Source organism: Limnohabitans sp. TEGF004, from assembly GCF_027924965.1.
GTDB lineage: Bacteria > Pseudomonadota > Gammaproteobacteria > Burkholderiales > Burkholderiaceae_C > Limnohabitans.
This window is the reverse complement of the sequence record NZ_AP027056.1, coordinates 2146876-2201920: the sequence shown is the minus strand read 5'-3', so window position 1 is coordinate 2201920 and position 55045 is coordinate 2146876. Positions and strand designations below refer to the sequence as shown.

General features: G+C 57.3%; 59 protein-coding genes and 1 tRNA gene (2 of these 60 running past the window's edge). 43 read left to right on the top strand and 17 right to left on the bottom strand.

Annotated elements, in window-relative coordinates:
• From LINBF2_RS10780 to LINBF2_RS10725, 12 genes are all read left to right on the top strand, one after another.
• On the top strand, positions 1–942 hold the end of the coding sequence (locus LINBF2_RS10780; protein ID WP_281888806.1) for a 4Fe-4S dicluster domain-containing protein. It extends 1158 nt beyond the left edge of the window; the window shows 942 of its 2100 coding nt (coding positions 1159–2100); its start codon lies off the left edge, out of view; it ends in the stop codon at positions 940–942.
• A gap of 8 nt (positions 943–950) precedes the next feature.
• Positions 951–1568, top strand: a complete 618-nt coding sequence (locus tag LINBF2_RS10775; protein ID WP_281888804.1) for a molecular chaperone TorD family protein — start codon at positions 951–953, stop codon at positions 1566–1568.
• A gap of 188 nt (positions 1569–1756) precedes the next feature.
• Positions 1757–1975 (top strand): formate dehydrogenase, encoded by a 219-nt coding sequence (locus LINBF2_RS10770; protein ID WP_104801284.1) that lies wholly within the window; start codon positions 1757–1759, stop codon positions 1973–1975.
• A gap of 11 nt (positions 1976–1986) precedes the next feature.
• A complete protein-coding gene (locus LINBF2_RS10765; RefSeq protein ID WP_104801283.1) occupies positions 1987–4950 on the top strand; it encodes a formate dehydrogenase subunit alpha in 2964 nt (987 codons plus the stop codon).
• A 10-nt stretch (positions 4951–4960) separates the two neighbouring features.
• Positions 4961–5590 carry a formate dehydrogenase FDH3 subunit beta gene (gene fdh3B, locus LINBF2_RS10760; RefSeq protein ID WP_104801282.1) on the top strand — a complete coding sequence of 210 codons (630 nt, stop codon included), beginning with the start codon at positions 4961–4963 and terminating at the stop codon, positions 5588–5590.
• Positions 5587–5808: a hypothetical protein gene (locus LINBF2_RS10755; protein ID WP_104801281.1), complete on the top strand. Its 222-nt coding sequence runs from the start codon at positions 5587–5589 to the stop codon at positions 5806–5808. Before fdh3B ends, LINBF2_RS10755 begins: the two co-directional genes overlap by 4 nt.
• A gap of 15 nt (positions 5809–5823) precedes the next feature.
• Positions 5824–6963, top strand: a complete 1140-nt coding sequence (locus LINBF2_RS10750; protein WP_281888800.1) for a formate dehydrogenase subunit gamma — start codon at positions 5824–5826, stop codon at positions 6961–6963.
• 22 nt (positions 6964–6985) lie between these two features.
• Positions 6986–7327, top strand: a complete 342-nt coding sequence (locus tag LINBF2_RS10745; protein ID WP_104801279.1) for a hypothetical protein — start codon at positions 6986–6988, stop codon at positions 7325–7327.
• Between the two features lie 72 nt (positions 7328–7399).
• Positions 7400–8287, top strand: a complete 888-nt coding sequence (locus LINBF2_RS10740) for a formate dehydrogenase accessory sulfurtransferase FdhD (RefSeq protein WP_281888797.1) — start codon at positions 7400–7402, stop codon at positions 8285–8287.
• Positions 8284–10857, top strand: a complete 2574-nt coding sequence (locus LINBF2_RS10735; RefSeq protein ID WP_281888795.1) for an FtsX-like permease family protein — start codon at positions 8284–8286, stop codon at positions 10855–10857. The genes LINBF2_RS10740 and LINBF2_RS10735 overlap by 4 nt, the downstream gene beginning before the upstream one ends.
• A 25-nt stretch (positions 10858–10882) precedes the next feature.
• The gene (locus tag LINBF2_RS10730; RefSeq protein WP_281888793.1) at positions 10883–11572 is read left to right on the top strand and encodes a DNA alkylation repair protein; all 690 of its coding nucleotides are present in this window, start codon (positions 10883–10885) and stop codon (positions 11570–11572) included.
• A 24-nt stretch (positions 11573–11596) separates the two neighbouring features.
• The gene (locus LINBF2_RS10725; RefSeq protein ID WP_281888791.1) at positions 11597–12004 is read left to right on the top strand and encodes a group II truncated hemoglobin; all 408 of its coding nucleotides are present in this window, start codon (positions 11597–11599) and stop codon (positions 12002–12004) included.
• A 38-nt stretch (positions 12005–12042) separates the two neighbouring features.
• Here LINBF2_RS10725 and LINBF2_RS10720 read toward each other — a convergent pair whose 3' ends face one another.
• Entirely contained in the window at positions 12043–12684 is a 642-nt protein-coding gene (locus tag LINBF2_RS10720) for a Smr/MutS family protein (protein WP_281888789.1), read from the bottom strand.
• A gap of 180 nt (positions 12685–12864) precedes the next feature.
• Between LINBF2_RS10720 and LINBF2_RS10715 the strand changes: the two genes are divergently transcribed.
• The gene (locus LINBF2_RS10715) at positions 12865–13116 is read left to right on the top strand and encodes a DUF2789 domain-containing protein (protein ID WP_281888787.1); all 252 of its coding nucleotides are present in this window, start codon (positions 12865–12867) and stop codon (positions 13114–13116) included.
• A 25-nt stretch (positions 13117–13141) separates the two neighbouring features.
• On the opposite strand, the gene radC is transcribed toward LINBF2_RS10715, so the two are convergent.
• Positions 13142–13819, bottom strand: a complete 678-nt coding sequence (gene radC, locus LINBF2_RS10710; RefSeq protein WP_281891326.1) for a DNA repair protein RadC — start codon at positions 13817–13819, stop codon at positions 13142–13144.
• Positions 13820–13883: 64 nt separating this feature from the next.
• Here radC and LINBF2_RS10705 point away from each other — a divergent pair, with 64 nt between their 5' ends.
• The 7 genes from LINBF2_RS10705 (at position 13884) to LINBF2_RS10675 (ending at position 19024) form a co-directional block, all read left to right on the top strand.
• Positions 13884–14342, top strand: coding sequence for an FKBP-type peptidyl-prolyl cis-trans isomerase (locus tag LINBF2_RS10705; RefSeq protein ID WP_281888785.1), 459 nt, complete (start codon positions 13884–13886; stop codon positions 14340–14342).
• Positions 14343–14346: 4 nt separating this feature from the next.
• Positions 14347–15282 (top strand): 4-hydroxy-3-methylbut-2-enyl diphosphate reductase, encoded by a 936-nt coding sequence (gene ispH, locus LINBF2_RS10700; protein WP_281888783.1) that lies wholly within the window; start codon positions 14347–14349, stop codon positions 15280–15282.
• A gap of 14 nt (positions 15283–15296) precedes the next feature.
• Positions 15297–16619 (top strand): serine--tRNA ligase, encoded by a 1323-nt coding sequence (gene serS / locus LINBF2_RS10695; RefSeq protein WP_281888780.1) that lies wholly within the window; start codon positions 15297–15299, stop codon positions 16617–16619.
• 31 nt (positions 16620–16650) lie between these two features.
• Positions 16651–17130: a hypothetical protein gene (locus LINBF2_RS10690; RefSeq protein WP_281888778.1), complete on the top strand. Its 480-nt coding sequence runs from the start codon at positions 16651–16653 to the stop codon at positions 17128–17130.
• A gap of 34 nt (positions 17131–17164) precedes the next feature.
• Positions 17165–17254, top strand: a tRNA-Ser gene (locus tag LINBF2_RS10685).
• Positions 17255–17334: 80 nt separating this feature from the next.
• Positions 17335–18579: a voltage-gated chloride channel family protein gene (locus tag LINBF2_RS10680; RefSeq protein WP_281888776.1), complete on the top strand. Its 1245-nt coding sequence runs from the start codon at positions 17335–17337 to the stop codon at positions 18577–18579.
• Between the two features lie 10 nt (positions 18580–18589).
• Positions 18590–19024 (top strand): hypothetical protein, encoded by a 435-nt coding sequence (locus tag LINBF2_RS10675; RefSeq protein ID WP_281888774.1) that lies wholly within the window; start codon positions 18590–18592, stop codon positions 19022–19024.
• Between the two features lie 28 nt (positions 19025–19052).
• Here the strand turns inward: LINBF2_RS10675 and LINBF2_RS10670 are convergent, their stop codons facing one another.
• Positions 19053–19250, bottom strand: a complete 198-nt coding sequence (locus LINBF2_RS10670) for a hypothetical protein (protein ID WP_104801265.1) — start codon at positions 19248–19250, stop codon at positions 19053–19055.
• 20 nt (positions 19251–19270) lie between these two features.
• Here LINBF2_RS10670 and LINBF2_RS10665 point away from each other — a divergent pair, with 20 nt between their 5' ends.
• From LINBF2_RS10665 to ccmI, 10 genes are read left to right on the top strand one after another with little or no spacing between them, the layout of a single operon-like run.
• The gene (locus LINBF2_RS10665) at positions 19271–20194 is read left to right on the top strand and encodes a GNAT family N-acetyltransferase (RefSeq protein WP_281888772.1); all 924 of its coding nucleotides are present in this window, start codon (positions 19271–19273) and stop codon (positions 20192–20194) included.
• Positions 20195–20197: 3 nt separating this feature from the next.
• The gene (gene ccmA / locus LINBF2_RS10660) at positions 20198–20836 is read left to right on the top strand and encodes a cytochrome c biogenesis heme-transporting ATPase CcmA (protein ID WP_104801263.1); all 639 of its coding nucleotides are present in this window, start codon (positions 20198–20200) and stop codon (positions 20834–20836) included.
• A complete protein-coding gene (gene ccmB / locus LINBF2_RS10655; protein WP_281888769.1) occupies positions 20833–21504 on the top strand; it encodes a heme exporter protein CcmB in 672 nt (223 codons plus the stop codon). The genes ccmA and ccmB overlap by 4 nt, the downstream gene beginning before the upstream one ends.
• Positions 21501–22244 carry a heme ABC transporter permease CcmC gene (ccmC, locus tag LINBF2_RS10650; RefSeq protein ID WP_104801262.1) on the top strand — a complete coding sequence of 248 codons (744 nt, stop codon included), beginning with the start codon at positions 21501–21503 and terminating at the stop codon, positions 22242–22244. The genes ccmB and ccmC overlap by 4 nt, the downstream gene beginning before the upstream one ends.
• Positions 22241–22447, top strand: coding sequence for a heme exporter protein CcmD (ccmD, locus tag LINBF2_RS10645; RefSeq protein WP_104801261.1), 207 nt, complete (start codon positions 22241–22243; stop codon positions 22445–22447). The genes ccmC and ccmD overlap by 4 nt, the downstream gene beginning before the upstream one ends.
• Entirely contained in the window at positions 22447–22917 is a 471-nt protein-coding gene (ccmE, locus tag LINBF2_RS10640) for a cytochrome c maturation protein CcmE (RefSeq protein WP_104801260.1), read from the top strand. Before ccmD ends, ccmE begins: the two co-directional genes overlap by 1 nt.
• Complete coding sequence (locus LINBF2_RS10635; protein ID WP_281888765.1) at positions 22914–24833, top strand: heme lyase CcmF/NrfE family subunit; 1920 nt, start codon at positions 22914–22916, stop codon at positions 24831–24833. Before ccmE ends, LINBF2_RS10635 begins: the two co-directional genes overlap by 4 nt.
• Positions 24830–25411, top strand: coding sequence for a DsbE family thiol:disulfide interchange protein (locus LINBF2_RS10630; protein WP_104801258.1), 582 nt, complete (start codon positions 24830–24832; stop codon positions 25409–25411). The genes LINBF2_RS10635 and LINBF2_RS10630 overlap by 4 nt, the downstream gene beginning before the upstream one ends.
• The gene (locus LINBF2_RS10625) at positions 25408–25962 is read left to right on the top strand and encodes a cytochrome c-type biogenesis protein (RefSeq protein WP_104801257.1); all 555 of its coding nucleotides are present in this window, start codon (positions 25408–25410) and stop codon (positions 25960–25962) included. The genes LINBF2_RS10630 and LINBF2_RS10625 overlap by 4 nt, the downstream gene beginning before the upstream one ends.
• A 1-nt stretch (position 25963) precedes the next feature.
• A complete protein-coding gene (gene ccmI / locus LINBF2_RS10620) occupies positions 25964–27304 on the top strand; it encodes a c-type cytochrome biogenesis protein CcmI (RefSeq protein WP_146100166.1) in 1341 nt (446 codons plus the stop codon).
• A 105-nt stretch (positions 27305–27409) separates the two neighbouring features.
• Here ccmI and LINBF2_RS10615 read toward each other — a convergent pair whose 3' ends face one another.
• The 7 genes from LINBF2_RS10615 to LINBF2_RS10585 all read right to left on the bottom strand — a co-directional run bounded on the left by LINBF2_RS10615 (position 27410) and on the right by LINBF2_RS10585 (position 32871).
• Positions 27410–28003, bottom strand: a complete 594-nt coding sequence (locus LINBF2_RS10615) for a response regulator transcription factor (protein ID WP_104801255.1) — start codon at positions 28001–28003, stop codon at positions 27410–27412.
• A 22-nt stretch (positions 28004–28025) separates the two neighbouring features.
• Positions 28026–29222, bottom strand: a complete 1197-nt coding sequence (locus LINBF2_RS10610; RefSeq protein WP_104801254.1) for a tryptophan--tRNA ligase — start codon at positions 29220–29222, stop codon at positions 28026–28028.
• Positions 29223–29224: 2 nt separating this feature from the next.
• Positions 29225–29896, bottom strand: a complete 672-nt coding sequence (locus tag LINBF2_RS10605) for a site-2 protease family protein (RefSeq protein WP_104801253.1) — start codon at positions 29894–29896, stop codon at positions 29225–29227.
• Between the two features lie 46 nt (positions 29897–29942).
• Positions 29943–30578 (bottom strand): L-threonylcarbamoyladenylate synthase, encoded by a 636-nt coding sequence (locus LINBF2_RS10600; RefSeq protein ID WP_281888758.1) that lies wholly within the window; start codon positions 30576–30578, stop codon positions 29943–29945.
• 66 nt (positions 30579–30644) lie between these two features.
• Positions 30645–31502, bottom strand: a complete 858-nt coding sequence (locus LINBF2_RS10595; protein ID WP_281888756.1) for a 3',5'-nucleoside bisphosphate phosphatase — start codon at positions 31500–31502, stop codon at positions 30645–30647.
• 4 nt (positions 31503–31506) lie between these two features.
• Positions 31507–32325, bottom strand: coding sequence for a TatD family hydrolase (locus tag LINBF2_RS10590; protein WP_281888754.1), 819 nt, complete (start codon positions 32323–32325; stop codon positions 31507–31509).
• A gap of 30 nt (positions 32326–32355) precedes the next feature.
• Positions 32356–32871 (bottom strand): Rrf2 family transcriptional regulator, encoded by a 516-nt coding sequence (locus LINBF2_RS10585; protein WP_281888752.1) that lies wholly within the window; start codon positions 32869–32871, stop codon positions 32356–32358.
• Between the two features lie 127 nt (positions 32872–32998).
• On the opposite strand from LINBF2_RS10585, the gene nhaR reads away from it, so the two are divergent.
• Complete coding sequence (gene nhaR, locus LINBF2_RS10580) at positions 32999–33895, top strand: transcriptional activator NhaR (protein ID WP_104801249.1); 897 nt, start codon at positions 32999–33001, stop codon at positions 33893–33895.
• Here the strand turns inward: nhaR and lolD are convergent.
• Positions 33892–34635 (bottom strand): lipoprotein-releasing ABC transporter ATP-binding protein LolD, encoded by a 744-nt coding sequence (gene lolD / locus LINBF2_RS10575; protein ID WP_281888749.1) that lies wholly within the window; start codon positions 34633–34635, stop codon positions 33892–33894. The two genes, nhaR and lolD, sit on opposite strands and share 4 nt — an antisense overlap.
• Positions 34632–35903 (bottom strand): lipoprotein-releasing ABC transporter permease subunit, encoded by a 1272-nt coding sequence (locus LINBF2_RS10570; protein ID WP_281888747.1) that lies wholly within the window; start codon positions 35901–35903, stop codon positions 34632–34634. The genes lolD and LINBF2_RS10570 overlap by 4 nt, the downstream gene beginning before the upstream one ends.
• Before the next feature lie 73 nt (positions 35904–35976).
• On the opposite strand from LINBF2_RS10570, the gene LINBF2_RS10565 reads away from it, so the two are divergent.
• The 9 genes from LINBF2_RS10565 (at position 35977) to LINBF2_RS10525 (ending at position 45937) form a co-directional block, all read left to right on the top strand.
• On the top strand, positions 35977–37053 hold the full coding sequence (locus LINBF2_RS10565; RefSeq protein ID WP_281888745.1) for a hypothetical protein: 1077 nt from the start codon (positions 35977–35979) through the stop codon (positions 37051–37053).
• Positions 37054–37057: 4 nt separating this feature from the next.
• The gene (gene recJ / locus LINBF2_RS10560) at positions 37058–38767 is read left to right on the top strand and encodes a single-stranded-DNA-specific exonuclease RecJ (RefSeq protein WP_281888743.1); all 1710 of its coding nucleotides are present in this window, start codon (positions 37058–37060) and stop codon (positions 38765–38767) included.
• A 29-nt stretch (positions 38768–38796) separates the two neighbouring features.
• Positions 38797–39558 carry a spermidine synthase gene (locus LINBF2_RS10555; RefSeq protein WP_281888742.1) on the top strand — a complete coding sequence of 254 codons (762 nt, stop codon included), beginning with the start codon at positions 38797–38799 and terminating at the stop codon, positions 39556–39558.
• A gap of 116 nt (positions 39559–39674) precedes the next feature.
• Entirely contained in the window at positions 39675–40160 is a 486-nt protein-coding gene (locus tag LINBF2_RS10550) for a tripartite tricarboxylate transporter TctB family protein (RefSeq protein ID WP_281888740.1), read from the top strand.
• Between the two features lie 17 nt (positions 40161–40177).
• Positions 40178–41689, top strand: coding sequence for a tripartite tricarboxylate transporter permease (locus LINBF2_RS10545; protein ID WP_281888738.1), 1512 nt, complete (start codon positions 40178–40180; stop codon positions 41687–41689).
• A gap of 111 nt (positions 41690–41800) precedes the next feature.
• The gene (locus tag LINBF2_RS10540) at positions 41801–43075 is read left to right on the top strand and encodes a DUF3422 domain-containing protein (RefSeq protein WP_281888736.1); all 1275 of its coding nucleotides are present in this window, start codon (positions 41801–41803) and stop codon (positions 43073–43075) included.
• A 62-nt stretch (positions 43076–43137) separates the two neighbouring features.
• Complete coding sequence (locus tag LINBF2_RS10535; RefSeq protein WP_281888734.1) at positions 43138–44967, top strand: gamma-glutamyltransferase family protein; 1830 nt, start codon at positions 43138–43140, stop codon at positions 44965–44967.
• Positions 44960–45520, top strand: coding sequence for an EndoU domain-containing protein (locus tag LINBF2_RS10530; RefSeq protein ID WP_281888732.1), 561 nt, complete (start codon positions 44960–44962; stop codon positions 45518–45520). Before LINBF2_RS10535 ends, LINBF2_RS10530 begins: the two co-directional genes overlap by 8 nt.
• A 3-nt stretch (positions 45521–45523) precedes the next feature.
• Positions 45524–45937, top strand: coding sequence for a hypothetical protein (locus LINBF2_RS10525; RefSeq protein ID WP_281888730.1), 414 nt, complete (start codon positions 45524–45526; stop codon positions 45935–45937).
• Positions 45938–45977: 40 nt separating this feature from the next.
• Here the strand turns inward: LINBF2_RS10525 and LINBF2_RS10520 are convergent, their stop codons facing one another.
• Positions 45978–47747, bottom strand: coding sequence for a cation:proton antiporter (locus LINBF2_RS10520; protein WP_281888728.1), 1770 nt, complete (start codon positions 47745–47747; stop codon positions 45978–45980).
• Positions 47748–47829: 82 nt separating this feature from the next.
• Here LINBF2_RS10520 and LINBF2_RS10515 point away from each other — a divergent pair, with 82 nt between their 5' ends.
• Positions 47830–48738, top strand: a complete 909-nt coding sequence (locus LINBF2_RS10515; RefSeq protein WP_281888726.1) for a DMT family transporter — start codon at positions 47830–47832, stop codon at positions 48736–48738.
• The gene (locus LINBF2_RS10510; protein ID WP_281888724.1) at positions 48738–49532 is read left to right on the top strand and encodes an SDR family oxidoreductase; all 795 of its coding nucleotides are present in this window, start codon (positions 48738–48740) and stop codon (positions 49530–49532) included. Before LINBF2_RS10515 ends, LINBF2_RS10510 begins: the two co-directional genes overlap by 1 nt.
• A 1-nt stretch (position 49533) precedes the next feature.
• Here LINBF2_RS10510 and LINBF2_RS10505 read toward each other — a convergent pair whose 3' ends face one another.
• Complete coding sequence (locus LINBF2_RS10505; RefSeq protein WP_281888722.1) at positions 49534–50454, bottom strand: DMT family transporter; 921 nt, start codon at positions 50452–50454, stop codon at positions 49534–49536.
• Between the two features lie 112 nt (positions 50455–50566).
• Here LINBF2_RS10505 and LINBF2_RS10500 point away from each other — a divergent pair, with 112 nt between their 5' ends.
• Positions 50567–51550: a quinone oxidoreductase gene (locus LINBF2_RS10500; protein ID WP_281888720.1), complete on the top strand. Its 984-nt coding sequence runs from the start codon at positions 50567–50569 to the stop codon at positions 51548–51550.
• A 16-nt stretch (positions 51551–51566) separates the two neighbouring features.
• Here LINBF2_RS10500 and LINBF2_RS10495 read toward each other — a convergent pair whose 3' ends face one another.
• The 3 genes in view from LINBF2_RS10495 to ileS are tightly spaced (at most 12 nt apart) and all read right to left on the bottom strand, a layout consistent with a single transcriptional unit that may run on beyond the window.
• Positions 51567–52316 carry a 2OG-Fe dioxygenase family protein gene (locus LINBF2_RS10495; protein ID WP_281888718.1) on the bottom strand — a complete coding sequence of 250 codons (750 nt, stop codon included), beginning with the start codon at positions 52314–52316 and terminating at the stop codon, positions 51567–51569.
• A gap of 2 nt (positions 52317–52318) precedes the next feature.
• Positions 52319–52819 (bottom strand): signal peptidase II, encoded by a 501-nt coding sequence (gene lspA, locus LINBF2_RS10490; RefSeq protein ID WP_281888716.1) that lies wholly within the window; start codon positions 52817–52819, stop codon positions 52319–52321.
• 12 nt (positions 52820–52831) lie between these two features.
• A protein-coding gene (gene ileS, locus LINBF2_RS10485; protein ID WP_281888714.1) for an isoleucine--tRNA ligase crosses the window boundary here: on the bottom strand, positions 52832–55045 show its 3' portion. The gene runs 678 nt beyond the window's last position; 2214 of the gene's 2892 nt are visible here — the last part of the coding sequence; its start codon lies off the right edge, out of view; the stop codon is at positions 52832–52834.

The following is a 55045-nucleotide window of genomic DNA, read 5'->3' as shown; positions in this document are numbered from 1 at the left end:
GTCATCTTGCTGCACAGCCAAGACGCGGGCCAAGCTTTGGTGAACGAGCTGGGCCGTGCGGCGCAACTCAAAGTGGCCAAAGGCCTGCCTGCGCATGTGATTCCCGTGTCGTTGTGGCACACCGCCAGTCTTGGCTTGGATGTGTGGCTCACGGCCTTGGCCTATGGTGCCGCCCAAGTGCTGGTGCTTCAGACCGCCGAAGAAGCCCCGCAATATGCCGACGGCTTGCAAGCGCAAATGGCGCAAGCTCAGGCCATGCTCGAAGGCTTGGGCTATGCCAAAGCCGGCCGCCTGCCTGTGCAGCTGGTGCATGCCACGCAAGCGATGGAACTCGATGCAGAGCTGCAACGCCTCACCACTGGCCAGCAGCGCCTGAGTAGCACCGTGCCCGCTGCCACGTTCGCAGTGATGTTTGAAAAGCGCAGCACCCTCAGCATGGTGATTGACCATTTGCTGGAACATGCACCGGTCTTGAAAACCGCCGCTGCTCCTGAAGCGCTGGCTTTGCCCAAAGATGGTTCGCCATTCGGTTCGGTTGAGGTCAACAAAGACAGTTGCACCTTGTGCATGAGTTGCGTCAGCGCTTGCCCTGCCAACGCGCTGCAAGACAATCAAGCAGCACCACAGCTTCGTTTCTTTGAAAAGAACTGCGTGCAGTGTGGTTTGTGCGTCAGCACCTGCCCCGAAAAAGCGCTCAATCTCGTTCCGCGTTTGTTGCTCACGCCACAACGCAAAGAAGTACGCGTACTCAACGAAACCCAGCCTTATGGCTGCGTGCGTTGCGGCAAACCCTTTGGCACGCTCAAAGGCATCGAGGCCATGATTGGTAAATTGGCTGGGCACTCGATGTTCCAAGGCGAGGCTTTGCAGCGCCTCAAGATGTGCGGCGACTGCCGTGTGATTGACATTTACTCTGCTGGCGACGAGCAAAAAATCGTCTAACTATTTCTATGACCGAACCTCATTTGTCCTCCGCTCTCGACGAAGAAACCGCACGCGCTGAGCTGTACGGTTTGATCTCAGAACTGTTTTACGCACCCGCCCGTTCTGAGCTGCTGGCGCAATTGCGTGTGGCTGCCACGGATGCGCCTGCGTCGGGTGGTTTTTTGGAAGAGCCCTGGCGTCAGTTTGTGGGTGTGGCCCGAGACATGGACGACAAGGCCATTCAAAGCGAGCATCACGCCCTGTTTGGTGGCGTGGGCAAGCCCGAGGTGTATGTGTACGCCTCGCACTTCTTGACTGGCTTTTTGAATGAAAAGCCTTTGGCTCAATTGCGCACCGATTTGGCGACGCTGGGCCTAGGCCGCGACGACACCACCATGTCTGAAACTGAAGACCATGTGTCTTACGTGTTTGAAGTCATGCGCTTTTTGGTGGCGGGGGACGATGTGTCGGTGTCCAATCTCACACAACAAGCCAAGTTTTTTGCCGCCCATGTGCAAACTTGGTTGCCTGCGTTTTGCGATGCGGTGCAAGCCACACCGCGTGCCCGTTTTTATGCCGCATTGGCCGAGCTGACCCGTGCGTTTGTGAGTGTGGAAGCTCAGGGCTTTGACATGTTGGCTTAGCCCTGTTGGGTGTCTTCGTTTGTTTTTTTGAGTTCTATACGAGACACCAATGCGACAAAAAAGCTTTTTTGGTGACAAAACTTGAGTCTGTTTAAGGGCTTCTCGTCGTTACTACGTATAAGACAAACTCACTTCGTTGGTACATTATGCAAAGTCGTGCATACCCACGACATCACGAGGAGCTAAAAATGAAAAAAGAACAAGCCACCGAACAAGCGACTCCGTCGCGTCGTGGATTTTTTATGGGTGCCGCCGCTGCTGGTGCCGCCGCTGCAGCTGTCACCGCATTGCCCGGTCTCGACACCCCCTCTGCTGAATTGAACAAACTTCCTCCCGCACCTGAAAATGGTGGCGGCTACAGCTTGAGCGAACACGTCAAGCGTTACTACCAGACCGCTCGCGTCTGAAGGAGACACACATGTTGTTGACCCGTAAAACTGATTCAGCTGCCAAAACTTCTGGCAGCTCTGCTTTCGTTGGCCGCTTGCAACGCGGCTTGTCACAGGCTTTGCCAACCCTTGATCGCCGTGGCTTTTTGCGCCGGTCTGGCCTAGGCATCGGCGTGGGCTTGGCTGCCACACAACTGAGCTTGGTTAAGAAAGCCAACGCCTCTGGTTCCATGATGAGCGATGGCGCTAGCAAGATCGAAGTCAAACGCACCATCTGTACCCACTGCTCCGTGGGTTGTGCGGTCGATGCCGTGGTTGAAAACGGCGTGTGGGTGCGCCAAGAAGCGGTGTTTGATTCCCCCATCAACCTCGGCGCACATTGCGCCAAAGGTGCGGCCTTGCGTGAGCACGGTCACGGCGAGTTCCGCTTGCGTTACCCCATGAAATTGGTCAATGGCAAGTACGAGCGCATCAGCTGGGACACCGCCCTTGACGAAATCAGCGCCAAGCTGCTTGACCTGCGCAAAACCGCAGGCCCAGACAGCGTGTACTGGATTGGCTCTTCTAAGCACAACAACGAACAAGCGTATTTGTTGCGCAAATTCGTGAGCTACTTCGGTAGCAACAACTGCGACCACCAAGCCCGTATTTGCCACTCCACCACGGTGGCTGGTGTGGCCAACACCTGGGGTTACGGTGCGATGACCAACTCGTACAACGACATGCAAAACAGCAAGGTCGCGATGTACATCGGCTCCAACGCCGCTGAAGCTCACCCTGTGTCGATGCTGCACATGCTGCATGCCAAGGAAAACGGCTGCAAGATGATCGTGGTTGATCCACGTTTCACACGCACAGCGGCCAAGGCCGACGAGTACGTGCGTATTCGCTCAGGCTCTGATATCGCTTTCTTGTTTGGCTTGTTACACGTCATCTTCAAGAATGGCTGGGAAGACAAAAAGTACATCAATGACCGCGTGTTCGGTATGGACAAGGTCAAAGAAGATGTCATGGCCAAGTGGACACTCGACAAGGTCGAAGAAGTCTGTGGCGTGTCTCCAGACCAGATCACCAAAGTGGCCACCATGCTGCACGAGAACAACCCAGGCACCATCGTTTGGTGTATGGGTCAAACGCAGCACACCATCGGTAACGCCATCGTGCGTGCCTCTTGCATTTTGCAGTTGGCCTTGGGCAACATCGGTAAGTCCGGTGGTGGTACCAACATTTTCCGTGGCCACGACAACGTGCAAGGTGCGACCGACGTGGGCCCGAACCCTGACTCGCTGCCTGGCTACTACGGCTTGGCTGAGGGTTCATGGAAGCACTTTGCCAAAGCATGGGGCGTTGAATTCGACTGGGTCAAAGGTCGCTTTGCCAATCCCGGCATGATGAGTAAGCCTGGTATTACTGTGTCTCGTTGGATCGACGGTGTCCTCGAAAAGAACGAACTCATCGACCAAGACAGCAACCTCAAGGCCGTGTTCTATTGGGGCCATGCGCCGAACTCACAAACCCGTGGTTTGGAGATGAAGCGTGCCATGGACAAGCTGGACTTGTTGGTGGTGGTGGATCCTTATCCATCGGCCACAGCCGCCATGGCCGCGATGCCTGGCAAAGCTGAAGACCTCAACCCCAACCGTGCGGTGTACCTGTTGCCTGCCGCGACACAGTTTGAAACCAGCGGTTCTTGCACGGCATCCAACCGTTCGTTGCAATGGCGTGAGAAGGTCATCGAGCCATTGTGGGAAAGCCGCTCTGACCACATGATCATGTATCAGTTCGCTCAGAAGCTGGGCTTTGGTCCAGAGTTGGTCAAGAACTACAAGCTGCAAAAAGTCAAAGGCATGGATGAGCCCATGGTCGAAGACATCTTGCGCGAAATCAACAAGTCGGTTTGGACCATTGGCTACACCGGCCAAAGCCCAGAGCGCTTGAAAGCGCACATGCGCAACATGCATCTCTTTGACGTCAAGACCCTCAAGTCCAAAGGCGGTAAAGACAAAGAGACCGGTTACGACTTTGGCGGTGACTACTTCGGTCTGCCTTGGCCTTGCTACGGCACGCCCGAACTCAAGCACCCAGGTTCCCCCAACTTGTACGACACCTCCAAGCACGTCATGGAAGGCGGCGGTAACTTCCGCGCCAACTTCGGCGTCGAGAAAGACGGCAAAAACCTGTTGGCTGAAGACGGTTCGCACTCCAAAGGCGCAGACATCACCACCGGCTACCCAGAACTCGACCACGTGTTGCTCAAGAAACTGGGCTGGTGGGATGAACTCACCGATGCTGAAAAAACATTGGCCGAAGGCAAGAACTGGAAGACCGACAACTCGGGCGGCATGATGCGTGTCTTCATGCAAAACCACGGTTGCCACCCATTCGGCAACGCCAAAGCGCGTGCTGTGGTGTGGAACTTCCCAGACCCCATCCCACAACACCGCGAGCCTTTGTATGGCACACGTCCTGACTTGATGGAAAAGTACCCCACGCACGCTGACAAAAAAGCGTTCTGGCGCCTGCCCACCTTGTACAAGACGATCCAAGACAAAAACATCGCCGACAAAGTGCACGAGAAATTCCCACTCATCCTCACCTCTGGCCGCTTGGTCGAGTACGAAGGTGGCGGCGAAGAAACCCGTTCCAACCCATGGTTGGCCGAGTTGCAACAAGAAGCCTATGTGGAAATCAACCCCAAAACAGCAGCAGACCGTGGCATCCGCAACGGCGAGCGCGTGTGGTTGAAGAGCCCCACCGGCGCACGTTTGAATGTGCAAGCGTTGGTGACAGAGCGTGTTGACACAGGCACCGTTTGGATGCCCTTCCACTTCTCGGGTCGCTGGCAAGGTGAAGACATGCTCAAGTACTACCCCAAAGGCGCAGCGCCTGTGGTGCGTGGTGAAGCGGTCAATACAGCCACCACATATGGTTACGACAGCGTCACCATGATGCAAGAAACCAAAACCACCGTTTGCAACATCGAACGCGCCTAAGGAGAATTAAATGGCACGCATGAAATTTATCTGTGACGCTGAGCGTTGCATCGAGTGCAACGGTTGCGTCACCGCTTGTAAAAATGAACACGAAGTCCCATGGGGTGTGAACCGCCGCCGTGTGGTCACTTTGAACGACGGCGTACCCGGTGAGAAATCCATCTCAGTCGCATGTATGCATTGTTCAGATGCACCTTGCATGGCAGTTTGCCCTGTGAACTGTTTCTACAAGACCGACGAAGGTGTGGTCTTGCACGACAAAGACATTTGCATTGGCTGCGGCTACTGCTCCTACGCTTGCCCATTTGGTGCACCTCAGTTCCCAAGCCAAGGCACATTCGGTGTGCGCGGCAAGATGGACAAGTGCACTTTCTGCGCCGGTGGCCCAGAAACCAACGGCAGCCAAGCCGAGTTTGAAAAATACGGTCGCAACCGTTTGGCCGAAGGCAAGTTGCCTGCTTGTGCCGAAATGTGCTCGACCAAAGCCTTGCTCGCCGGTGACGGCGACATGGTGGCCGACATCTTCCGCAACCGCGTCGTGAAGCGCAACAAGGGTGCTGAAGTGTGGGGCTGGGGCACGGCTTATGGCTCTAAGCAAGCCGGTCAAGCACCTGCTAAGGTTGAAGGAGTGAAGAAATGATGAAGCGCATGTCACTCATTGTGTTGAGCGTGGCCGCTCTCACCGCTTGCGGCGAGAAGGCTCAAACCCTCGGCACCAAAAACGACGCCACTGCTTACAGCGGTGCAGCTAATAGTTTTGTCGCCCCCGGCTGGACAGCCGGTGACAAAAACAGCTGGGAGCAACACCTGCGTGCTCGCGGTCAATACGGCCAAAACGACAACAGTCGCGCACCGTAAACCAAGGGGCACATCATGTACCGCTCTTTTCAATCGGTGTTGTGTGCAGCTTTGACGGTGTTCGCACTGTCAGCTGCCGCACAAGACAAAGCGCCTGCGGCAGCTCCGGCTGTCAAAAGCGTCAACATTCAAGACGTCAAACCTGACGCCAGCGATGCGCCCGGCTATGCCGAGCAAACCAATGCCGAGCGTGGCACGGTCCAGCCTGGCAACAACGCGCCCATGTGGCGCGGTGTGGGTGCAGGCGCGCAGGGCTACAGCAGCCTGCCTAAGGCTGACGCTCCTGAAGCGGGTGTGTTGATTCAACCTTTTGCTCAGTACCCAGGCTCACGCCTCACCACAGCAGGTGAAGCATGGCGTCAGGTGCGCAACAACTGGATCATTCCCTACGGCGGCTCTTTGCTGCTGATCGTGTTGGGTGCCGTGGCTTTGTTCTACTGGCGCAAAGGCATGATCATGTTGCATGGCAAGCCAACGGGCGTGGAGATTGAGCGCTTCACACCGTTTGAGCGTTCAGCCCACTGGGCTAACGCGATTGCCTTTGTGGTGTTGGCGGTGTCTGGCATCTTCATGGCGTTTGGCAAGTTCTTTATTCAGCCAATCATTGGTGACACCTTGTTTGGTTTCATCACCTACTTGCTGAAAAACGCGCACAACTTTGCAGGCCCGCTGTTTGCTGTGTCTTTGACGGTGGTGTTTTTCACTTTCTTGAAAGACAACTGGCCTAGCAAAGAAGACTGGGCTTGGATCATCAAAGCCGGCGGCTTGTTCGGCAGTGAAGAAGTACCTTCGCACCGCTTCAATGCGGGCGAGAAAGTGGTGTTCTGGGCTGGCGTGTTTGGCCTCGGCTTGATCGTGGTGGCTTCTGGCTTGGTGCTGGATAAGGTCATCCCTTTCTTGGGCTACGAGCGCGGCATGATGCAAATTGCACACATGGTTCACGCTGTGGCCACTGTGCTGATGATGACCATGTTCATTGGCCATATCTACATGGGCACGGTCGGTATGGAAGGTGCATTCAAAGCCATGAAAACTGGCTATGTGGATGAGACCTGGGCCAAAGAGCATCACGAACTCTGGCACAACGACATCAAGGCTGGCAAAATTCCAGCTCATCGCACCGACGAAAAATCGGGAACCACAGCGCGCGTTTGATGCGCTGATCAGGAGAACAACTATGAACAAAGCACTCTTTGCATTGATCTTGGCCGCTGTCAGCGCCACGGCATTTGCCAAATTGCCACCACTGAACGACGAAGCCAAAGCTAAGGCGGATGAAGCCAAGGCTAAAACGGCTCACACTGCCAAGGCTGAAGCCTACTTGTTGTGCAAGTCACAAGACAAAGTGGCGGCGCACGTGCAAAAGACCAACAAAGCCCAAGCAGGCAAGCCTGTCGCCACAGCACCTTGCGCTGACCCAGGCAAGTTTGTTTACACACCGCCAGAAGCGGCTGCGCCTGTGGCTGCCGCTTCAGCGCCTGCTGTGGCCGCTGCACCAGCCGCACCGGCAAAGAAGTAATCCATACAGCCTCGCTGTTCATTGGGCCGCACCGAAAGGTGGCGGCCCTTTTTGTTGTAGCCTTGTCAGCTTATGTCTATCGCATCTCCTACTTCTACCGTGCTGCCTTACCTCACCCAAGCCCAAGCCGAATTGACCCGCCATATCGACGTGATCAACGAGCACGGCGTGCACGAACAGGTGTCCATCCCTGCTGAGCGCGCGTTGACACTCTATGTGGACAAACGCGAAATCGTCACGCTGATGACCTTGGGCGCGCATCCCGAGTTGTTGGTGCTAGGTTATTTGCGCAATCAACGTTTGGTTGCAGATGTGAGCGATGTCGAATCCATCACGGTCGATTGGGAGGCAGGCGAAGACGGTGCAGGCGTGGCTGCCGTCAAAACTCGACACGGCATTGCCGACATTGCAGCGCGCACCGAAAAGCGTGTGGTCACCACCGGCTGCGGGCAGGGCAGTGTGTTTGGTGATTTGATGGGTGAGATAGATGGCTTGGCGTTGCCCGATGCGCGTCTCAGCCAAGCGCGTTTGTATGGTGTGCTTAACGCGATTCGTCTGCAAGAAACCACCTACAAGTCTGCAGGCTCGGTGCATGGCTGTGCTTTGTTCAGTGGGGAGCAGATGCAAATTTTTGTAGAAGATGTGGGCCGTCACAACGCCATAGACACCATTGCTGGATGGATGTGGATGAATAACGTGACTGCGAATGTTGATTCAATTTTTTACACCACCGGCCGCTTGACCAGCGAGATGGTGATGAAGTCTGCGCAAATGGGTGTGGCTGTGGTGGTGTCGCGCAGCGGCATCACGCAAATGGGCTATGACGTGGCCACACGCTTGAAGCTGTGCACGATTGGTCGCGCGACCAACAAACATTTTCTTTGCTACACATCGCCTGAGCGTATGCAGTTGGATCCGACGCTTGCAGCAGGTGGTGTGCAAAAGGTGGCGGGCGTATGAGCGCTGGCGTGACCTGGTGGACGCAAGCCTGGCGCACACTCTGGCGCGATGCCCGCGCAGGTGAGCTGCGCTTGCTGGTGGTGGCTGTGGCGTTGGGGGTGGCGGCACTCAGCTCGGTCAGCTTTTTGGCCGACCGTTTGAACGGTGGATTGCAACGCGATGCACGCCAACTCTTAGGCGGCGATGTGGTGGTGGTGAGCGACTTAGCCACACCCGCACACATCGTGCAGCGCGCCAAAGCAGATGGCTTGCAGGGTGTGACAACCTTGAGCTTCCCCACCATGGCGCGTGGCCAATCGCAAAGCGGCGCAGAGAGCAACAGCCGTTTGGTGGCGCTCAAAGCGGCCGAGGCGGGCTACCCCTTGCGCGGTGAACTCAAAGTTGCCAGCAGCTTGGCGCAGGCTGACGCAGCAGAAAAAACCAAAGAGATTCCCGCCAGCGGCGAGGTGTGGGTGGAGGCCGCAGGCTTAGAAGCCCTAGGCCTCGATGTGGGCGACAGCGTGTCGCTGGGCAACAGCCGCTTGCGCATCAGCCGCGTGTTGGTGCACGAGCCTGACCGTGGCGCAGGCTTCATGAACTTTGCGCCGCGCGTGTTGATGAACACGGCAGACCTCGAAGCCACTGCATTGGTTCAACCCGCCAGCCGTGTGACGTGGCGTTATGCAGTGGTTGGTGCTGACAACGCCACCAAAAACTTTTTGGCATGGGCCGAAGCCGAGAGCAAAAAGCCAGAGGTGCGCGGCGTGCGTGTGGAGTCGCTCGAAGCAGGCCGCCCAGAGATGCGCCAAACCTTGGACCGTGCGGGCAAGTTCTTGAACTTAGTGGCCTTGCTAGCTGCACTGCTCAGTGCTGTGGCTGTGGCCTTGGCAGCTCGCGCCTTTGCCGCCCGCCATTTGGATGACTGCGCCATGTTGCGCGTGTTGGGCTTGAGCCAACGACACATTGCCTTGTCGTATACCGCCGAGTTTGTGTGGGTCGGCAGCTTTGCCAGTGTGTTGGGTTTGGCTTTGGGCTATGCCGTGCATTTGGTGTTCGTGGCCTTGCTCAAAGGATTGGTGGAAACCGCTTTGCCTGCGCCTAGCGTGTGGCCTGTGGTCTATGGCCTGGGTACAGGCCTGACCCTGCTGCTCGCTTTCGGATTGCCTCCCGTGTTGCAGTTGGCCAGCGTGCCTGCGCTGCGCGTGATGCGTCGCGATGTGGGTGAACTCAAAGCCACCACACTCAGTGTGTGGGCCTTAGGACTGACAGGTTTCGCGGTGCTGCTGATTGCGGTGAGCCGTGATTTGAAACTCGGCCTCATGGTGGTGGGCGGCTTTGCGGGTGCGGTGCTGTTGTTTGCTGGCATGGCATGGTTGGCGGTGTACGTGCTTCGCCGCACCGTGGTGGAGGGCAGTGCGCCGCCGTGGTTGATGTTGGCCACGCGGCAGATCAGCGCACGCCCTGTGTATGCCATGGTGCAGGTCAGTGCGTTGGCTGTGGGCTTATTGGCTTTGGCTTTGTTGGTGCTGCTGCGCACCGACCTCATCAGCAGCTGGCGCAATGCCACGCCAGTGGACGCGCCGAATCGTTTTGTTATCAACATCCAGCCCAGCCAAGCGGAGCCGTTTTTACAAACACTGCGCGAAGCCGGCGTGAACAAGCTCGACTGGTACCCCATGATTCGCGCACGTTTGGTGGCGGTGAATGGCAACACCGTCACGCCAGACAGCTACACCGAAGAACGCGCCCAGCGTTTGGTAGACCGCGAGTTCAATGTGTCATTCAACGCCACAGAGCCCGAACACAACACCGTGGTGGTGGGCACTTGGAAAGCCGAAGAAGCCAATGCCTTGAGCATTGAAGAAGGCATTGCCAAAACCCTGAAGCTCAAACTGGGTGACACCCTGCGCTTTGACATGGCGGGCGTGCTGCACGAAGCGCGCATCACCTCGGTGCGGCGTGTGGACTGGGCCTCCATGCGTGCCAACTTCTTTGTGATGTACCCCGTCAGTCGCATGACCACCGATGCGGGCTTTGATGTGCCCACCACCTACATCGCCGCCTTCCGTGCGCCTCAGCGTGCAGTGGCCACTGACAAGCCCGCGCCCACGTTTGACAACCAACTCATCAACCGTTTCCCCAACGTCACCAATGTGGACATGGGCGCGACTTTGAACCAAGTGCAAAGCGTGCTGGGCCAAGTGGTGAGTGCGGTGGAGTTTTTGTTCTTGTTCACTTTGGCCGCTGGCTTGGTCGTGTTGTTTGCGGCAGTGACTGCCACGCGTGAAGAGCGTACGCGTGAATATGCAGTGCTGCGTGCGCTAGGTGCATCCAACCGACTGCTGGCCAATGTGCAGCGTGCCGAGTTGGCAGGCATTGGCGCATTGGCCGGAATGCTGGCCACCAGCGTGGCCATGCTGATGGGCTGGGGCTTGGCCCGATTTGCGTTTGAGTTTGAATGGACGGCCAGCCCGTGGGTGCCTTTGTTGGGCGCAGTGGTGGGTGCGTTGCTCGCGCTGGTGGCAGGCTGGTGGGGCTTGCGCGATGTGCTGCGCCGCCCTGTGGTGCAAACCTTGCGCCAAGCATCTTGAAACGTGCGGTAGCTTGTAGAGCAAGATGACGCCTAAGCAGTTTGTCCATACCGTTGAACACGCTTTGATGCCCTTGGCCGATGAAGCCAAGGCCCAAGGCATGAAAGCCTATTTGCTCAACCAATTTGAGTTCTTAGGATTGGCAGCGCCCGTACGCCGTGCAGCGGTCAAAGAAATTGGCAAAGTGAAGTGGCAAAGCTCAGCTGAACTGTTGGCCACCGCCGAACTGTTGTGGCAAAAGCCCGAGCGTGAATACCGCTACACCGCCGTGGACTTGCTGCGCCAACACAGCGCCCAGTTAAACGTGAACGACCTACCCGCATTGCAGGCATTGCTGCTGCGAGACGCTTGGTGGGAAACCGTGGATGGCTTGAGTGCCGTCATTGCCGATGTCATGCATGTAGCCGTGCAGCAAAAACCCAGTGCAGCCGTCACGATGGATGTTTGGCTCAAACACCCCATCCATTGGGTGCGCCGCTCAGCAATGCTGCACCAGCTGGGCAGGCGCTTGGACACCGACACCAAGCGCTTGTTTGGCTATGCAGCTCAACTGGCGGACGAGAAAGAATTTTTCATTCGCAAAGCCATCGGCTGGGCGCTGCGCGACTACGCGTGTTGGAACCCACAAGCAGTGACGGACTTTTTGCTGGAACACCGCGAACGCTTGTCAGGCCTGACGGTGCGCGAAGCTGCCAAACACTTGACCTTGCCGTGATTCATTGGCGCGACAATCAGCCTTATGCAAATCGAAGAAAAACCACCTTTTGATACCCCGTTTGAATGGATAGGCGGCGAGCCGCGTGTGCAACTGTTGGTTGATCGTTTTTACGACCTGATGGATTTAGAGCCGGGCTATCTGGAGCTGCGTCAAGCGCACGGCCCAGAACTGGCCAACGCACGTGAGCGCCTGTTTATGTTTTTGTGCGGCTGGTTGGGCGGCCCTGATTACTACATTGAAAAACACGGCCATCCCCGTTTACGCATGCGCCACATGCCTTTCTCCATTGGCATCAAAGAGCGTGACCAATGGGTGGCGTGCATGGATCAAGCGATGGGCGACACGGGTGTGCCTGAAGATTTGCGCGCGCGTTTGAAAGCCAGTTTTTTCCAAACTGCAGATTGGATGCGTAATAAGGGCGGCGCATAAACCTCGCAGACTTCAGACACGGTCTGCGGTGCGACCTGTTAGATGTTGCTCGGCCCCAGCAACACCACCAACGCCCCCGCACCACCATCCGAAGGCTTGGCCTGCACAAAGGCCAGTACCTCATTCTTCTGCACTAACCAGCGTTGCACTTTGCTTTTGAGCACCGGTTCTTTGCCGGGCGAGCCCAAACCTTTGCCGTGTACCACGCGCACGCATCGCCAGCCCATGCGCTTTGAGTCACGCACAAATTGGCCCAGTGCTTCGCGGGCCTCGTCGCTGCGATAACCGTGCAGATCGAGCTGGCCTTGCATGGCCCATTCGCCTTTGCGCAGTTTGCGCGTCACGTCGGTGCCGATGCCAGGGCGTCTGAAGCTGAGTTGATCGTCCACATCGAGCAAGGTGCTCACATCGAACTCGTCGCTCATGCTTTCGCTCAATGCGGCTTGGTCGTCCAACTCTTGTTGTAGAGGGCGCGCCGCTGGGCGGGGTGGCGCGATGAACACGCGGTCTTGGGCGGCGATGGGTTTGACCTTGCCAACAGCGTGCGTGAACAAATTGCGTTCCGCTTCAGCGCGACGTTCAGCTTCGCGACGTGCTTCTTCTGCAGCGGCTGCGGCCAGTGCCGCGTCATTCACTTGTTGGCGAATGGCGCCTAAGTCTTGCAGCGATTTGGCTTTCATGGCGTGGTCTTTTCAGTTGTGCCAATGCTGGCTTGATTGCGATTTTGTATGCCATCGTACATACACAGTAGCCCTAGGCTGAGTATATTTTTCATTCGCTAACTTGTAGGAATGGTCGCTTCGAAGGAAGATGTCTTCTCAGGTCGATTTTTCGGTTTTCGGACACGTAAAGGAGTTCGCATGGACAAAGTCTTCCACGGTTTCACAGAACTGTTTGCCCAGCTGGGGTTACCCAATGATGCGCACAGCATCCGTCACTTCATCCAAACGCACTCACCCTTGAATTCATCCATCCGAATCGAGGATGCGCAGTTTTGGAACACGGCTCAAGCTTCGCTGCTCAAAGAGGAGTTACTGGGTGATTCAGACTGGGCTGAGGTGATTGACCGCTTGAATGTGGCGCTGCGGGGGGCCATTGTTTCAGCCAAATAGCGGCAACTCTTTCACTGCAAGCCTTTCACAACAAGCCTTCTTCGGCCATCGACAAATACTTGCCTTGCGCCACGATGATGTGGTCGCGCACGGTCACGTCAATCAGCGCCAAGGCTTCTTGCAAGGTACGGGTGAGTTTCATGTCGGCTTGTGAAGGTTTGACTGTGCCGCCCGGGTGGTTGTGGGCCAGCACCACGCCATCAGCACCCAAGGCGAGGGCGGTCTTGGCCACTTCGCGTGGATAAACCATGGTCTGCGACAGCGAGCCACGAAACATGGGCTGGTACGACAACAAACGGTTGTGGGCATCGAGAAACAACACTGCAAACACCTCGTGTTTGAGCTGGGCCAGTTCTAGCTGGAGGTATTGTTTCACCGCATTGGGCGAATTCATCACTGTGGTTTCTGTGAGTTGTTGGGTCAGGGCGCGGCGGGCCATTTCCAGCACGGCCACCAGTTGCGAGCGCTTGGCGTCGCCGCCCATGCCTTTGAAGGTTTTGAGCTCAGCCGCACTGGCGTGGATCAGGCCCGCAAAGCCCTTGAAACGGTCCAGTAGCTCTTGGGCCATCACAAACACGTTTTTGCCCTTGATGCCGGTGCGCAGAAACAGGGCCAGCAGCTCGGTGTCGGTCAGCGCCGAGGCCCCGTGTTTGAGCAGCTTTTCGCGTGGGCGCATCTCGATGGGGAGTTGCGCAATGGTCATTGGTTCGGGCATTCGGTCCATATTGAGAGCTTTCTACAATAGGTGGTTCAACACAGAGAGTCCCATGACTGCATCCAACGCTCACCCTACCATCGGCCCCGCTTCTTTTTTAACGCTGCACTATCGGCTTTCGGGACCGCAAGGCGACGTGATCAACACGTTCAATGACAAACCTGCCACGCTCTCTTTGGGTTCGGGCGAGTTGTCGCCTGCTTTGGAGCAGCGTTTGATGGGGCTTAAAGAAGGCGCACACACCACGTTTGAACTGGCCGCCGGTTTGGCCTTTGGTGAGCGCAATCCCGACATGCAGCAGTGGGTGAGCAAGAGTTTGCTCAAAGAATTTGGCGACCCCGATGAGCAATACAACGTGGGCGATGTGGTGCAGTTCCCAGCGCCCAATGGGCAAGGCTCGTTTGCAGGCGCGGTGCAACAAGTCACAGATGACCAAGTGTTATTTGACTTCAATCACCCACTGGCCAACCAGCCCGTGACGTTTGAAGTGCAAGTCATCGGCATTTTGTAAACACATGAGCAAACAACTGGAAGAAATCGTCCTCGCTGCGCCCCGTGGTTTTTGCGCGGGCGTGGACCGTGCTATCGACATCGTGGACCGTGCGCTTGAGAAGTTTGGCGCGCCCGTGTACGTGCGCCACGAAATCGTGCACAACACCTTTGTGGTGGCCGACCTTAAAAACCGTGGCGCAATCTTCATCGAAGACTTGGCCGATGTGCCCCCAGGTGCCACGCTGGTGTTCAGCGCTCACGGTGTTCCTAAGGCAGTGGAAGAGGAAGCGACCCGACGTGGCTTCACCGTGTTTGATGCCACCTGCCCGTTGGTGACCAAGGTGCACGTGGAAGTGGCCAAGCTGCACAAAGAAGGCTTCGAGTTCATCATGATTGGCCACAAAGGCCACCCCGAAGTCGAAGGCACGATGGGCCAGTTGCTCGACGGCATTTACTTGGTGGAAGACGTGGCCGATGTTGCCCGCGTCAGCCCGAAGCAAACCGAGCGTTTGGCCGTGGTCACGCAAACCACGCTCAGCGTGGACGACGCGGCCCTCATCACCGAAGCTGTGGTGGCGCGTTTCCCGAACATTCGCAAGCCCAAGATGCAAGACATTTGCTACGCCACCCAAAACCGCCAAGACGCGGTGAAAGTGTTGAGTAACGAGGTCGAGTTGGTCATCGTGGTGGGCAGCCCCACCAGCTCCAACAGCAACCGCTTGCGCGATGTGGCGCAGCGATCGGGCACGCAAAGCTACATGATCGACAACGCCGACGAACTCAAAGAAGAATGGTTCGAGGGCGTGACCCGCGTGGGCCTGACCGCCGGCGCATCAGCGCCCGACATCTTGGTGCAACAAGTCATTGCCCGCATGCGCGCCTTAGGCGCCGTGTCTGTACGAACACTCGATGGTGTGGAAGAAACCATCAAGTTTCCCTTGCCCAAGGGACTGAAATAAAAGGACTGAAGTAAATGCTCGATATCAACCAACTGCGCCGCGACCTGCCCAGCGTCATTGCCAAACTCGAAAAACGCAAGAACCCACAAGCGTTCTTGAATGTGGATGCGTACCAAGCTTTAGAAGCTGAGCGCAAAACACTGCAGACCCGCACCGAAGAGTTGCAAGCCAGCCGCAATGCGCTGTCAAAGCAGATTGGCATGCTCAAAGCCAAAGGCGAAAGCGCCGATGGTGTGATGGCACAGGTGGCTGACATCAAAACCGAACTCGATGCTTCGGCCGTGCGTTTGGATGCGTTACAGCCAGAGCTGCAATCGCTTTTGTTGGCTGTGCCCAACTTGCCACACGACAGCGTGCCAACGGGAGAAGACGAACACGGCAACGTGGTGCTGCGCAGCTGGAGCCCCACGGGCACTGAACCCGCACCTTTGGGTTTCGAGCCCAAAGACCACGTCGACTTGGGCGAGCCTTTGGGCCTCGACTTTGAAATGGGCGTCAAGCTCTCTGGCTCACGTTTCACCGTGATGAAGGGTCAAATTGCCCGCATGCACCGTGCGCTTGCGCAGTTCATGCTCGATGTACAAACCCAAGAGCACGGTTACACCGAGTGCTACACGCCTTACATCGTGAATGCCGACAGCCTCAAAGGCACAGGCCAGTTGCCCAAGTTTGAAGAGGACTTGTTTGCTGCCAAGAAGGGCGGCCAAGAGGGGGAAGCTGCCAGCGAAAGCGCTGCGCTGTACCTCATCCCAACCAGCGAAGTGCCGTTGACCAACTTCGTGCGCGATGTGGTCTTGGCCGAAAATGAGTTACCCATCAAGCTCACCGCACACACACCCTGCTTCCGTTCTGAAGCTGGCAGCGCTGGCCGCGATACACGTGGTTTGATTCGCCAGCATCAGTTCGACAAAGTCGAGATGGTGCAAATCGTGCACCCCGATAAGAGCTACGAGACCTTGGAAGAAATGACAGGCCACGCCGAAGCCGTGTTGCAAAAACTGGGTTTGCCTTACCGCGTGATGTTGCTGTGCACCGGCGACATGGGCTTTGGCGCAACCAAAACACACGACCTCGAAGTCTGGCTGCCTGCACAAAACACCTACCGTGAAATCAGCTCGGTGTCGAACTGCGAAGCTTTCCAAGCCCGTCGCTTGCAAGCGCGGTACAAAAACGCGCAAGGAAAGAACGAACTCGTGCACACCTTGAATGGTTCAGGTTTGGCCGTGGGCCGCACCTTGGTGGCCGTGCTCGAGAACTACCAACAAGCCGATGGCAGCATTCGTGTGCCTGAAGCGTTGCGCCCCTACATGGGTGGTGTGACTGAGCTGCGCGGTTGATCCAATTTCTAAACTTGAAGGAATGCACGCTGTGAAAAAACTACTTCTCTTGTTGGCTACAGCGTTGTTGACTGCGTGCGGTACCACCAATGATGCACAAAGCAATACAGACAATGCCCAACGCCCCAGCATGGACCAGTTTGGCCGCATGCCCATGCCCACGGGTACCAAACTGCGCACCGCTGAATCTTTGATTTTTGGGGTGGGTGAGGGCTGGTTGGGTCGTGCGGTGTTTGAAGTGCCAACCGATGCCAATGCCAGCTACAACTTCTTTGCCGAGCAACTGCCTCGCCAAGGTTGGACCATGGTGGCCTCGGTGCGTGGCAAAAAGAGTTTGCTGGTGTTCACACGCGCAGACCGCTCGGCCACGATTGAGATTGAAGACAGCGGTTTGTTCAGTGGCTCATTGGCTTCGATGACCGTCAGCCCTGTTGGCAGCACAAGCGGCGCACCTGCGGGAGCGGGTGTGGTGGTGCAGCCCTTGGGCGGCGCTGGCGCACGTCGCCCCTGATAGAATTACGGCTTCGACAAACGACACCGAATCAGGAGAAGTGGCAGAGTGGTCGAATGTACTTGACTCGAAATCAAGCGTAGGGGCGACCCTACCGAGGGTTCGAATCCCTCCTTCTCCGCCAAGCCTAACCAGCACCTTAAAAAGCCGTTCGTCATTGAACGGCTTTTTTCATGTTTGGCTGTCAGTCTTACAGGGCAACCCATGCCGCATCTTGCGCCATCTTCCAAGCTAGACCTCCTGCGCTACGTGGCGAAGTGGGTGGCTTTGGCGACGGTGGTGGCGGCTCTTGCGGGCTCAGCCTCAGCCCTGTTTCTTTTCGCTCTCGATTGGGCCACGCAAACGCGCGAAGCCAACCGCTGGCTTATCTGGTGTCTGCCTATCGCTGGGTTCTGCGTCGGCTGGCTGTATCTCAAGTTTGGCCAGCATGTCGAGGCGGGCAACAACTTGCTGATTGACGAAATTCACGACCCCAAAAAAGTGGTGCCTTTGCGCATGGCTCCGTTTGTGTTGGGCGGCACGGTCATCTCTCATTTGTTCGGTGCATCGGTGGGCCGCGAAGGCACGGCGGTGCAAATGGGCGGTGCCTTGGCTGACCAGCTCACACATTTTTTCAAGCTCAACACGGTGGATCGCCGCATGGTGTTGATGGCGGGTATCAGCGCAGGCTTTGCCTCGGTGTTTGGCACGCCATTGGCGGGCGCCGTATTTGCACTGGAGGTGCTGGCGATTGGTCGCATGCGCCTCGATGCTTTGCTGCCCTGTGTGATTGCCGCTGTCGTGGCTGACCAAGTGGGCTTGTTGTGGGGCGTGCAACACACGCAATGCGAAGTGGGCCTGGTGCCACAAATCACCGCATGGTTGCTGGCAGCCATGGTGGTGGCGGGTGCTGTGTTTGGTTTGGCTGGCAAGGTGTTTGCCGATAGCACGCATGCGCTGAGCGGTGTGATGAAAAAGCACATCGTCTACGCACCGCTGCGCCCCTTGTTGGGCGGCGCTGTGATTGCCGCTGTGGTGATGTGGGGCAGCTTTGACCGCTATATCGGTTTGGGCATTCCAGTGATGGTGGAGGCATTTGCCCACCCACTCGCGCCTACTGACTTCTTGGGCAAGATGGTGTTCACCATTGCGTCGCTGGGTTCAGGTTTCAAGGGTGGCGAAGTGACGCCTTTGTTCTACATCGGCGCCACACTGGGCAATGCCTTGGCGCCTTTGCTGGATGTGCCGTTTGCATTGCTGGCCGCAGTGGGCTTTGTGGCCGTGTTTGCAGGAGCCGCGAACACACCCATTGCCTCCACGCTGATGGCGATGGAGTTGTTTGGGGCCGAGATTGGCGTCTTTGCGGCGCTGGCCTGTGTGATGAGCTATGCGTGCTCGGGTCACTCTGGCATTTACCGGGCCCAACGGGTGGCGCATCGCAAGACGGATGCGCCGTCTCAGCCTTCTTAGAATGGTGGCTATGACTCAAATCCATGTCCGATTGCTTCAAGCTGTGCTGCTGGCAGTGGCCTTGTTTGCCGCGCCTGCATTTGCACAGACTTTCAAAATGCCTTGCGAGGTGGAAGCCACCATTCCCGCGATGGAGGACGTGAAGATCAAGCCACAAAAAGTGCTGATTGAAATTCAATCCTTGGGCAAAAACATCTTCTTAAAGATGAATGGCCCCGAGCCCTATTTGTTGGTGGCCAATAGCTTGGCCACCGAAGAGTACACGGGCAAAAACTTAACGACTGCCAAAGAAATGGGGGCGTTTCGCAAACACAAGGTGACAGGTGCAGAGTCAGAGATTCGCATCGATCAAGCCACGGTGGTCGTGACGGCGTATCACGACACCACCTACATGGGCAAAAAAGTGCGCATGAACATCACAGGGCCTTGCAGCGTGCCCCGTTGAGGCCGTGCAGACAACGATGGCTCAGTCTTTAAAACCAGCACCAAAAACCGGTGCAGTTGCCCGTGATTTGCTGAATGAGCAAATCCACCACGCTGCTGATGACCAGCAGGGGCAAACCCACATACACAAACACCCACAGCACAAACACCAGCGTGAGGCGGGGTTCTTCCAAGCGATGACCCATCACGGTCTCGGCTTGTCGGCGAAGGCGAAGTTTGTTCAACATGGTGTGAGGATTTTAGGCGCATGAAAGTCAACTGGGACACCCTGAGCTATCCCGAGTGGGACGCACACCATGCCGCCGCCACTGCACCCTTGCAGCAAGACTGGGCCTATGGCGCATGCATGAAAACGCTGGGCGTGGGTGTGCTGCGTGCGTTGGTCGAACAAGACGGCGCACCCGTGGCCTTGGCCCAATTCATCGTGCGCCGCATGGTGGGCGGCTTGGCCAATATGGCACTTTGTTCGCTGGGGCCAGTGTGGCTTCAGCCCTTGTCGGGTGCTGACAAAGCGCGTGTTTACAAAGCGCTCAAGCAAACCATTCCTTTGAAAAACCTGCGGGTGGTCGCGTTCACGCCGCTCGAAGCACAAGGCCCCGAGTTGGGCCTCTCGCGCTGGCGTCGTGTGATGACAGGGCACAGCACGGTGATGCTTGACCTCACCTTGTCGATGGACGAGTTGCGCGCGCAGTTGGATAAGCGCTGGCGTCACCGCTTGGGAGGCGCTGAAAACTCTGAGCTCACCGTTCACCGCGTGGGCACGAATGCGGGCCAATACCGTTGGCTTTTGGACGCTGAAATGCAGCAACGTGAGCAACGCGGCTTGCATGGCTTGCCCTTGCACTTCTTCGACTTGTATGTGCCATCGCGCCAACAACCTGCCAAAACTATTTTGACCATGCGTGCCGACGTGGGCCGCGATCGCGTGGCGGGCATGATGTTTTTGATTCATGGCGAGGCGGCCACCTACCAAGTGGGTTGGACCAGCGACGCAGGCCGCGACTTGCATGCCCACAATTTGATTTTGTGGAAAGGCATCGAAGAGTTGCGCGCGCGCGGTGTGCGCAAGCTCGACCTTGGCGGTGTCAACACCACGCGCAGCGCCGGCATTGCGCGTTTCAAGATGAGCACGGGCGGCCAAGTGCTGACCTGCGCAGGGACCTTCATTTAAACCATGCTGCGCATTTCTAATCTCTCATGCAGCCGTGGCAATAAGCCGCTGTTTGCCGAAGTCAGTTTCGAGCTGAAAGCGGGTCAAGCCTTGCACCTAGAGGGTGACAACGGCGTGGGTAAAACCAGTTTGCTGCGCATCGTGTGTGGTTTGTCACCTGCCGATGCGGGCGAGGTGTGCTGGCACGACAAAACTATTCAACAAAATGCCGCTGCATTTCGTTCATCACTGTTTTATTTGGGTCACGGCTTGTCGCTCAAAGAAGAGTTAAGCGCTTTGGAAAACCTCATGTCAGATGCCGCCGTGTCTGGCCGCACCCTCAGCCAGCAGCAAGCCTTGGTGGCTTTGGCCCGTATGGGTTTGCGCGGGCGCGAGCACTTGCCGCTGCGCGTGATGTCGCAAGGCCAAAAGCGTCGCACGGCTTTGGCCCGTTTGTTGGCCAGCCAAGCCCCGTTGTGGGTGTTGGACGAGCCCTTTGTGGCTTTGGATGTGAAAGCGGTTGACGGCCTGCGTGGTTTGTTGGCCGAGCATGTGACCAACGGCGGCATGGTGTTGTTCACCAGTCATCAGCCTGTGGCACTGACCAACGCCAATGGCACATCGGTCGATGTGCAAACTTACCGATTGAGAGGCGTGGCATGAGTGGCGGCGCGTTCATGGCCGTGTTGCGGCGCGATTTGCTGTTGGCCATGCGCCGCAAGAGCGAGGTGCTGACGGCGGTGTTTTTCTTTGTGGTGGTGGCCGCCTTGTTTCCGTTGGGCATTGGCCCTGAGTTGAATACCTTGCGCTTGGTGGCCCCCGGCGTGCTGTGGGTGGGCGCGTTGCTGTCGAGTATGTTGGCGCTTCAACGTTTGTTTGAGGCGGATTACCGCGACGGCACGCTGGAACAAATGGCTTTGTCGCCTACGCCAATGTCCTTACTGATCAGTGCCAAACTCTTGGCGCATTGGCTGGTCTCAGGGGTGCCGTTGGTATTATTGGCTCCAGTTTTAGGGCTGCAATTTGACCTCTCGGCCGATGCCCTGATGACCCTCACTTTGGCCCTGTTGTTGGGCACTCCCGTTTTGTCTTTGGTGGGCGGCATTGGTGCTGCGTTGACTTTGGGTGTGCGTGGCGGCGGGGTGTTGCTCTCGCTGTTGGTGTTGCCTTTGTTCATCCCTGTGTTGGTGTTTGGTGCTGGCGCAGTTGAGGCGCAAGCCAGTGGTTTGGGAGCGCAGGCGCATTTGTCGATCTTGATGGCCATGCTGTTGCCTGCAGCCTTTTTCAGCCCGTTTGCATGTGCAGCGGCTTTACGGATCGCGTTGGAATGAAGAATATCAATTGGTTTTATTACGCAGCACCGCAAACCTTTTATGGTTTGGCGGGCAAGGCGTGGCCTTGGTTTGCTGCATTAGCAACCTTGCTGATGCTGGTGGGCATGTGGCTGGGCTTTGCTGTGGCCCCCACGGATTTTCAGCAAGGCGAGGGCTACCGCATCATCTTCGTGCATGTGCCTGCGAGCTGGATGTCGATGGTCATTTACTTGGCCATGGCGTTTTGGAGCGTGTTGGGCCTGACCTTCAACACACGCCTGTCGGGCATGATGACGCGCGCTTTGGCCCCCACCGGTGCACTGTTTGCTTTTCTGTCGCTGTGGACCGGCGCACTTTGGGGCAAGCCCATGTGGGGTGCTTGGTGGGTGTGGGATGCTCGCCTCACGTCTGAGCTGATTTTGTTTTTCTTGTACTTGGGCTACATCGCCTTGACGTCGGCCATTGACGACACACGCCGCAGCGACCGCGCCGGTGCACTGATTGCCATCGTGGGTGCGATCAACGTGCCCATCATTTACTTTTCGGTGAAGTGGTGGAACACCTTGCACCAAGGCGCTTCGGTGTCGGTGACGCAAGGCTCAAGCATGGCAGCCATCATGCTCTGGAGCATGTTGCTCATGGCTTTGGCGTTTTGGTTCTATACCGTGGCGCTGGTTCTATATCGCGTGCGCACGCTCATCTTGCAGCGCGAGAGCCACGCCACTTGGGTGCACGAACTCGAAGAGGTGAAGCCATGAGGTGGGAAAGCTGGAGCCAGTTTTGGGCCATGGGCGGCTACGCCGTGTATGTGTGGGGCAGCGTGGGTGTGACGGCGTTGCTCTTGGCCGTGGAAGTTTGGCAAGCCCGCTGGGCGCACCGTGTTGTGTTGAATCAATTGAAAGCCGAGCAGGCTGTGGCTCAATTGCTCGCCAAAGAGTCACCTGTTGAGGAATTGATGTGATGAAACCCAGAACCAAACGATTTGCACTGATTGCTGCTGGCATTGTGGTGTTGTGCGCAGCAGCAGCTTTTGTGCTGAATGCCTTTCAAAGTAATTTGGTGTTCTTCTTCACGCCCACGCAAGTGAGCAAGGGTGAAGCCCCCAAGGGGCGTACCTTCCGAGCAGGTGGCATGGTGAAAGAGGGCAGCCTGGTGCGCGATGGCAACACCGTGCGCTTTGTCATCACCGACACCGTGCATGAAATGCCCGTGACCTATGTGGGCCTGTTGCCTGATTTGTTCAAAGAAGGCAAAGGCGTGGTGTCGCAGGGCAAACTGGGTGACGACGGCATGTTCGTGGCCAGCGAAGTGCTGGCGAAGCATGACGAAAACTACATGCCACCTGAAGCCCAACACGCGATGGACGAAGCGGCGGCTGCCAAAGCTGCCAAGTCTGTGCAAACGCCAGCCCCCATCAAAGGCAACCCATGATTCCAGAACTCGGTAATTTCGCGCTCATGCTGGCCGCCTTGGTGGCGGTGATGCAGGGCGTGCTGCCCATTGCAGGCACTTTGGTGCGCAATCCGCAAACGCAAGTCACCTTGCAATCATTGGCCCGACCAACAGCGGCTTTGCAGTTTGTGTTGGTGGCGTTTGCTTTCGGTGCATTGGCGTCGGCATTTTTGAACAACGATTTCTCAGTGTTGTACGTGTCGCAGCACTCCAACTCCTTGTTGCCCAAGCCCTACCAATTTGCTGCAGTGTGGGGTGGCCATGAAGGCTCACTCTTGCTTTGGGTGTTGTTGCTGTCGTTGTGGACGGTGGCCGTGGCGGTGTTCTCGCGCAGCTTGCCACTCGATATGGTGGCGCGGGTGATTGGCGTGTTGGGTTTGATTTCGGTTGGCTTTTTACTCTTCATCTTGACCACCTCCAACCCGTTTGAGCGTTTGTTGCCTGCGGCTTTGGACGGTAAAGATTTGAATCCGCTTTTGCAAGACCCAGGTTTGGTCATTCACCCGCCCATGCTCTACATGGGCTATGTGGGCATGGCTGTGGCGTTTGCATTTGCGGTAGCTGCCCTGATGAGCGGTCGTTTGGATGCTGCTTGGGCACGCTGGTCGCGTCCATGGACGGTGGTGGCTTGGACTTTCTTGACCTTTGGCATTGGCCTCGGTTCTTGGTGGGCGTATTACGAACTCGGCTGGGGCGGCTGGTGGTTTTGGGACCCGGTAGAAAACGCTTCGCTCATGCCTTGGTTGGTCGGCACAGCACTCATTCACTCGCTGATGGTCACAGAGAAGCGCGGCAGCTTTAAGGCTTGGACTGTGTTGCTGGCCATTGCGGCGTTCTCGTTGTCGCTGCTGGGCACGTTTTTGGTTCGCTCAGGCGTGTTGACTTCAGTTCATGCATTTGCGTCTGACCCTAAGCGCGGTGTGTTTATTTTGGTCTTCTTGGCGGTGGTGGTGGGCGCTTCGCTCACGCTGTTCGCTTGGCGTGCGCCACGCGTGGCCTTGGGTGGTCGCATGGAGCTGGTGTCGCGTGAGTCATTCTTGTTGGCCAACAGCGTGTTGCTGGTGGTGGCCACCGCAGCGGTGTTGCTGGGCACGATTTACCCGCTCATCATTGATGCGCTCAACATGGGCAAGTTGTCGGTCGGCCCGCCTTACTTCAATGCCGTGTTTGCGCCGCTGCTCGTGCCGACTGTGTTCTTGATGATTCCGGGTTCGGTGGCGCGTTGGCGTGATGCCAATGTGCGTGAGATTGCGCACAAGCTGCGTTGGACGTTTGCGGGTGCGGTTGCCTTGGCTGTGCTGTTGCCATTCGTGTTGGGTGGCTGGTCCATCGGCGCTGCGTTTGGTTTGTTCCTCGGTTGTTGGGTGGCCTTGGGCACAGCCCAGCAAGTGTTAGAGCGTTTGCACAAGCCTGGCCGTATTGGCGCCTCCTTTTGGGGGCAGCACATCGCCCACTTCGGAATGGCAGTGTTGGTCATCGGCATCACCGGCGTCAAGTGCTACGAGGTGGAGCGTGATGTGCGTATGCACATTGGTGACGTGGTGACGATTGCGCCCTACACCTTCCGCTTGAACTCGCTCGACGAAGTGCGCGGCCCCAACTACAAGGCCGTGCGTGCCGATGTGCAAGTGCTGCGCAACGACAAGATCATCGAAATTCTGCAGCCTGAAAAACGTCGCTATTTCTCATCTGCCATGGCCATGACAGAAGCTGGCATTGATTCGGGCTTTATGCGCGATTTGTATGTGTCATTGGGCGAGCCGCTGGACGACGCACGCACCGAGTGGAGCATGCGCGTGTACTACAAGCCCTTTGTGCCGTGGCTGTGGGGTGGCGTGCTGTTGATGGTGTTGGGTGGCGTGTTGGCGGCGCTCGACCGGAGATACCGCAAATGAAAAAGGTTTTGATTCCGCTGGTGCTGTTCATCGGCCTCGTGGTTTTTTTGGCCGTGGGCTTGAAGCGCGACCCGCGTGAAATCCCATCGCCCTTGATTGGTAAGCCTGCGCCACATTTCACCTTGTTCACGCTTGAACCGGGCGACGCCAAGTTTTCACCCATCGACATGCAAGGCCAAGTGTGGATGCTCAATGTGTGGGCCACTTGGTGTGTAGCCTGCCGCGAAGAACACCCCGTGCTGGTGGCGTTTTCTGAGAAGAATCAAGTGCCGATCGTGGGTTTGAGCTACAAAGAAATTCAACCGCAAGACGCCGCCTACAAAGCGCCGTTTGAAGAGAAGCTCAAGCTCGCACGCGAGCGCAGTCAAGTCTGGCTCAAGCGTCATGGCAACCCTTATGTGACCTCCGTCATGGACCTCGATGGCCGCGTGGGCATCAACTACGGTGTGTATGGCGTGCCCGAGACCTACGTCATCGACAAGGCCGGTGTGATTCGCTACAAGTTTGTCGGTGCGGTCACGCCCGCGTTGCTGGCTGAAAAAATCTTGCCTTTGATTGCGGAGTTGAACAAATCATGAAACGTGTGTGGATGAATGGCGCCTTGAGTTGCGTTTATGCGCTCAGCGTTTCAATGGCGATCTGGTTCACCCCGCAGGCAGCTTTGGCGCAAGCAACGTCTGCTTCGTTGGCTCTTGAGCCAGCAATGGCTGCGTCTTCAGGCTTGGTGGTGGGGCGTGAAGCGCCACTCATGGCGGAAGACCCGAAACTCGAAGCTCGCTTAGTGGACATCTCGCAAGAGTTGCGTTGCATGGTGTGCCAAAACGAATCCTTGGCTTCCTCGCACGCCGAGTTGGCCGACGACCTGCGTAACGAAGTGCGCGAGCTGATTCGCTCGGGCAAGTCTGATCAAGAGGTGAAAGATTTTCTGGTGTCGCGTTATGGCGACTTTGTGCTGTATCGCCCCGAGGTCAAGCCTTTGACTTGGGTGTTGTGGTTTGGTCCGTTTTTGTTGCTGGTCGTCGCCGCTATTTTCTTGGGTGTGTACTTGCGTCAACGTCGCGCTTTGGCTGCACCTGTCGCCATGACGGACGACGAACGCGAACGCGCCAAGCAACTGTTGAAAGGTTGATGTGAATCCCGCACTCGCTTTTATTTATGTCGCCGTGGCCATGATGGCCTTGGTGTTGATTGTGTTGAGCGTGGCGCTGTGGCGTGGCTCGCAACAGGGCGCACGTTTGGCTGCCAGCCAAGCCGATGCCATCAACCACCCCGCACAAGCCAATGCCGCGGTGTACCGCGACCAAATGGCCGAACTCGACCGCGAGTTTGTGATGGGTAACTTGAGCTATGAAGAGCTCAAAGCCGCGCGTGACGAACTGTCGCAACGCTTGTTGGCCGATGTCGGTGTCGATGGTCTGACCGATAAGGCAACCCCTCATGTGTCGAATTTGCCCTCTGCGTCTGGTGCCGCGTTGTGGCGCAAGCCTTGGCTGAGTATTGCCTTGTTGGTGTTTGTGGTGCCTGTGTCGTCCCTGCTGATGTACAGCGTGTTGGGCGAACCCGCCGCGCTCGATCCCATGGCTTTGAAGCAAGGTGTGGATTCATCTGCCGAAGTCACCCCCGAGAAGTTGACCGAAATGGCCACTGCACTCACGCGCCGTTTGCAAGACGAACCCAACAGCATGGAAGGCTGGGTCATGCTGGGGCGCGTTCAGCGTGCACGTGGACACTTTGAAGAGTCTGCAGAGGCTTATGCCAAAGCCTTGGCGCTGAGCCGTGATGACAACCTGTCTATTGAGCGTGCCGAAGTGTTGGCGCAAAAAAATGGCGGCAGCTTTGCGGGTGAGCCTTGGTCCATCATTCAACGTGTGCTCACAGCTGATCCCCACCACTTGAACGCCTTGTTCTTGGCTGGCAGTGCGTCGTATGCCGAGATGAATTTCAATACCGCCTTGCGCTACTGGGAGCGTGCCCGAGAAGTGGTGTCCGCTGATTCACCCGATGCACCCGAGCTAGACCGTGCCATTGCAGAAGCCCGTAGCAAGATGGGTTTACCGGCCATTCCGCCACGCGCTGTCAGTGCAGTTGAAACGCAAGCTAGCAAGGTTGCCATGGCCACTAGCAGCATCAGTGGCCGCGTGACCTTGGTCAAAGAGCTTCAAGGCTTGGTAGCACCTACAGACACCGTGTTTGTGTACGCCACACCAGTGGCCGGCTCACGCATGCCTGTGGCTATCGTGCGCACCACTGCGGATAAATTGCCTTTTGACTTTGTGCTCGACGACAGCACCGCTATGAACCCTAGCGCCAAGCTCTCGGGCATGGACGAGGTGACTGTGCGTGTTCGCATTTCAAAGAGCGGTCAAGCGGTTGCGCAAGCGGGTGACTATGGCGTGAGCCTCACGCCCGTGAAGCCCGGCAGCAAAGGCCTGAACTTGATGGTGCGTGACACCTTGCAGACGACGCCGTAAATCACACGCTTAAAACGCACGCCTGAATTTACTTTTAGGTTTGCGCAATGACAAAGGCCCCGCAGTCAAAAACTGCGGGGCCTTTGTTTGATGGGTGTTAGCTAGTTACAGCAAACCGTTCATGCGGGCAAAGTGCAGTGTTTGGGTGCGACTCTTCACATCCAAGCGACGGAACAAACGCCACAAGTGAACTTTGACCGTGTGTTCGCTGATCTCCAACTCGGCGGCAATATCGCGGTTGCTCAAACCACGGTCCAGCATGACGATGAGTTGTTTTTGACGCTTAGACAGCTTGGTCTCGCCCACAGCCACCACAGCTTCTTCGTCGCCGTTTTCAGCCGCAAACAAGCCATGGATGGCAGCAGAAATTTCGTTGGCAGGGGTGGACTTCTCGATGTAAATGTCAGCACCAGCTTCGATACAGGTCTCTTCAGCTTCGCCAGCAGGCATCGAAGAAATCACAGCCAAAGGTACAGTGCCATACATGGTCTTGATGTCTTTGACGGCTGAGGTGCCTTTCACGCCAGGCAACAACAAGTCGAGCACAAACAGCTCAGGCTCACCGTTTTTGATGATGGCAGCTTGCAATTCGCTGAACTTTTCTAATTCGATGACTTTCGATGCGGGACGCATACGGCGCAACAACATGGCGATGGCTTGGCGAACCAAAGGATGGTCGTCAATGATGTACATACTCATTTTTATTACTCCTGAATCAATATTAGTAGTTTAGCCCCATTGCGGAGCGAACATCCTGCATGGTTTCCCGCGCTGTTTTACGAGCTTTTTCAGTACCTGCGTCCACAATCTCACGCACAATTTTCGGGTTGCTGATGTAGGGCTCAGCACGCTCGAGCATGGGTTGCTGCTCGCGCAAGATGGCTTCGATGATGGGTTGTTTGCATTCCAAGCAACCAATGCCAGCTGTTTTGCAGCCTTGCGTCACCCATTCACGTTGGGCCGCATCGCTGTAGACCATGTGGAATTGCCACACAGGGCATTTGTCGGGGTTGCCCACGTCGGTGCGTTTTTGGCGCGCGGGGTCGGTGGGCATGCGCTTGACCTTTTGCTCAATCGTGGCGCGGTCTTCGCGAATGGCAATCGAGTTGTTGTAGCTCTTGCTCATCTTGGCGCCGTCCAGGCCCGGCAGCTTGCTGGCTTCGGTCAGCAGTGCGTGGGGTTCGGTCAAGATGACTTTGCCTGTGCCTTTGAAGTAGCCTTCCAAGCGCTCGCGGTCTTGCCCGTCGAGTTCGGGCGCTGAAGCGATGTAGCCGAGCGCACCTTCCATGGCTTTGGCGTCTCCTGTTTCTTGGTAGGCCTTGCGGGACTTCTCAAAGCGTTTGATGCTGTCTTTGGGAAGTTTGGCCAGCGAAGCCTGCACTTTTTCTTCGGCGTTGATTTCGCGGCCATAGAGGTGATTGAAACGGCGCGCGGCTTCGCGCGTCAGCTCCACATGGCTGGCTTGGTCTTCGCCCACTGGCACATGCTTGGCTTTGTAAATCAAGATGTCTGCGGCTTGTAGCAAGGGGTAACCCAAGAAGCCATAGGTGGCCAAGTCTTTGTCCTTGAGTTTTTCTTGTTGGTCTTTGTAGGTGGGCACGCGTTCCAACCAACCCAGCGGTGTACCCATGGCCAAGAGCGTGAACAACTCGGCATGCTCAGGAATGCGGCTTTGCAAGAAGATGGTGCAAGCGTTGGGGTCTAGGCCGGCGGCGAGCCAGTCGATCACCATCTCGTACACGTTCTTCTCAATCACCTCACGGTTTTCGTAGTGCGTGGTCAGGGCGTGCCAGTCGGCCACGAAGTAGAAGCAATCCATCTGAGACTGCAAACGCACCCAGTTTTTCAAAGCGCCGTGGTAGTGGCCTAAATGCAAAGCACCCGTGGGGCGCATGCCGGAGAGAACGCGTTCTTTCATGTTCAAGGCTTCAGTAAAAATTCAAATGGACTGAGCATGAGGCTCAGCAACTCAAAGGTCAGGGTCATGATGGGTGCCATCCACAAGCTGTCGACGACTTTCAACACCACCAAGGCCATCACGATGTAAAAGCCATAAGGCTCGACGCGTGAGAACCACACGGCTTGCTTCCAAGGCAGCAAGCCCACCACGATGCGACCCCCGTCGAGCGGTGGCAGCGGGAACAAATTAAAGGCAAACATGACGGCGTTCACCTTCACACCGGCTTTGCAAACCTCAATGAAATAGCGTTCTTCCACACCCGCAGCAATCAAGCCGTACATGGCGAAGGCCCATACAAAGGCTTGCAGGAAGTTGATGGCAGGGCCAGCCAGCGCCACCCAAATCATGTCGCGTTTGGGATGGTGCAAACGGCCAAAATTGACAGGCACAGGGCGCGCGTAACCAAATAGAAAGTTACCACCCGTGGCCAAAAACAACACGATGGGCATGACCAGTGTGCCCATGGGGTCGATGTGCGGCATGGGGTTGAGCGTCACGCGGCCCATCATCCAAGCCGTGTTGTCGCCGCGTAAGTGCGCGACATAGCCGTGGGCAGCTTCGTGCAGCGTGATGGCAAACACCACGGGCAGGCCGTAAATAAGAATGGTTTGAATCAGGTCAGGGAAATTCACAACGTCATTGTCGCATTCAACACTTTGGGTCTAGCTGCGGAGCGGCTTACAGGCCCAAAGTGCTCAGTGGGCCGCGTCCTTCGCGGATGACCTCGGGGTCCCCGCCGCCGTCCATGGGGGTGAGGTCCACCACGGTGGTGGGTTCGAGTGCACAGGCTCCTGCATCAATCACGGCGGCAAGGTCGTGCTCAAAACGGTCGCGAATTTCTTCGGCATCGTTCATCGGTTCGGTCTCGCCGGGGGGGATGAGCGTGGTGGCTAGCAGCGGCGCGCCGTGAAGTTCGAGCAAGTCGAGCAGTGTTTTGTTCAGCGGCACGCGCAGGCCAATGGTTTTGCGCTGTGGGTGGCTGACGCGGCGAGGCACTTCTTTGGTGGCTTCCAAGATGAAGGTGTAGGCCCCAGGTGTGGCCGCTTTGAGCAGGCGGTATTGGCGGTTGTCCACGCGGGCGTAGTTGGCCAGTTCAGACAAGTCGCGGCACATCAAGGTGAGGTGGTGCTTGTCATCCACTTGGCGAATTCGGCGCATGTGCTCGACTGCAGCTTTGTCGTCCAAGTGGCAGACCAGGGCGTAGCTTGAATCTGTCGGCACGGCCACGATGCCGCCGCGCTCCAGCAGTTGCACGGCTTGTTTGAGCAAGCGGGGTTGTGGGTTATCAGGGTGGACTTGAAGAAACTGAGCCATGAGCGGGTAAGCCGAAAAGTGAGCAAGTGTGGTGGCCAGCACCACTGAGTTGTGAAGGGAATGCGCTTATTGAATGCGGTCAGCCAGGGCTTCCCACACAGGGGTGAGTTGGCCGGGTAGCCAAGGTAGTGTGCCTAGGTCAATGCGACTCTCCGAGGGACTATGGAAATCGCTGCCGCGCGAGGCAAATAAATCAAACTCTTTGGCCATGTCGGCATAGGTCACATATTCAGCTACCGAGTGACTGCCCGTGACCACTTCCACGCCTTGGCCGCCGTGGTTTTTGAATTCAGTGAACAGCGCAAACTCTTCGTTGGGCGTGAAGCCATAGCGCGCAGGGTGGGCGATGACCGCCATGCCTCTGGCCTGAACAATCCACTGCACCGCGTCTTTGAGCGAGGCCCAACGGTGCGGCACAAAGCCGGGGTTGCCTTCGGTCAAGAAGCGGCGAAAAACTTCGTTGGTGTCTTGGCATGCGCCCGTTTCTACGAGGAAGCGGGCAAAGTGGGTGCGAGAAATCAGCTCATGGTTGCCTGCGTATTTCAGGGCGCCTTCGTACGCGCCGTGAATGCCAACTTTGGCTAGGCCTTCTGACATTTCTTTGGCACGCTCGCTGCGACCACCGCGTGTTTGGAGTAGGCCTTTTTGGAGCTGCTCGTCATGCGCGTCAAAACCGAGGCCCACGATGTGCACGGTTTTGTTGGCGAAGGTGATGGAGATTTCCACGCCTGTCAGGTACTTCATACCAGCGGCCTGCGCTGCAGCGAGTGCGCGGTCTTGGCCGCCCACTTCGTCGTGGTCGGTCAAGGCCCATAACTCGACACCATTGGCTTTGGCACGAGCAGCTAACTGCTCAGGTGTGAGCGTGCCATCCGAGACCACGGAGTGGCAGTGCAGGTCAGCGTTGAGGATGGAGGAAGTCACGCCTTCATTGTAGGCGTGGCAAGGCTTCTCGCGCATTGGCGCTGGTGGCAGCGGCCAGCGCTTCTAAGGGAATGCCGCGCAGCTCGGCCAGCACTTGGGCGATGCGCGGCAGCTCGGCGGGTTCGTTGCGGCCTTGGGGTTGGCCTGCAGTGCGTTGCTCGGCGGTGGTGTACAGCCAATGCGGGGGAATGTCGGGTGCATCGGTTTCGAGCACGATGGCTGAGAGCGGCAGCTCGGTGGCCAAGCGGCGCAGTTGCAAGGCGCGGTCATAGGTCAGTGCGCCGCCAAAGCCGAGCTTGAAGCCCAAGGCGATGAAGGCTTGTGCTTGTTGCACGCTGCCATTGAACGCATGGGCTATGCCGCCCACCACCGGCGTGTCGCGCAACCCTTTCAGCAGCAGGTCGGCACTGCGGCGCACATGCAAGATGACGGGCAGCTGGTGTTGCTGCGCGAGCTTGAGTTGGGCTTTGTAAAAGCGTTGCTGCTGGGCCAGTGCTTCGGGGATGTTGAGCTCAGGCACAAAACCATCGAGGCCAATTTCACCCACGGCCACCAAACGTGGGTCGTGGCGGTGGGTGTGCAGCGCCGCATCGAGTTGTGCCACATGCGCCTCGGTGGCTTGGGGGGTGTAGAGCGGGTGAATGCCCAAGGCATAAGCGTCTTGCTGGGCGTGGGCCAGCAAGCGCACGGTGTCAAAGTTGGCTACTTCAACGGCGGGAATCACACACATGGTCACGCCCGCCGCGCGTGCTCGCAGATGCACGGTAGCTCGGTCGGGCTCAAACTCGGCAGCGTCTAAGTGCGCGTGCGTGTCGATCCACATGAATCAGTGCCAAGGCCAGGCTGGCTGGCCTTAGGCATTGCCCAGCGCAAAGACTGAGTTAGGCACTTTGGGTAAAGCCGATGCTGCTGGTTTTTGCGCAAACACACCACGTTTAGGTGAGTTATTGCTGGGTACGCTGCCGCCTTTGGACAGCTGAGCCGCAATGAGGCTGTGCAAGCTGATGGACTGCATGTGGTCATCCATTTTTTGATTCAGCGTGGACCACAGCTCTTCGGCCGACACATAGCCGTTTTGCTCGGCATCGGCAGGCAGCTGCTCTTTCTCGTCGGGGCTGTTGACCGCATAAATGATGTCGGCCACGCTGATGTGGTTGGCATCACGGTTAAGGGTATAGCCGCCGCCGGGGCCGCGCGTGCTTTCCACCAGCCCGTGCTGACGCATCTTGCTGAAGATTTGTTCGAGGTAGGAGATCGAGATGTGCTGGCGCTGGCTGATGGCGGCCAATGACACAGGGCCTTGGTGCTGGCGCAAACCCATGTCAATCATGGCGGTGACGGCAAAACGGCTCTTGGTACTCAAACGCATGGAATCCTCCTATCGGTTCTGGTGCTGACGTCTGTCAGCTGAGGGGGACTTTAAACACAAAAACACTTCGTGTAAATTCGTATTTATTGTTTTATTTATTCGAAAAAAACGAAGTTTAATGGGGTCTATGAATTTCAAGCACTTGTATTATTTTTGGGTCACAGCCCGTGCGGGCGGCATCATGCGCGCGGGTGAGCAGTTGCACACCACGCCACAAACCCTGTCTGGGCAAATCAAGTTGCTCGAAGAAAGCTTGGGTCGCAAGCTGTTTCGCAAAAGCGGTCGCCAGCTGGAGCTGACCGAAGACGGGCGCAAGGCGTTGAGTTATGCCGACGATATTTTTGCCTTGGGCTCCGAGCTGAAAGCCGCCATGGCCAACACCCAAGCGGGCGTGAGGACGTTGGAGTTTCGGGTGGGCGTGGCTGATTCAGTGGCCAAGTCAGTGGCCTACCGGCTGCTTGAGCCCGCTTTGTCTATAGCCGAGCCGGTGCGCTTGATTGGCAGCGAAGGCAAGTTTCCAGACCTACTGGCGCAGCTGGCGTTGCACCGGCTCGATTTGGTGATTGCCGATGAGCCGCTGTCTAAGCGCATCAGCGTGAAAGCGTTTAACCACGAGTTGGGCACCACGCCCATGAGTTTTTTTTGCACGCCAGCGTTGCGCGCCACTTTGAAAGGCAAGTTTCCGCAGTGTTTGCATGACGCGCCCATGTTGATTCAAGGCTCATCGTCCTCAGTACGGCAGCAATTGGACGGTTGGCTGGTCCGCCACAAAATTCAACCGCGCGTGGTGGGTGAGTTTGACGATGGCGCGCTGATGACGGCGTTTGGCCGCGAGGGGCGGGGGGTGTTCATGTCGCCCGGCATTTTGGAAGACGAGACCGTGGCCCATTACGGGGTAGAGGTGATGGGCCGCAGCGATGAGTTGGTGGAAGAGTTTTTTGCGGTGTCGGTGGAGCGCCGCATTTCGCACCCGTGTGTGGCGGCGATCACGCAAAACGCGCGAGGCCGTTTGTTCAGCGGCTAAATTAGCAGACCTTCGTTGAACGCTTGAAGCGCCTGCCGTGCGTTAGCTGGGTTGCACACGCCTGCACTCAAGTGCAGCTGGCGGTCGCAGCGCGCCGCCAAGGCGATGTCATGTGTCACCAGCACAAAGGCGGTGTTGTGCTCGCGGGCCAGTTGCAGCATGAGGGCAAACACGTTGTCTGCGGTGTTGCGGTCCAAGTTGCCGGTGGGTTCATCGGCCAGCACGCAAGCAGGGCGTGTCACCAAAGCACGGGCAATCGCCACACGTTGGCGTTCACCGCCTGACAACTCGGCAGGGCGGTGGTGCATGCGGGGGCCAAGGCCCACGGCTTCGAGCATGGCCTGCGCTTGGGCGCTGGCAGCGGCGCGGTCCATGCGGCGAATCCACAGGGGCATGGCCACGTTGTCGAGTGCGCTGAACTCAGGTAACAGGTGGTGGAACTGATACACAAAGCCCAAGTGTTGGTTGCGCAAGTCGCCCAAGGCGGCGGCACTTAAGCCAGCCAAGGGTTGGCCCATCAAAGACACAGAGCCAGTGCTTGGCTCGTCCAAGCCACCCAACACATGCAGCAAGGTGCTTTTGCCCGAGCCGGATGAGCCGACGATGGCCAGTGTTTCGCCAGGGTTGACTGACAGATCAACGTTTTGCAGCACGGTCACATCCAGCGACCCTTCGGTGAAGCGGCGGCTGATGTTGTTGGCGGTGAGAACAGGTGTGTGGTTTGTCATAGCAAGCCTCATTCGTAGCGCAAGGCTTGAGCAGGGTTCACGCGGCTGGCGCGCCAACTGGGGTAAATCGTAGCTAAGAAGGCCAGTACCAAAGAGATGATGGCAATCGGCCAAATGTCGCCCGCTTGCGGGTCGCTCGGCATGCGGCTGATGAGGTAAATATCGCGTGGCAAGAAGCTGGCGCCCAACAGGTTTTCAATGGCAGGCACGATGACATCAATGTTGAAGGCCACGCTCAGGCCTAGCAGCAAACCACCCAATGTGCCCAACACGCCTACCGTTGCGCCTTGCACCACAAAGATGGCCATGATGCTTTTGGGGCTTGCACCCAGTGTGCGCAAGATGGCAATGTCCGCGCGTTTGTCGGTCACCGTCATCACCAGCGTGGTGACGAGGTTGAACGCCGCCACCGCCACGATGAGCGTGAGGATGATGAACATCATGCGTTTTTCCACTTGCACTGCAGCAAACCACGTGCGGTTTTGGCGTGTCCAATCGCGCACGATCACGTCCGGGCCGAGTTGCATGGCCAAGTCATAGGCCACGCTGCGGGCTTGCTGGCTGTCTTTGATTTTTAAGCGCACGCCCGTGGGCGCTTCGAGGCGGAAGATGCGCTGTGTGTCGTCAATGTGGAGCAGCGCCAAAGACGCGTCGTATTCGTAATGGCCCGAATCAAAAATGCCAGACACGTGCAACTGCTTCAAGCGCGGCATCACACCCGCTGGGGTGACTTGTCCGCCCGGTGCGATGAGGGTAATTTGGTCGCCCACGCGCACGCCCATAGCCATGGCCAGCTCGCCGCCTAACACCACGTTGAAGCTGCCGGGCTGCAAAGTGGCGCGTACCTCGGGCGGAATTTGCAAGGTGAAGTCGCTCACCTGTGTTTCGGGCTCGGGGTCAATGCCGCGCACTATGGCGCCGCGCATGTCTTCGCCACGCGCCATCAGGGCTTGTTGCGACACGAAGGGGGCTGCGGCCACGACTTCGGTGTTTTGTTTGGCTTGGGTGATGAGCGCATTCACATCCGCAAAGCCTTCGCCACCAGGCGCGAGCAGCTCAATGTGTGACACCACGGCCAGCATGCGGTCACGCACTTCCTTTTGAAAACCGTTCATCACACTGAGCACGATGATGAGCGCCGCCACACCCAGCGCAATGCCCAGCATAGACACGCCCGAGATGAACGAAATAAAACCGTTGCGGCCTGCGACTTTGCCAGCGCGTGTGTAGCGCCAGCCAATCAGCAGTTCGTAGGGGAGTTTGGAAGAAGTGGTTTGCATGTGGGCTGGATTATCCCGTAGTGAAAAGCATGCCTTTTTAAACCGGTTGGCGGCATCACGGACAATCGAGGTTATGACTTCTGTGCTGACCTCTGTGCCACCCAACGCCGCGCGCGACACAACCCTGATTCCCTTCTCGCTGTGGATTGCCCACGGCCCCGAGGCCTCGGTGTTGGCCAAAGCTGAGCTGCCGAATTTGCGTGCGTGGCTGGCGCAGGCTCGACGTGTGGATGTGCAAGTAGATCAAGTGCAAGAGCCTTTGCTCGCCACACTGTCGCCGCCGCATGAACGCGCTTGGGCGATCGCCGCTGGGTGGCCAACGCAGGATGGGTGTTTGCCATGGGCTGCGCGAGCGGCGGCTGCGCTGGATGGACAAGACACTCACGCCAGTGTTGCGCCTACCGCATCGCCATCTGGCTGGGCCTTCATCACCCTGTGCAACTGGCACGTGAGCAATGGCCAAGTCACGCTGGGCGACCCCGCGTATTTGCAAATTGACGACGCCACAGACGCTACGCTGTTCAAAGCCATGCACAGTTTTTTTGCCGAAGACGGCATTGCCTTGCATCCCTATAAGCCAGGCCTGTGGCTGGCGCAATCGCCACTGTTGGCTGACTTGCCCACTGCTTCGCTAGACCGTGTGATTGGTCGCAACATCGACCCGTGGCTCGTTGGCAGCCACACCTCGGCGGAGTTGCTCAGCCCCGCTGCCAAACTGCTGCGTCGTTTGCAAAACGAAATGCAAATGTTGCTTTACACCCATCCCGTCAATGACGGCCGCAGTTTGACCATCAACTCGTTTTGGGTGCACGGCACAGGCGCTTTGCCTAACGATTCAACGGGTGGCAGCGTGGCCGCAGCGAACCAGCCTGTACAACAAGAGCCCGCTGTCATTCACACCCTGCGTCAAAGCGCGTTGCAGCAAGACCTTATTGGTTGGCTGGACGCGTGGCAACACGTCGATGCCCACGTCATCGCACCCATGCTGGCGCGTGTGGCCGCAGGCGAACCGCAGCGTTTGGTGTTGTGCGGCGAGCATGAGTTTCATGTGTACGACAGCGCCGCGCCATCGCTGTGGCAACGCGTGCGTACGCGCTTCGCTCCTACTTCTTTAGACACCGTGTTGGCCGTTGCGCCCTTGAAAGACTAAGCCCATGCAATTCATCCCACGCGACATGCCACCGCGCAGCATTTGGGCGCTGGAGCAAGCGGGCGTGCATCCGCTGTTGGCGCGCCTGTATGCCGCACGCGGCATTCAAGATGCGGCCACGCTCGACGCCTCGTTGGCGCACCTGTTGCCGCCCTCTGGTTTGAAAGGCATTGAAGCCGCCGCCGTGCTGCTGGCCGATGCGATGGCTGCCAATAAAAAACTGTGCATCGTGGCGGACTACGACTGTGACGGCGCAACTGCTTGTGCTGTGGCTCTGCGCGGTTTGCGCTTGTTGGGCGCCAAACACGTGAGCTACATCGTGCCCGACCGTGTGGTCGATGGCTATGGCCTTACGCCACCCATTGCCGAACGCGTCAAAGCCAGCGGCGCAGATGTGCTGATCACCGTGGACAACGGCATTGCCAGTGTCGAGGGCGTGGCCACGGCTCGTAAGTTGGGTTTGCAAGTGCTCGTCACCGACCACCATTTGCCTGCGGCGGTCTTGCCCGAGGCTGATGCGATCGTGAACCCCAACCAACCCGGTTGCACGTTCGAAAGCAAAGCCCTCGCCGGTGTGGGTGTGATGTTTTATGTGTTGCTCGTTTTGCGTGCGGAGCTGCGCAAGCGCGGTGTGTTCACGGCAGAACAACAGCCAAAACTAGACACCTTGTTGCCACTTGTTGCGCTGGGCACCGTGGCCGATGTGGTGAAGCTCGATGCCAACAACCGCCGTCTGGTAGCCCAAGGTTTGGCGCGTGTGCGCAAAGGTCAAATGCCTGCGGGCATGACCGCGTTGTTTGCAGCGGCCGGCCGCACCAGCGAGAAATGCATCTCACAAGATTTTGGTTTTGCAGTGGGGCCGCGCATCAATGCCGCCGGTCGTTTGTCTGACATGACGCTGGGTATTGAATGCCTCACCACCGATGACGTGGGCCGAGCCACCGAGCTGGCCACGCAGCTTGACCGCATCAACCGCGAGCGTCGCGAGATTGAAGGCGACATGCGCGAGCAAGCTTTAGAGCTGGCGCAAGAAATGTTTGACCCCGAAGAAGAGCCGCCCTCAGCCCTGTGTGTGTTCGACCCCGACTTCCATGAAGGCGTGGTGGGCATCGTGGCGGCCAAGCTCAAAGACTTGCACCACCGCCCCACGTTTGTGTTTGCGCCCAGTCAAGCCGCGGGCAAGGGGCACGAGCTCAAAGGCTCAGGCCGCTCCATCCCCGGTTTTCATTTGCGCGATGCACTCGACCTCGTGGCCAAACGCCACCCCGGTGTGTTGCTGCGCTTTGGCGGTCACGCCATGGCTGCAGGTTGCACCTTGGAAGAAGACAACCTCGCCACCTTTGAAGAAGCCTTGCAACAAGTCGCACAAGAGTGGCTCGACGAAGCCACCTTGCAACGCCGCTTAGAAACCGATGGCCCACTGCTGCCCGAATACCGCCGCCCCGAGCTGGCCGACACACTGGCTCGCGAAGTGTGGGGCCAAGGCTTTGCGCCGCCCACGTTCAGTGAAGAGGTCGAAGTGTTGGGCCAACGCTTGGTGGGTGAAAAACATTTGGCCCTCAAACTGCGCCACCACGGCCAGCCTGTGGATGGCATTTGGTTTGGCCGCGTGGACCCCTTGCCGCCGCTGGCACATTTGGCGTTCCGTCTAGAGGCAGATGAGTGGCAGGGCAACAAGCGCGTGCGCTTTGTGGTCGAAGGCATGGCTGGATAAAAAACAAAAACATAAGCATAAGCAACGCAATGGCAACCAAGAAAAAAATCCAACTCCCCGAAGTCAATTTCTCTGACTACGGCGACACCCGCTACCTGCACCTCGGCACGCCGTGGGTGCAAGGTTCGATGAACATCGACAAACCTTTTGACATCGACCTTGAATACGTGCAACGCATGATGGCGTGGCTCTTGTTTGTGGACATCGACAAAGTGGGCAAGCTGCACGCCATGCAGTTGGGGCTAGGTGCTGCATCGCTCACCAAGTTTTCGTTCAAATACCTGCGCATGAAAACAACGGCCATTGAACTCAACCCCCAAGTTGTGGCTGCGTGCCGCTTATGGTTCAAGCTGCCCGCCGACAGCGCCAAGCTGCAAGTGGTGTTGGGCGACGCTGCTGAGGTGGCCAAGCACGACCACTGGCGCGGCCAGATCGATGCACTGCAAGTCGACTTGTACGACCACGAAGCCGCGTCACCCGTGCTTGACAGTGCTGAGTTTTATGCCGATTGCCGTAGCTTGCTGACCGATGAGGGTTGCATGACGGTCAACCTATTTGGCCGCAGCTCCAGCTTTGCGCAGAGCGTGGAGAAGATGGCGGCTGCATTTGGGGCCGATGCACTGTGGGCCTTCAAGCCCACGCGCGAGGGCAACACGGTGGTGCTGGCGCAACGCACACCTAGCAGCCCCAAACGCGCCGAATTGATGGCACGTGCCGAGGCGATTCAGGCGCGTTGGCCGCTGCCAGCGACCAAGTGGCTGCGTGTGTTCAAGCCTCTCAAAGCCTTATGAGGCAAGGGTTTACCCCTGATTTTTCTTCTTCAAAAATAGGTGGAACCCACATCGGATTAGGCCCCTCTGCAACTCCATAATTCATTGCATATTTGCTTTTGAATAGAGGAGAAGAAATGATCAAAAGTCAAAAAGACTTTTTCTCCGGCCTGATGTTTACATTGGTCGGTGCTGGTTTCGCTTGGGGCGCAACCAACTACAACATCGGTACCGGCGCTCGCATGGGGCCTGGCTACTTTCCCTTGTTACTCGGCATTTTTTTGGCCGTGTTGGGTGCCTTCATCACGTTTTATTCGTTGGTGGAACACACCGAAGACGGTGAGCCCGTAGGTGCTTTTGCGTGGAAGCCCATTGTTTACATCTTGGGTTCCAACGTTGTGTTTGGCATTTTGTTGGCTGGCTTGCCCAGCTTTGGCATTCCAGCGATGGGTTTGATTGCTGCGATCTACGCCTTGGTGTTGATTGCCAGCAAAGCAGGTGATTCATTTGTCTTGAAAGACGTGCTCATCTTGGCCACCATCTTGTCAGCTGGTAGCTACTTGGCTTTCATCGTGCTGCTGAAATTGCAGATGCCTGTGTGGCCCACCTTCATCACTGGTTGAGCCGGGAGAAATAAAAAATGGATTTGATTGCAAACCTCTCACTAGGTTTTGGTGTGGCGTTCACGCCCATCAACCTCATGTATGCCTTGATCGGTTGTATCTTGGGCACGCTGATTGGCGTGTTGCCAGGCATTGGCCCAGTGGCGACCATCGCCATGTTGTTGCCTGCCACCTATGCGCTGCCCCCCGTGTCGGCGCTGATCATGTTGGCCGGTATTTATTACGGCGCCCAATACGGTGGTTCAACCACTGCGATTTTGGTGAACTTGCCTGGTGAATCGTCGTCGGTGGTGACCACCATTGACGGCTACCAAATGGCCCGCAAAGGCCGTGCAGGCCCCGCTTTGGCGGCTGCTGGCTTGGGTTCGTTCTTCGCCGGTTCTGTGGGTACGTTGATCTTGGCTGCCTTCGCGCCTCCTTTGACCGAACTCGCGTTCAAGTTCGGCCCTGCCGAATATTTCTCGCTCATGATCTTGGGCTTGGTCGGCGCGGTGGTGTTGGCTTCGGGCTCTTTGCTCAAAGCGATTGCCATGATCGTGTTGGGTCTTTTGATGGGCTTGATCGGTACCGACGTCAACTCTGGCGTGGCACGTTTCAGCTTTGACATTCCTGAACTCACCGACGGTGTGGGCTTCGTGGTGGTGGCGATGGGCGTGTTCGGTTACGGCGAGATCATCTCGAACTTGTCGCGCCCCGAAGAAGACCGCGAAGTGTTCACTGCCAAGGTGGAAGGTTTGTTCCCCACCAAGGAAGACTTCAAGAACATGATGCCTGCGGTGCTTCGTGGCACTGCCTTGGGTTCGATGCTCGGTGTGTTGCCTGGTGGCGGTGCGTTGTTGGCTGCGTTTGCCGCTTACACGATCGAAAAGAAAACCAAACTTCAACCTGGTGAAGTGCCCTTCGGTCAAGGCAACATCCGCGGTGTGGCTGCGCCTGAAGCGGCTAACAACGCAGGTGCACAAACCTCGTTCATTCCCTTGCTCACCTTGGGTATTCCACCCAACGCCGTGATGGCTTTGATGGTGGGTGCGATGACCATTCACAACATCCAACCCGGCCCACAGGTGATGACCAGCAACCCCGAGTTGTTCTGGGGTCTGATTGCCTCGATGTGGATTGGTAACTTGATGCTTGTGATCTTGAACTTGCCTTTGATCGGCATGTGGATCAAGTTGTTGTCTGTGCCTTACCGCTTCTTGTTCCCTGCCATCGTGCTGTTCTGTGCGATCGGTGTGTACTCGACCAACAACAACACCTTCGACATCTGGATGGTGGCTGGCTTTGGCTTGATTGGTTACCTCTTCATGAAGTTGGGCGTAGAGCCTGCGCCTTTGTTGCTCGGCTTCATCCTAGGGCCGATGATGGAAGAAAACCTGCGTCGCGCCTTGTTGCTGTCACGTGGTGACTGGACTGTGTTCGGTACACGTCCCTTGTCAGCTGGTTTGTTGGCGGCGGCGGCCTTGCTCTTGGTGATCGTGCTGCTGCCCTCCATCAAGTCCAAACGCGAAGAAGCCTTCGTGGAAGAGTAATTCAGTTCAAACTGTTTCACCTTCAAACGGCACCTTCGGGTGCCGTTTTTCGTTGGGGCAAGCTTGAGCTTCGTTTATATTGGCCGTTCAATGCGTTTTTGAAAGTGATCAATGATCGACCACCCCCAACGACTGGCCCTGCACAACGAAGTGCACGCACGTCCCCCAGAGCCCATGCAGGCACCGCAGGTGATTTCGCGCGTGGTCATGTGGGTGGACCGTGCCAGTGCGCAAGCGAGTCGCGACCACTTGGCGCAGTTGCTGCACGATCACCATTTACCCGCGCCTGATGCGCAGACCAACCATGTGCGCATGGATCTGGGCTCGTTTCGCCTACGTTGGGAGCTGCACACCGAGTTTGTGTCATGGACCTTCATGCGCCCTGTGAGCTCGGATGTGTTTGCGCAGGCAGAGCCCATGACAGCTGTGCAAGCTGTCCCCCAAAAATGGTTGACCCAGTTGCCTGGTGAGTGCTTGGCGCGTTTGCATGTGTGGCTTGTGCCGTCGTCTACCTTGGACATTCACACAGACATGCCCAAGGTGCTGCATGAGGACACCTTGGTTGCTTCCACCGTGGCCGAAGGGCACGGCGAGGTGTACACCGATTTTCAGTTGCACCCCGATGGCTACTCACGCATTGTGTTGTTGACAGGCTCGCTCACGCCGCGTCGTCAAGGTCGTTTAGTCCAGCAACTGTTGGAGATTGAGACCTACCGCATGGCCGCCTTGCTGGGTGTTCCCGCAGCCCGAGAGGCTTCGCAGGCGCTCGCCGATGCCGAGCGCGAGCTGGCTGCCATGGCCAACGCCATTCGCAATGCTAAAAGTGCCGACGAAGCAGGGTTGTTGGACCGTCTCACGCGTTTGGCCGGCGAAGTGGAAGGCCAATACGCCAGCACGCATTCACGCTTCTCGGCCACGCGCGCTTACTTTGAGTTGGTGGACCGCCGCATCCGTGACATTGCCGAGTCGCGCATGCCCGGCATGCAAACCATTGCTGAATTCATGGAGCGTCGTTTGTCGCCTGCACGCAGCACCTGTGACTGGGCGTCGCGCCGTCAAAACGCATTGTCTGAACGCGTCTCACGCATGAGTAACTTGTTGCGCACACGGGTCGACTTTGAACAACAACAAAGCAGCCAAGCCTTGCTCACCACCATGAACCAACGCCAAGACTTGCAACTCAAAATGCAGTCCACGGTGGAGGGTTTGTCCGTGGCGGCGATCACCTATTACTTCACGGGCTTGGTGAGCTACTTGGCCAAGGGCGCCGAGAAGGTGGGTTGGCCGTTCTCACCTGACCTGACAGCCGCTTGCGCTTTGCCGTTTGTAGGCTTGTTGGTGTGGCTGTCGATGCGACGGCTGCACAACAGAGTATTTAAGAAATGATGGATGAGCGTGTGCCTCACGCATGTCGGGCTGAATCATCTCGCAAGCGTTTCTTTCTTGACATGGGCACTTCGACTCGTTCGCACTGCTGCGTTGTGGTGGTGGTGTTGTTGGGGGCGTGCACCACGCAGCTCCACAACAACACACCACTGCAACCCGAAATCGCCACAGGGTTCACGCGCAAAGCCGATGTCGTCACCCAAAAATTTGCAGTGGCTGCGGCCAACCCCTTGGCCACACAAGCAGGCTTTGAGATGTTGAAAGCAGGCGGTTCGGCGGTCGATGCCGCCATCGCCGTGCAAATGGTGTTGGGCTTGGTCGAGCCGCAATCCAGTGGACTGGGTGGCGGTGCTTTTTTGTTGCACAGCACAGCGGGTGATGGCGCAGCAAGCAGTGCCAAAGTGCAAGCCTTTGATGGCCGTGAAACTGCCCCTGCGGCGGCTACCGAAGACATGCTGCTCAATGCCGAGGGCCAGCCTCTGGCGTTTCACGCGGCCGTGGTGGGTGGTCGCTCGGTGGGCACACCCGGCGTGTTGCGCATGTTGGCGCAAGCGCATGCCCAACACGGCAAACTGCCGTGGGCCAAATTGTTTGAGCCTGCCATTGCGTTTGCGAATCAAGGCTTTGCCATCAGCCCGCGTTTGCACGCGCAGCTCAAGGCAGATGCGTATTTGCGTTTAGACGCATCTGCACGCGCTTACTTTTACCAAGCCAATGGCGAGCCGCACGCGATCGGCCATGTGTTGCGCAACCCAGAGTTAGCCGCTGTGTTGCAACGCATCGCCCTTGAGGGCGTGCAAGCGTTTTACAGCGGCGAGGTGGCCGAGGCCGTGGTGCGCAAAGTGCAGCAGCACCCCAGCAATCCAGGACGCTTGGCATTGAGCGACTTGGCCAACTACCAAGCCAAAGAACGCACACCTGTGTGTTTTGACCATGCCGCCGCGAGCCGTGTGTACCGTGTGTGTGGTTTTCCACCGCCCAGTTCGGGCGCGATTGCCATTGGCCAAATACTGGGCATGTTGCAGCACACACCCGCATCATTGATGTCGCCCCCGACTGAGGCTGTGGATGGCACACCCGACCCGCGTTGGTTGCATCTGTATACCGAGGCCTCGCGCTTGGCCTTCGCCGACCGTGCCTTGTATGTGGCCGACCCCGACTTTGCGCCGGCCCCCAGCGGCGAATGGCAAAGCTTGCTGGCCCCTGCGTATTTGCGCGAGCGCGCCAAACTCATTCGCCCCACGGCCATGCCGCAAGCCTTGCCTGGTGTGCCCGTGCGTGCGCAACGTAGCAGCTTTGCACCCATGGTGGAGAAGCCTGAGTACGGCACCTCGCACATCAGCATCGTGGATGGATACGGCAACGCGTTGGCCATGACCACCACCATCGAAGACGCGTTTGGTTCGCGCCAAATGGTGAAAGGTTTTTTGCTCAACAACGAGCTGACCGATTTCAGCTTTACCCCGCGTGATTCGCAGGGCCGCCTTGTGGCCAACCGTGTGCAGCCCAACAAACGCCCGCGCTCGTCCATGTCGCCCACCTTGGTGTTTGACAAAGCCACGGGTCAATTGGTGATGAGTGTGGGTAGCCCCGGCGGCGCGATGATCATTCACTTCACCGCCAAAACTCTGGTGGGCGTGTTGAACTGGGGCCTGAGCCCGCAGCAAGCCATTGCGTTGCCCAACTTTGGCAGCGTGGGCGGCCCACTGGTGTTGGAAGGCGGGCGCTTTGCGCCTGCTACCCTTGCGGCCTTGCGCGAGCGCGGCCACGAGGTGAGGGAACTTGCATTGACCAGCGGCTTGCAAGCCGTGGTCAAACAAAACAGAAATGAAAAATTCGTGTGGGTGAGCGGCGCTGACCCACGACGTGAAGGTGAGGTGATGGGTGAATAAATTGATTCGTGTTGGATTGGCTTTGGTGATCGTCGCGCTGTCGGCGTTCTTTTCTTACAAAGGGTCGCACAGTTCATCGAACACAGCGTCGCATGAAAAAGCCAAGTCAGTGGCCGTGGCTCAAGAGGCCATGCCTGCCAGCAACTCCCCCATTGATTTCAAACACATCATCGGTGCAGATTACAAACGTCGCACCGGTGAGCCCACAGGCGGCCACACCTTGCTCAATGGCGATGTGCGCGTGATTGAAGGCAGTGCTTCTTCCCCTGATGCCACCGGCGTGTACCGCGCCCAAGTGCAAATGGCAGACCCACAGCGTGCAGGCCAGTGGATTACCAAGACCGATCGCAACGGCAACCCCATGCCCAACACCATGTTCCCCAAAGATTGGACCGCTGAGCAAGTGGTGAGCGAGGTGAATGCCGCATGGTTCAGCCCCACCAAAACCATTCGTGGTGAGAAATGGAGCGCGCTCACGCCCAGCGGTGTGCGTGTGGAAGGTTATCTAGAACCACGCGTCACGGCGTATCCCGTGTACAGCAAACGCCACTGATCCATGTCACTGCGTTGCTTCATCCAAACACAAGCGCCTGTGCCCGGCAGCGCCGCACAGCCCGTGCACTACCCCGCGTGTGAGTGGGTGAGTGACGACGGCACGGGAGACCACCAGCATCCGCTCAACCGCTTTGTGTGCAGTTGGTTGACCAGTGACATGGCTGACGTGGCGCACTGCGATGAGGTGCTACACGCGATGACGCAAATCGAAGATGGCGCGCGAGAAAAATGGTTTGTCGATGGCGATGCTTTCAATGTGGACATGGCCATCAACGGCGTGCAGTTCAATCAGAGCAATGTGGATTCAGATGACTTGGCGTATTGGAACCAGCCTGATGGGCGATTCACTTGGCCTGAAGTGAAGGCCATGTTGCTCGCATGGCGTGATTTTTTGGCACAGCCAATCAAGCATTGATTCGTGTGCGCGGCACCCAAGTTGCCGCACATCCGCTACGTCAACGCGGTTCCGTATCCCCCAACCCCTCTTTGTGCTTGAGCACATCGCGCATCAGCGCATAGCGCGTCATACGTTGGCCTTGCACCAAGCGAATCACACGTTTGAGGGGAATGCCAATGTGGGCCAAGGTTTGGCTGGCCAGCATGAGGCTGCCTTCAATCACTTCGGGCACCACTTCGGCGGCACCTGCTGCGCGCAGGTCTTCGAGGTGTTCGTCGTCATGGGTGCGCACGATCACAGGTACATGCGGTGCGTGTTCTTTGACCCATGCCAACACCTTGAGCGCCGAGGGTAGGTCGGGGTAAGTCACCGCCACCGCAGAGGCACGTACCAAGCCTGCGGACATGAGGCTTGAGAAACGGGTGGCGTCGCCCAGCTCCACATGGTGGCCATGGTCGCGGCCCATTTGCACTTGATCGGGGTCAGAGTCGAGGGCCACGTAGGGAATGTTTTCGAGCTTGAGTAAGTCCACCAAGTTGTGGCCGCTGCGACCATAGCCGCACACGATGACGTGGTTTTCTACCTTGAGCGATCGCTGCGCCATGCCGGTGAGGGCCAGCGATTGCAGCAGCCAGTCGTTGCTGATGAGGCGGTTGACGATGCGATCGGCATTCATCACCAAGAAGGGCGTGGCAATCATCGATAACACCATCGACGCCAAGATGGGGCTCATCCACGCGGCGGGGATGAGCGCGTTTTGCAGGCCCAGTGTCAACAGCACAAAACCGAATTCACCCGCTTGCGCCAAGTACAACGAGGTGCGTAGGCTCACGCCCGCAGGCGCACCGGTGATGCGGGCCAACACAAACACCAAACCTGCTTTGAGGAACAAAGGCACGATGGACAGCAACAGCACCCAGCCCCAGCTGTCAATCAACACTTCCCAATCGAGCTTCATGCCGATGGTGATGAAGAACAAGCCCAGCAACACATCGTGGAAGGGCCGAATATCTGCCTCCACCTTGTGTTTGAAATCGGTTTCGGCAATCAACATACCGGCTAAGAAGGCGCCCATGGCCAGCGACAAACCGGCCAGCTCGGTGAGCCATGCCAAACCCAGCGTCATGAACAAGAGGTTGAGCATGAACAGCTCATCGCTCTTGCGGCGCGCCACCAAGTGCAACCAACTGCGCATCACACGTTGGCCACCCCACAACAGCAAGCCCACCAGCACCGCCGCTTTGAGCATGGCGATCGACAAAACTTTCCACAGGTTGTGTTCACCCATGTCGGCCAGTGCGGGGATGAGCACCAAGAGCGGCACCACGGCCAAATCTTGAAACAACAACACGCCCATCACGCGTTGGCCGTGGGGGGATTCCATCTCGACACGGTCAGCCATGAGCTTGACCACGATGGCAGTGCTGGACATGGCCAGCGCACTGCCGAGTGCCAAGGCCGCTTGCCAGCTCAAACGCCAGATGTAGCCCAATTCTTTGAGCGCAAAGCCCACAGCGAGGTTGAACAACAAAGCACCCACCAGCGTGAGCACCACTTGGCCCAGTCCCAAACCAAACACCAACTTGCGCATGCGCATGAGTTTGGGCAGGTTGAACTCCAACCCGATGACGAACATCAAAAACACCACGCCAAACTCTGCCAAGTGTTCAATTGCCGCCGAGTCGTTGGCCAGCGCCAAAGCGTTGGGTCCAATCACCACGCCCGCAAACAAATAGCCCAACATGGCAGGCAAATGCAACAGACGACACCCCACCACGCTGACCACGGCAGCGCACAAATACAGCAGGGTGAGTTCAAGGGATGACATACCCCCCAATGGTACCGAGCGTTTGTGACACGCCCGTGCTTATTGCTCACATAAACTCACGACTTACTGGTGATTTTTACGAATGAATTCTGTCCAACGTCCTGCTTTGTCAGGTCTTCTTCTTGCCTCTGCGGGTGCCATTGCATTCAGCGGCAAAGCCATCATCATCAAGCTGTCTTATGTGTACGGGGTCGATGCCGTGACGGTCATCATGTACCGCATGCTGTTTGCATTGCCGTTTTTCATTGCCATGGGTTTGTGGGCTGAGCGTCAAGCCATTGCGCGCGAAAACCCGCTGACACGTCGCGATGTGATTGACATCGTGGGCCTTGGCTTCGTGGGTTACTACTTGTCGAGCTACCTTGATTTCTTGGGCCTGCAATACATCACGGCCAGCCTTGAGCGACTCATCCTGTACCTCAACCCCACGTTGGTGATGTTGCTGGGATGGGTGCTGTACAAGAAACCGATTCGCCCCATTCGCATCTTGGCGATGGGGGTGAGTTACTGCGGTGTGTTGTTGGTGTTTGCGCATGAGCTCACACTGTCGGGTGCCAACGTGGCCTTGGGCGGTGGATTGATTTTGGCCAGCGCCATCAGCTACGCCGTGTATTTGCTGTACAGCGGTGAGTTGGTGCAGCGCATCGGCTCGTTGCGCTTGGTGGGTTGGGCCACCAGCGTGGCGTGCCTGTGCTGCATTGCGCAGTTCTTGTTGTTGCGCCCCTTGTCTGCGGCGGCGGTACCTGTGGAGGTGCTGTGGTTGGGGGTGCTGAACGCGGTGGCTTGTACTGTGGCCCCTGTGTTGATGGTGATGATGGCGATTGAGCGCATCGGCGCAGCGTTGACCGCACAAACCGGCATGATTGGCCCCATGTCTACCATTGCACTAGGCGTGTTGCTGTTGGACGAACCATTGAACGTATGGATTGGTGCAGGCACACTGCTTGTGGTGAGTGGCGTATTTATTGTTTCGAAGTATGGGAGTAAGTGATGGATTTAGGTCTCAAAGGTAAATGGGCATTGGTGGGTGGCGCAAGCAAAGGGTTGGGCTTTGGCTGTGCGCAGTCACTCGCACGCGAAGGCGTCAACGTGGTCATCGTCGCGCGCGGTGCTGAGGCGTTAGAAGCTGCTGCGACAGAGCTGCGCAAACTGGGCACCACCATCCTCGCTGTGGCGGTTGACATCACCACCGAGCAAGGTCGCGAAGCCATTTGGTCCGTCGCAGGTGGACCTGGTAAAAACTTTGACATCGTGGTGACCAATGCAGGTGGCCCGCCACCCGGTGACTTCCGCAACTGGGAGCGCGACGATTGGATGAAAGCGGTGGACGCCAACATGCTCACGCCGATTGAGCTGATCAAAGCCACGGTCGATGGCATGGCAGAGCGAGGTTTTGGCCGCATCATCAACATCACGTCGAGCGCGGTGAAAGCGCCCATCGACATCTTGGGCTTGTCCAATGGTGCGCGTTCAGGTTTGACGGGTTTTGTGGCGGGCGTGGCTCGCACACAAAAATTGGCGGCCAACAATGTGACCATCAACAACTTGCTGCCCGGTGCGTACGACACCGACCGACTCAAGGGCACCATGAAAGGTGCCGCAGAAAAAACGGGTCAATCTGTGGATGCCGTGGCCGAGGCACGCAAGAGAACCATTCCTGCCCAACGCTTTGGCAACCCACAAGAGTTTGGTGATACCTGCGCGTTTTTGTGCTCGGCACAAGCGGGATACATGACGGGCCAAAACATCTTGACCGATGGTGGCGCTTACGCGGGCACGTTCTGAGTTACTTGCGTGACGACACCACAATGCCGCCAATGATCAGCACAAATGCTGCCGCGTGATACAGCTGCGGCATTTCGCCCAACACCAAGGCTGACAAGGTGGCGGTGAACACGGGGATGAGGTTCACAAAAAAGCCCGCAATATTGGGCCCTACGTTTTGCACGCCTAGGCCCCAAAAGCGATAGGCCAACACCGCTGGACCGACTGATACATAAACCAGCGCAGCCACCAACGGCCAACTCCAGCTGATATGAGCATCGGCAATGCCCGTCAGGCCCGCCCACTCTGCGCCACTGAACGCGGCTGACCAGAACAAGCCAAATACCATTTGCGCCATCAGGAAGTTGGCCCAGTTGCTTCGCGCCTCGGCGGGCTCTTGGGTGCCAGACAACAACCAGCTGTACCAAGACCAAGCCGCTGTGGCCATGAGCACAAATACATCGCCGATCACCAAATGCACGTTGGCCAGTGCCTGCCAGTCACCACGACACAGCACCACCATCACACCGAGTATCGACAGAACTGCACCCGTCATTTGCCGCTTGCGCACGGTTTGCTTGAAGAACAACGCGCCCACCAGCAGCATGAACACGGGCATGCTCGACCCGACCAAAGTCACGTTGATGGGCGTGGAGGTTTGCAGCGCCAAATACAGAAAGCTGTTGTACAAGCCCACGCCCAGCAGGCCTAGCAAGGTGTAGCGCTTCCAGTGCGCCCACAAGGGGCTGTCGCGGCGCAACAAGTTGTGCGCCAAGGGCAGCACCAGCAAAAAGGCCAAAGCCCAGCGAAAGAAATTGAGTGTGATGGGAGGAATTTGGTCCGCAATCATGCGGCCAATCACGGCGTTGCCCGCCCACAAAAGGGGAGGGATCAATAAAAGCGCCGCATTGCGCGGCGTGAGGGCGTGAGGAACAACTGACATAAGGGCAGGACTGTACCCGAGGCCCCCAATAACCTGTGCGACAGGAGAGGCACCCATTTCATGGCAGGATTCAGCGTCTGAAAAATTTCACCTATATCTGGAGCATCACCCCATGACCAAAGCAGTCATTATCGAAAAAAACGGCGGCCCTGAAGAGCTCAAGCTCATTGACGTGACCGTGGGCCAGCCTGGCCCAGGCGAGATTCGCATTCGCCACAAAGCCGTTGGCCTGAACTTCATCGACGTGTACCAACGCAGCGGCGTGTATGCACTGCCTATGCCTTTGCACTTGGGCATGGAAGCTTCAGGCATCATCGAAGCCGTGGGCGAAGGCGTGACCCATTTGAAAGTGGGCGACCGCGCTGCTTATGCCAGCCAGCCACCCGGCAGCTACTGCGAAGAGCGCGTGATGCCCGCCAAGTGCGTGTGCAAATTACCAGATGCCATTTCGTTTGAAACCGGCGCAGCCATGATGCTCAAAGGTTTGACCGCGCAATATTTGTTGAAGCGCACCTTGCCACAAGGCGGCTTGCACAAAGGTGACTTCATCTTGTTCCACGCAGCCGCTGGCGGTGTGGGCCTGATTGCTTGCCAATGGGCTAAGGCCTTGGGCTATCAACTGATTGGTACGGCTGGCAGCGATGCCAAGTGCGAATTGGCCAAGGCCAATGGCGCAGCCCACGTCATCAACTACAACACAGAAGACTTCTTGGTGCGCGTGAAAGAAATCACAGGCGGCAAGGGCGTGAAAGTGGTTTACGACTCGGTGGGTAAAGACACATGGGACAAATCACTGGACTGCATCGCACCGTTTGGTTTGATGGCGAGCTTTGGTAACGCTTCCGGTGCACCAGCACCCATCGCCCCCGGCATCTTGGGCCCCAAAGGTTCGATCTACCTCACACGTCAAACCTTGTTCAGCCACATCGTCACGCGCGAAAGCACGCAAGAAATGGCAGACGATTTGTTTGAAGCCGTGACCAGCGGCAAGGTGAAGATCCACATCGACCAAACTTACCCCTTGGCCGACATTGCCCAAGCGCACCGCGACTTGGAAGCCCGCAAGACCACGGGTTGCACCATCATCACTTTGTGATGACAGCGCAGGGGTTTCAGGCGCTGGGTTCGGCGTCCTGAAACTTGTCTGCGCGGCAGGTGAGCACAAGCGTATCGCGATGACCGCCCTCAGCCAATGGCTGAATGGGCGTGCTTTCGTGAATCATGCGGGTGTCGTCTAACAACATCAATGACCAAGGCTCGCTCAGCGTGAAGCGCTCGCCTTGTGGGCCGTTGGCTTCAAACACGCGGGTCTCGCCGCCTTTGATGTCGGTGCGGTTGACCATGAACACCGCCACAAAATCCACGCCATCGCGATGTGCGCCTTCGGGTGTGGGGCGACCAATGCCGTCAGTGGTGTCGATGCGGAACTGATGCGCTTCGATGCACCACTTGGTGAGAGGTGTACCGCGTACTTCGCTTGCTGTTTTGGCTAAGGCTGTGAGTAGCTTGTTCCACGCAGGTGTTGCCACTGTGGCCTCGTGCATGGGTTCAAACCAACGCTCCATGCCGCCGTGCAGTGCGTTGTAGTCGAGCGACTGCCAATGTGCACGATGTGGCACTTGGCTGAGTGAGTTGTGTTCAAACACAAAGCTGCTGTGCAAACGGCGGCGGTAGCGGCCACCGTCTTTGAGGTAGTTGTCGGGCGGCATATCGTCCCAGTCGGGCGACAGGGCTTGTAGCTCGCTCAATGTACATCCCGCCCATTCAGCCACGCTGGCAGCACTTAGCATGCCGTAGCCTTTGTGTGCAATGGCAGAGTTCAGTTCGGCAATGCCAACTGTTTTTGGGGGAAGTATTTGCATGTTTAGTTTCCGCGGCGCACGCGCAGCACTTCATCCAAGATGAGGCAGGCCGCGCCCACGGTGATGCCGCTGTCGGCAATGTTGAACGCTGGGAAGTGAATGCCGGCGTAATAAAAATCTAGAAAGTCCACCACGTAGCCATACAACACGCGATCAATCACATTACCCACTGCGCCACCCAAGATGCAGGCGATGGCAAAACCAAACAGTTTTTGTCCTGGGTGTTTTTTCAACATCCACACCATGGCGATGGTGGCCACCACGCCAAGGCCGGTGAAGAACCATCGCTGCCAGCCGCCCGCCGTGGCGAGGAACGAAAACGCAGCGCCTTCGTTGTGCACGCGCACGATGTTGAAAAAACTTGTGACCGGAAAACCTTCACCCAGCTGATACGTGCTGACCATCAAAACCTTGGTGAACTGATCGGCGATCAACACCACAGCGGCTAGCCCTAGCCACACCCAGTAAGAGGTGGTGTTGCGAATGAAGGTGTGGCGTGCCATGTGTAGCTTTCTTTAAGCGAAGTGACGCACTTCACCGTCACCGTGCAAGTTGCTGTCGCAACGGCCGCAGAGTGTGGGGTGAGCGGAGTTATGGCCAACGTCGTCGCTGTAGTGCCAGCAACGCTCGCACTTGGTGGCTTCGCTGGCTTTGACTTCAACGGTCAAACCTGCGCCTGCAACCTTCACCAAAGAAACCTTTGATGTGATGAACACAAACTTCAAGTCGTCGCCCAATGAGGCCAACGCGTCATACGCAGCGTCATCGCAGTGAATGATGAGTTCAGCTTGCAGTGACGCACCCACAGATCCTTCTGTGCGTTTGTCTTCGATTTTTTTGTTAGCGATTTCGCGAATTTGTTGGATGTTGCCCCACTTGTCCATCAACGCTGCATTGCTTGCGCCAAGGTTGGTGAATGTCTCCAAGAAGATCGACTCAGACTTGCCAAACGTGGTCCACGCTTCTTCAGCGGTGAAGCTGAGGAATGGAGCCATCCAACGCAGCATGGCGTGGGTGATTTGGTGCAACGCAGTTTGTGCGCTGCGACGTGCGAGTGACTTAGGCGCTGTGGTGTACAGGCGGTCTTTGAGCACGTCCAAATAGAACGCGCCCAAATCTTCCGAACAATACAGCTGCAACTTCGACACCACGGGGTGGAACTCATACGCATCGAAGTGCGCGCGAATGTCGGCTTGCACTTGCGCAGCGCGTGACAACGCGTACTTGTCGATTTCCAATAAGTCGTCAAACGCCACGGCGTCTTTGGTTGGGTCAAAGTCGCTCACGTTGGCGAGCAAGAAGCGCAGCGTGTTGCGAATGCGGCGGTACGCATCGACCACGCGGGCCAAGATTTTGTCGTCGATGTTCAGGTCGCCCGAGTAGTCGGTGCTGGCCACCCACAAGCGCACGATTTCTGCGCCCATCTTGTCGCTCACTTCTTGCGGCGCGACGGTGTTGCCCAAGCTCTTGCTCATCTTGCGGCCTTGGCCGTCGGTGGCAAAGCCGTGGGTCAGCAGGCCTTTGTAGGGGGCTCGGTCGTACAAGGCGCAGCCGAGCAACAGCGAGCTGTGGAACCAGCCGCGGTGTTGGTCGTGGCCTTCTAAATACAAATCAGCTTCTGGGCCTTGGTCATGGTGCGGTGCGCGGTCGTACGCGTCTTTGTGGCTGCCGCGCAGCACGTGTTGGAAGGTCGAGCCAGAGTCAAACCACACTTCCAAGATGTCGGTGCTCTTGGTGTAGCTGGCTGCGTCGTCGCCGGGCTGGTTGAGGATGTCTTCCACCGTCACGCGGCTCCATGCTTCGATGCCGCCTTTTTCAACGATGTCGGCTGCTTGGTCCATGATGGCCATGGTGCGTGGGTGCAACTCGCCGCTGTCTTTGTGCAAGAAGAACGGCACGGGCACACCCCAGCTGCGTTGGCGCGAGATGCACCAGTCGGGACGGTTGGCAATCATGTCGCGCAAACGTGCGCGGCCGTTTTCTGGGTAGAAGTGCGTTTGGTCAATCGCGTGCAACGCGAGTTCGCGCAGCGACTTGCTTGACTTGTCGGTGATGAACTTGCCCGTGGTTTTTTCGGTGGTGCTGTCAAACGCATCCATGCGGATGAACCACTGCGCCGCTGCGCGGTAGATGACAGGTGTTTTGTGACGCCAGCAATGTGGGTAGCTGTGCGTGATGGTTTGTGTGGCCATCAAGCGGCCTGCGTTTTGCAAGGTTTCCAGAATGACGGGCACAGCTTTCCAAATGTGCTGGCCACCGAACAACGGGAAGTCAGCGGCATACGCGCCGTTGCCTTGCACGGGGTTCAAGATGTCGGTGTACTTCATGCCGTTGGCCATGCATGAGTTGAAGTCATCCACGCCGTAGGCAGGTGCGCTGTGCACGATGCCTGTGCCGTCGCTCTCGCCCACGTAGTCGGCCAAGAACACGGGGGCGGTACGTTTGTAGCCAGCGTCCACATGTGACAGTGGGTGGTTGAACTCAATAAGTCCGAGCTTATTGCCCGTGGCTGTGGCCACCACTTTGCCTTCGAGCTTCCAACGCTCCAAACATTTCTCGACCAACGAAGCTGCGCACAAGAACAAACCACGCTCGGTGTCGACCAAGGCGTAGTTGATTTCGGGGTGCATGTTGAGCGCTTGGTTGGCAGGGATGGTCCACGCGGTGGTGGTCCAGATGACTGCAAACGCTTCTTTGTAGAGCTTGGGCAAACCAAACGCAGCAGCTAG

What these genes read in the sequence shown, in the direction of transcription:
- LINBF2_RS10615 (WP_104801255.1), bottom strand. Translation starts at nt 28,003, where the DNA reads ATGAGTATGTACATCATTGACGACCATCCTTTGGTTCGCCAAGCCATC.
- LINBF2_RS10725 (WP_281888791.1), top strand. Translation starts at nt 11,597, where the DNA reads ATGCAAATCGAAGAAAAACCACCTTTTGATACCCCGTTTGAATGGATA.
- LINBF2_RS10505 (WP_281888722.1), bottom strand. Translation starts at nt 50,454, where the DNA reads ATGTCAGTTGTTCCTCACGCCCTCACGCCGCGCAATGCGGCGCTTTTA.
- LINBF2_RS10765 (WP_104801283.1), top strand. Translation starts at nt 1,987, where the DNA reads ATGTTGTTGACCCGTAAAACTGATTCAGCTGCCAAAACTTCTGGCAGC.
- LINBF2_RS10625 (WP_104801257.1), top strand. Translation starts at nt 25,408, where the DNA reads ATGAAACGTGTGTGGATGAATGGCGCCTTGAGTTGCGTTTATGCGCTC.
- ccmB (WP_281888769.1), top strand. Translation starts at nt 20,833, where the DNA reads ATGAGTGGCGGCGCGTTCATGGCCGTGTTGCGGCGCGATTTGCTGTTG.
- LINBF2_RS10675 (WP_281888774.1), top strand. Translation starts at nt 18,590, where the DNA reads ATGACTCAAATCCATGTCCGATTGCTTCAAGCTGTGCTGCTGGCAGTG.
- LINBF2_RS10730 (WP_281888793.1), top strand. Translation starts at nt 10,883, where the DNA reads ATGACGCCTAAGCAGTTTGTCCATACCGTTGAACACGCTTTGATGCCC.
- recJ (WP_281888743.1), top strand. Translation starts at nt 37,058, where the DNA reads ATGCAATTCATCCCACGCGACATGCCACCGCGCAGCATTTGGGCGCTG.
- LINBF2_RS10550 (WP_281888740.1), top strand. Translation starts at nt 39,675, where the DNA reads ATGATCAAAAGTCAAAAAGACTTTTTCTCCGGCCTGATGTTTACATTG.
- LINBF2_RS10545 (WP_281888738.1), top strand. Translation starts at nt 40,178, where the DNA reads ATGGATTTGATTGCAAACCTCTCACTAGGTTTTGGTGTGGCGTTCACG.
- LINBF2_RS10585 (WP_281888752.1), bottom strand. Translation starts at nt 32,871, where the DNA reads ATGCGTTTGAGTACCAAGAGCCGTTTTGCCGTCACCGCCATGATTGAC.
- LINBF2_RS10520 (WP_281888728.1), bottom strand. Translation starts at nt 47,747, where the DNA reads ATGTCATCCCTTGAACTCACCCTGCTGTATTTGTGCGCTGCCGTGGTC.
- ccmD (WP_104801261.1), top strand. Translation starts at nt 22,241, where the DNA reads ATGAGGTGGGAAAGCTGGAGCCAGTTTTGGGCCATGGGCGGCTACGCC.
- LINBF2_RS10745 (WP_104801279.1), top strand. Translation starts at nt 6,986, where the DNA reads ATGAACAAAGCACTCTTTGCATTGATCTTGGCCGCTGTCAGCGCCACG.
- radC (WP_281891326.1), bottom strand. Translation starts at nt 13,819, where the DNA reads ATGACCATTGCGCAACTCCCCATCGAGATGCGCCCACGCGAAAAGCTG.
- LINBF2_RS10750 (WP_281888800.1), top strand. Translation starts at nt 5,824, where the DNA reads ATGTACCGCTCTTTTCAATCGGTGTTGTGTGCAGCTTTGACGGTGTTC.
- LINBF2_RS10680 (WP_281888776.1), top strand. Translation starts at nt 17,335, where the DNA reads ATGCCGCATCTTGCGCCATCTTCCAAGCTAGACCTCCTGCGCTACGTG.
- LINBF2_RS10735 (WP_281888795.1), top strand. Translation starts at nt 8,284, where the DNA reads ATGAGCGCTGGCGTGACCTGGTGGACGCAAGCCTGGCGCACACTCTGG.
- lolD (WP_281888749.1), bottom strand. Translation starts at nt 34,635, where the DNA reads ATGAGGCTTGCTATGACAAACCACACACCTGTTCTCACCGCCAACAAC.
- LINBF2_RS10590 (WP_281888754.1), bottom strand. Translation starts at nt 32,325, where the DNA reads ATGTGGATCGACACGCACGCGCACTTAGACGCTGCCGAGTTTGAGCCC.
- LINBF2_RS10665 (WP_281888772.1), top strand. Translation starts at nt 19,271, where the DNA reads ATGAAAGTCAACTGGGACACCCTGAGCTATCCCGAGTGGGACGCACAC.
- LINBF2_RS10720 (WP_281888789.1), bottom strand. Translation starts at nt 12,684, where the DNA reads ATGAAAGCCAAATCGCTGCAAGACTTAGGCGCCATTCGCCAACAAGTG.
- fdh3B (WP_104801282.1), top strand. Translation starts at nt 4,961, where the DNA reads ATGGCACGCATGAAATTTATCTGTGACGCTGAGCGTTGCATCGAGTGC.
- LINBF2_RS10705 (WP_281888785.1), top strand. Translation starts at nt 13,884, where the DNA reads ATGACTGCATCCAACGCTCACCCTACCATCGGCCCCGCTTCTTTTTTA.
- LINBF2_RS10500 (WP_281888720.1), top strand. Translation starts at nt 50,567, where the DNA reads ATGACCAAAGCAGTCATTATCGAAAAAAACGGCGGCCCTGAAGAGCTC.
- nhaR (WP_104801249.1), top strand. Translation starts at nt 32,999, where the DNA reads ATGAATTTCAAGCACTTGTATTATTTTTGGGTCACAGCCCGTGCGGGC.
- LINBF2_RS10755 (WP_104801281.1), top strand. Translation starts at nt 5,587, where the DNA reads ATGATGAAGCGCATGTCACTCATTGTGTTGAGCGTGGCCGCTCTCACC.
- LINBF2_RS10510 (WP_281888724.1), top strand. Translation starts at nt 48,738, where the DNA reads ATGGATTTAGGTCTCAAAGGTAAATGGGCATTGGTGGGTGGCGCAAGC.
- LINBF2_RS10630 (WP_104801258.1), top strand. Translation starts at nt 24,830, where the DNA reads ATGAAAAAGGTTTTGATTCCGCTGGTGCTGTTCATCGGCCTCGTGGTT.
- LINBF2_RS10635 (WP_281888765.1), top strand. Translation starts at nt 22,914, where the DNA reads ATGATTCCAGAACTCGGTAATTTCGCGCTCATGCTGGCCGCCTTGGTG.
- LINBF2_RS10740 (WP_281888797.1), top strand. Translation starts at nt 7,400, where the DNA reads ATGTCTATCGCATCTCCTACTTCTACCGTGCTGCCTTACCTCACCCAA.
- ccmC (WP_104801262.1), top strand. Translation starts at nt 21,501, where the DNA reads ATGAAGAATATCAATTGGTTTTATTACGCAGCACCGCAAACCTTTTAT.
- LINBF2_RS10535 (WP_281888734.1), top strand. Translation starts at nt 43,138, where the DNA reads ATGGGCACTTCGACTCGTTCGCACTGCTGCGTTGTGGTGGTGGTGTTG.
- LINBF2_RS10495 (WP_281888718.1), bottom strand. Translation starts at nt 52,316, where the DNA reads ATGCAAATACTTCCCCCAAAAACAGTTGGCATTGCCGAACTGAACTCT.
- LINBF2_RS10555 (WP_281888742.1), top strand. Translation starts at nt 38,797, where the DNA reads ATGGCAACCAAGAAAAAAATCCAACTCCCCGAAGTCAATTTCTCTGAC.
- ccmA (WP_104801263.1), top strand. Translation starts at nt 20,198, where the DNA reads ATGCTGCGCATTTCTAATCTCTCATGCAGCCGTGGCAATAAGCCGCTG.
- LINBF2_RS10770 (WP_104801284.1), top strand. Translation starts at nt 1,757, where the DNA reads ATGAAAAAAGAACAAGCCACCGAACAAGCGACTCCGTCGCGTCGTGGA.
- LINBF2_RS10570 (WP_281888747.1), bottom strand. Translation starts at nt 35,903, where the DNA reads ATGCAAACCACTTCTTCCAAACTCCCCTACGAACTGCTGATTGGCTGG.
- ccmE (WP_104801260.1), top strand. Translation starts at nt 22,447, where the DNA reads ATGAAACCCAGAACCAAACGATTTGCACTGATTGCTGCTGGCATTGTG.
- LINBF2_RS10525 (WP_281888730.1), top strand. Translation starts at nt 45,524, where the DNA reads ATGTCACTGCGTTGCTTCATCCAAACACAAGCGCCTGTGCCCGGCAGC.
- serS (WP_281888780.1), top strand. Translation starts at nt 15,297, where the DNA reads ATGCTCGATATCAACCAACTGCGCCGCGACCTGCCCAGCGTCATTGCC.
- LINBF2_RS10775 (WP_281888804.1), top strand. Translation starts at nt 951, where the DNA reads ATGACCGAACCTCATTTGTCCTCCGCTCTCGACGAAGAAACCGCACGC.
- LINBF2_RS10715 (WP_281888787.1), top strand. Translation starts at nt 12,865, where the DNA reads ATGGACAAAGTCTTCCACGGTTTCACAGAACTGTTTGCCCAGCTGGGG.
- LINBF2_RS10610 (WP_104801254.1), bottom strand. Translation starts at nt 29,222, where the DNA reads ATGAAAGAACGCGTTCTCTCCGGCATGCGCCCCACGGGTGCTTTGCAT.
- LINBF2_RS10670 (WP_104801265.1), bottom strand. Translation starts at nt 19,250, where the DNA reads ATGTTGAACAAACTTCGCCTTCGCCGACAAGCCGAGACCGTGATGGGT.
- LINBF2_RS10565 (WP_281888745.1), top strand. Translation starts at nt 35,977, where the DNA reads ATGACTTCTGTGCTGACCTCTGTGCCACCCAACGCCGCGCGCGACACA.
- LINBF2_RS10515 (WP_281888726.1), top strand. Translation starts at nt 47,830, where the DNA reads ATGAATTCTGTCCAACGTCCTGCTTTGTCAGGTCTTCTTCTTGCCTCT.
- ispH (WP_281888783.1), top strand. Translation starts at nt 14,347, where the DNA reads ATGAGCAAACAACTGGAAGAAATCGTCCTCGCTGCGCCCCGTGGTTTT.
- LINBF2_RS10540 (WP_281888736.1), top strand. Translation starts at nt 41,801, where the DNA reads ATGATCGACCACCCCCAACGACTGGCCCTGCACAACGAAGTGCACGCA.
- lspA (WP_281888716.1), bottom strand. Translation starts at nt 52,819, where the DNA reads ATGGCACGCCACACCTTCATTCGCAACACCACCTCTTACTGGGTGTGG.
- LINBF2_RS10600 (WP_281888758.1), bottom strand. Translation starts at nt 30,578, where the DNA reads ATGGCTCAGTTTCTTCAAGTCCACCCTGATAACCCACAACCCCGCTTG.